Raw genomic sequence first — 57,671 nt, forward strand, 5'->3', positions numbered from 1 at the left:
GAAATCGCAAAAAGCCTCGGCTACTGCGGTCCTGACCGGATGGTTACGACAAGCGTCAGCGACCAGTAGGCGAAGAGCGCCAGCACGCCGAGCCGCAGGAACTCGGTGACCCGCGGCTCGATCGACGCCGGCGCGCCGGCAGGCTCGGCTTTGACTGGAGATTGCGCATCGTCCATGGCGGCCTCCCCGGGGCGCGCAAGTCCGCCGCCGTTCGCCCCCGCCAACGGCCGGCATGGCCGGGTGATTGCCAAGGTCAAGCTCGAGACGAAGATCAGGCGGCGAGGGGAAGTGTACAGCGGGGGCGGGGTGGCGGGAAGTGTCAGTACGGCGGGTTCCGTGCAGCCCCGCGCACAGTGGGGCTGCACGTGAAAACGTAACTTTCTCAATTCCAAAGATTGCGATCGAGCGGCTATGCGCTTACTTCACAGACGCTCAATATCGATCCTGGTGAACCACAAGCTTCCGTACATTCAGCGCCCCCGCCCGGCAGCCTGCCGCATTAGCGTGACAACCTTCCGGCGAGCACCGCCGGAGTAAAACAGATTGAGCCCACTCCGGTACAGTTCAGGAACAAAGAACTCGTCTTCATACCTAAAGAGGACGCCATTGTCCTCAAGAACTCTGACATCCTCACTGCCTATCAGTTCGTGTGCGCGTTCATACGACCACGGTAGCTCACGCTGACTACCCACTAAGCCTTCAATCTTTCGAAAGATTCGCTTTAGGTCCACGTTTTCCTCACCGGTTTCGAAAACGCGATCTCTGCTGCATGGTCCAATAGCGTCGCGCATCGCGCGTGGACTTAGAAGCCTTTGGTCGTGGTAGATGTCGCTAGGAGTAGACCGCGACGCTGACTCAGCGAGAAACCGTACGAGGTCTCTGGCTTTGATGCTTCGATTGAAATCCGAAAGCGATGACATGGTCCATTCGAGAGACCTCGCTTCCCGAGAGGTGTTGGGCCCCATTTTCCAGCCCCATAGCTCGACAAGCTCTTGACTACGCTGTTCCTCGTCCAGCGATGCTAAGCTCTCGGGAGCGATCGTCGAAGGCAAGCTGCCAGATTGTTGCGCAATCCACAGAGCCAACGCTGACGCTTCGGCCCAGTTCCATCGAAGAGCAAAGGCGGAATACCGATCGGCAAATTGCTTAAAGTTATTGACCATCGCGTAACGAGCGAGGTCCTCTCTGATAAAGATGACGCATCCCACGTTCTTTGTTGGAAGTTGAGAAAGCCAATCAGGGACAAGTCGCAGTAGCGCCTCCACCGCCGCTTGCTCCTGCTCACTTGATCGCAATCTCGAGAACAGGGTTTCGATCCCGTCGAAGATGCCGACGACCGCATGGCCGGGAAGCAGTGCTTCAGTGAACCGTCCAAATGCTTCAGGTGTCCCGGGTGTAAATCCTGCACGCCACGCAATCATATCCAACCAAAATTGTCGCCAAACTACCGCACTGCCGGCATCTGGCCGTTGTAACTGCCGCTGGACCGCGTCCGCGATTAGCTGATCATTGAGTGGCATTCCGCCCGTCAACGCCCGTGCTGTTTCAGCCGTTACCTTGCGCTCTGCCTCGCGGGCATCGCGATCTAGATCCTGCGGTGGCGTTACGGGTAGCACCAAAGCTTCGGAAGATCGAGGCTGCTTTAGACTTCCTACGCCCAGCTTTTGAGTGAAGGTTCCCCACGTCTTAGACAAAGCTAGTGACATGAAAGTATATGACTTGCCCGAACCCTTTTCACCGATAACGGTAACCGTTGGCGGAGCACTTTGGTGGCGCTCGGCAAGGTTGACCAGCGAATCTGTGGGATAGATGTCGGCTTGCGGCTGGCTTTCCGCAAAGATGCTCTTTCGCGCGTATTCTGCAAGTCTTTCACGTCGCTGATTCGCATCTGTGAGAACCCTGTCCTGTCCTAGGACAGACGGTGCGGACAGCGGGACGAGTGATCCGAAAATCGAATACATTTGATCCGGGAGGTTGGTTCGGATCAAACTCCGCTGCGTTTCCCTCAAGTCGCGGGGTAGGATTGTTACTGTCGGGTCTGCATCGACGATGGAGGTCGTGATCGATGCCTCCTGAAACGGGTTCTCGGGTGCGTCCGTAAGTTGATCAGACGACCTTAACTGCTCCAAGAACAGGCGAATCTCCTCCTCAAACACCGCCATGGCAGCCAGTGCACTCTCTTGTCCAAACCCAGCTTCTGTAAGCCCCGGAGGACTTTGATTTATAATGACTGTAGGAAGGCTCGCGTCGAATTGTGTGCTCGATGCGGCTCGCCATTTGGAAGCCATTTCGCGCATGCGGTCCAGCAGCATAATCGTTCCATCAATGGCTTGGCCGTTCAACGTGGTGACGAGAACGTGCTGAAGCCGAGGGTCAAGGAACAGGGACGCAACCAGCTCGGAAAGACCGGCGCGAAGATCAACAATGACGAGATCAGCCCCAATTCTTTTCCCGAGACGGGCAACTAGCGAGCCTACAAAGAAAGGAGATCTCTTTCCGGAAAGAGTGAGAGTTTCAGGCGAAACGCTGGGAAGACCGAGATCGCGTGTGCAAGGTAGAACTATCAAGCCATCTATCTCTTGATCCGCAAGTCGACCAGCTACAGTCTCAATCGCGTCGTTAGCTTCAATCTCCGAAGATGTAGCTGCAATTGCAAGCAAATCCGCGAATGCAATTCGCGGTTTGGGCATCGAATGTTTGAGTAGGCTGGATATTCCAGGAGCTTCGAAGTCTGCGTCGATGAAAAGAACGCGGCGGTGAACCTTATGCACCGCCGCCGCTAAGGCGAGCGCGAGCGTGGTTCGCCCCATTCCACCTTTGAAAGAATGAAAAGTAAGCACCGGTGGGCAGTCGCCTAAGTCATCAGTCTCGGCTACTTCATACGGCATGTTATAGACCACTACGGATCCCGACATAAGGGTTGGCCGAAGCCGCAGGCGCTGGCCTGTTTTCCAATCCTCCTCGACCCTTTCAAACTCTACCGGAAGAAGGCGAGGCGAGGCGGAGCTTGTCGCCTCAAGTGCGATCGCAAGTTCGTCCTCCAGAAAGCGCGGACCAAAGGTCTGCCGAAGCCACGCCTTAACCGGCTCCATCGCCGCTTGAGGGAGTAGAGAGAGAGCTAGGCGCGATGGCAGCGGCTGTGCTCTGAGCACCTCCCGCGGAGCTGAGCGAACCGTTTCACCGTCCCGCAGGCGGTTGAGCACATCGAGATAGGTGTAGAACTCTGTCATCTTAAATTCCCTGAGTCGCCATTCGCGTGTCAATCGCCTGCAGTATGGTTTCCAGCCATTGTTCCACATTGATCAAGTACCCGTCGGCGATCTTGACACCATAGCGGGCAGCTTCGTGTAATTTATACGGTGGAAATGTATCACCGTTAACGGCGAAGGAATGAGGGGTGCTTCCAACATCCACGGGGAGGAGGCCAGCAGCGAGGCAAAGTTGCTCTATGTTGTGCAGATCAATCTGGCCTCTTGGCAGTCCCAAGCTTGCCACCAAAGCATTCCTGAGGTCGCCGGTACTTGGAAGCGAACCGGACATCATCACCAAATACTTCAAACCGCACTCAGCGGCGTAGAAAAGCGAAACAAACCGAGAGCGTCTCGGTACGCCCGCGACGCCTGATGCTGATCGATGGCGCTGGAAGGCTCGCCTTATGGCTACTGGATCAGACGAGACTTGAACATCCCTTGTAACTACGGCGTTTCGGCTCGTCACCGCTCAACCTGCTTGGCACACGTCCGTTCCGTAGCACAACTCATCGACATGGGCCAAGGCTTCGAGGCTGGGAAAGGGCTTGAGGCGACACATGAATGAAAGGAGGGGATGTCGCCTTCCGCAACAGGCAGTTTTGCTGGAGACGAGCGCCAGAACCGGACCGACCGCTTCCGGCCCCGGAGCGGTAATTCATCCAAGCCGACGCCAATGTCTCCTACTGGCGCAAAGCTGACTCACTCCCCCCTGTCACACCCCTGTAAAACACCCGCTCTATCCCTCGGCGCCATCTTTCTCGCACCGAGGGCAATTCCATGAAAACGCTTCTCTCCGCCGTTGCCGCCACGCTCGTCGCAGGCCTTCTTTCCACCACGGCCTTTGCCGAAAACCTGGTGCTTTATACGAGCCAGCCGAACGAGGATGCGCAGGCGACGGTGGATGCGTTCACGGCGGCGAACCCCGGCGTCGAGGTCGAGTGGGTGCGCGAGGGGACGACGAAGATCATGGCCAAGCTGATGGCCGAGATCGAGGCGGGCAATCCGGTGGCGGACGTGCTTCTGATCGCCGACACGGTGACGATGCAGCGGCTGAAGGAGGGCGGGCATCTGCTGCCGCACAAGTCGCCGGAGGCGGCGGGCTACGATGCGGCGCTCTATGATGCGGACGGCGCCTATTATTCGACCAAGATGATCACCACCGGCATCGTCTACAACACGTCGGTGGCGATGAAGCCGGAAGGCTGGCAGGATCTTGCCAAGCCGGAGGCGAAGGGCCTCGTCACCATGCCGAGCCCGCTGACCTCCGGCGCGGCGCTGATCCATGCCGAGACGCTGGCCGGCATCCCCGGCCTCGGCTGGGATTATTACAAGGCGCTCGCCGAAAACGGCGCGACGGCGGCCGGCGGCAACGGTGGCGTGTTGAAGGCGGTGGCGACCGGCGAGAAGGCCTATGGCATGCTCGTCGACTTCATGGCGATCCGCGAGAAGACCAAGGGCGCGCCGGTGGAATTCGTCTTCCCGGCCGAGGGCGTTTCCGCCGTCACCGAGCCGGTCGGCATCCTGAAGACTGCCAAGAACGTCGATGCCGCGAAGAAATTCGTCGACTTCCTCATCTCCGAGGAAGGCCAGAAGGTGGCGGTGAAGATGGGCTATATCCCGGCCCGCAACGGCGTGGCGCTGCCGGAAGGTTATCCGGCCCGCGAGACGATCAAGGTGCTGCCGGTCGATGCCGCCGCGGCGGTCAAGAATTCCGAAGCGGCTCTCAAAACCTTCTCCGGCATTTTCGGGACGAACTGACCGCCTTATGACAGGAGCGGACGAGATCGCCCGCAGCCGGCGCTTGCGCGCTCCGGCGGCAGCGCCGGACGCGGAAAGAGGCTCCGGGGTCAAGAACCTGGAGCCGCCCCTGCGCCTGCGGTCGACGGCGCGGCGGTTCGGCCGGTTGCGGTTTCTCTTTCTCTTTGGGGGCGGCGAGGCGGCGGAAAGCCGGTCACCTCAGACGACTGCCGCTAGGCTGCCGGACGAACTGACGCGGACTTTAAGCGGCGTCGAATTGCCGGCGGTGCCTCACGCTACGGAAGAAGGCTCCCCTAAGGCGAAGTCAGCGCAGCATGCCGATCGGGCAGGGCGGTGGTTCGCCTTCCGCTTGCGCAAGCGGCGGGCGCCGTCCGGCGGCGAGCCGGCCTGGCTGCTGCCCTTCGTGCTCGGCGCCGTGCTGCTGCTTTCCGTGCTGCCGCTTGCCCGCCTTGCCGGGGCGGGGGTGAGCGGCCTTGTCGACGGGCAGGCGGCGCAACTGATCTTCGAGCCGGCGACCTTCTCAGCACTTCGCAACACGCTTGTCACCGCCACCGGCGGAATGGCCGTTTCGCTCGCCCTCGGTTCGCTCTTCGCCTTCGCGGTGGCGCTCACCGACATCAGGGGCAAGCTGGCTTTGAGCTTCGCCTTCATGCTGCCGATGATGATCCCTCCGCAGGTGACGGCGCTCGCCTGGGTGGAGATGTCGGGGCCGGCGAGCCCCTTGCTCAAGACGCTCGGGCTGGCGCCGCCGCTCGGCAGCCCGCAGCCGCTCTATTCGCTTTCCGGCATCGCGCTTCTGCTCGGCGTGCAGCACGCGCCGCTCGTCTTCCTGGCGTTGAAAGCCGGGCTTGCGGCGAGCCCGCGCGACGGCATCGAAGCGGCGCGGCTTGCCGGCGCCGGACCGTTCCGGGTGTTTCGCGATATCGTGCTGCCGCTCGGCGCTCCGGGGCTGATCGCCGGCGGGGCGATCGCCTTCGTCTCCGGCATCGGCAATTTCGGCATTCCGGCAATCCTCGGCATTCCCGCCGGGATCGAGACGCTGCCGACGCTGATCTTCAGCCGGCTGGCGAGCTTCGGCGCCGCCACCTTCGGGGAGATCGCGCTGATCTCGACGCTGATCGCGGCGATCTCCGCCGCTGGGCTCATCGTGCAGCAGCGGGCACTTGCCGGCCGCGACTATCGCCTCATCGGCCATTCCGGGGCACGCGCCGCCTTCGCGCTCGGGCGCTTTCGCATCGCTCTCGAAGTGCTGCTCTGGGCGCTGCTGGCGCTGGTGCTGGCAGCGCCCCTGCTGGCGCTCGTCGCAAGCTCGCTGGTGCCGGCCTATGGCGTGCCGCTCAATCTCAACACCATGTCGCTCAGCGCCTATGCAGAAATCCTGTTCCGCCAGTCGATCACGCTGACGGCGCTCAAGAATTCGCTGTTCCTGGCTTCCGCCGCGGCACTCGGGCTGCTCACCGTCACCGTGCCGGCCGCCTATCTCTTGACCCGGCGGAAGGGTGCGCTCGCCAATCTCATCGCCATCCTGATCGAGATTCCCTATGCGCTGCCCGGCATCGTGCTCGCCGTCGCCTTCATCCTCACCTTTGCGGCACCCCTGCCGGGCGTCGGCGTCTCGCTCTACGGGACGATCTGGATCATCCTTGCCGCCTATTTTTCCTCCTTCCTCGCCGTCAGCCTGAAGCCGGTGCTGAGCGCCTTCCTGCAGATGGACCCTGCGCTCGAGGAGGCGGCAAGGCTTGCCGGTGCGGGCTTCTTCCGCCGCATGCGCGACGTGCTGCTGCCGCTCGTTGCGCCCGCCGCCGGCGCCTCCGTCATCCTCGTCTTCCTGATCGCGGCGAACGAACTGACCGTCTCGGCGCTGCTCTGGTCGGCGGGCACCCAGACGCTCGGCGTGGCGATCTTCAATCTCGACGACAGCGGCTCCTCCGATCTCGCATCGGCACTGTCGGTGCTCGTCGTCCTCTTGGTGATCGCGCTGATGACGGCGCTCGAATTCTTGGCGAAACACCTGCCGGAGGGCGTGCTGCCGTGGCGCAACTGATCCTGAACCATCTGACCAAGGATTACGGCAGCGGAAGGCCGGCGGTGGCCGACGTCTCGCTGACGCTGCGCAGGCAGGCGTTTCTGGCGCTTCTCGGGCCGTCCGGCTGCGGCAAGACGACGGTGCTCAGGATGATTGCCGGCTTCGAGCAGCCGAGCGACGGCTCGATTTCCTATGGCGAGCGGCGGCTTTCGGACGCGGAGCGCGCGTTGCCGCCGGAAAAGCGCAACATGGCGATGGTGTTTCAGTCCTATGCGCTCTGGCCGCATATGACCGTCGCGGAAAATGTCGGCTATCCCTTGAAGGTGCGGGGCGTTTCCGGCGCGACCTGGCGCAAGCTCGTCGGCGAGGCGCTGTCGCTGGTCAAGCTCACCGAGTATGCCGAGCGGCGGCCGGCCGAGCTTTCCGGCGGCCAGCGCCAGCGGGTGGCGCTGGCCCGCTGCCTCGTCACCCAGCCGGACGTGGTGCTGCTCGACGAGCCGCTCGCCAATCTCGACCAGCATCTGAGGAAGGCAATGGAGGAGACGTTCCGCGCCTTTCACGAGCGATCCGGGGCCACGATGGTTTATGTCACCCACGACCAGGCCGAGGCGATGGCACTCGCGACCGACGTCGCTGTCATGTCGGAAGGCCGGCTCCTGCAGGTGGCGCCGCCGGGGAGATCTATGCCCGGCCGGAGGGCCGGGTGGTCGGCGGGCTGATCGGGCGCGGCAGTATTCTACGGCTGAATATGCCCGAGAATGGCGAACGGCGGCTCGATTGGCCGCTGTTGCGGGAGGCGTTTGGTGTCGTAAGCGGAAAATCGGCTCCCACCGACAAGGGCCCGCTGGCCGACGTGCTGGTGCGGCCGGAGCAGGTGCACCGCGGCACCGACGGCATTCCGATGCGGGTCGTCTCATCGGTGTTCGAGGGAGAGCGCTTCGCCCTGGAGCTTGCGCTTCCCGATGGGCAGCGGCTGAAGGCCTATAGCAATGCGGCGATCGCCGAGGGCGCGCTCGCGCCGTTCGTCGTGAGCGGCGGCTGGCGGCTCTGAGCTGGCATCTCTGCTTGGGCCCGCCTTGAGGAGGCGGGCGGGGTCGTTTCGCAGACCGTCATCCCTGTGCTCGTCACAGGGATCCAGCCACGGCGTGTCTGCGCCGTGAATAGGCAAGGCGCCAAAGGGCAGGATTCCGACAGCCTTCCGCCCGCTGCATCTAACCACAGTTGCAACACACAGGATTCCTGTGACGAGCACAGGAATGAGGAGGGTGTGTTTATGGGGGCGACACTAGAGAGCAAAGCTAGAGGAGGAACAAAGCAGGTGATATTCCGCGAGGCTGGATGAAATTTCAAACCAGTTGCAATATGCAATCACTTACGTCATAATCCATGGGAAAAACGGCCAGAAGTAAAGGAGGAGACAATGAAGCTTCACCAGGGCATGGGACCGAATTCCTATAGGGTGCGCATCTTCCTCAAGGAAAAGGCGATCGAGGTGCCGATGGTCGAGGTCGATTTCGCCAAGGGCGAGCACAGGGCGCCGGACTTCCTGAAGCTCAATTCGCTCGGCCAGATTCCGGTATTGGAGCTCGACGACGGAACGATCATCACCGAAAGCGTCGCGATCTGCCGCTATTTCGAGGAGGCCCAGCCGGAACCGCCGCTTTTCGGATCGGACGCAGTCAGCCGTGCCAAGGTGGAGATGTGGAACCGGCGGGCGGAACTGGTGATCTTCGCCACGATCGGCAATGTCGCGCTGCACTCGGATGCGTTCTTCAAGGATCGCCTCACACAGTTTCCGGCCTTCGCCGAGACCGAGCGGCAGGCGGTGCCGAAGAAATGGGCCTGGCTCGACCGTGAGCTTGCCGATGGCCGACCGTTCCTCGCCGGAGACAATTTCTCGGTCGCCGATATCACGGCTGGCGTCTGCGACTGGCTGGGCGAAGTCTTCGGCATGGAAATCCCAGCTTCGCTGAAGAACGTGCAGCGCTGGAACGAGCGGGTGAGGAGCCGGCCGAGCTGGAACGCGTGAGGCCGGAAGGGCTCGGCATCGGGCCTCGTCGGGAAGGCGTCATCTGAAAGGGGGCCGCCGTTCCGGCTCCGACAGGTCGCTTAGATCCGTTATCGTGCGGGAACCAGCATGGGGCTCGCACGTTCCCCGTCAGCACTACAAAGGCGAGGTCGGGGAGGCCGACCCGGCAAGAGAGGCGGGCGATCTCATGTATTTCATGGCTCTTGCGACGGACTATGATGGCACTTTGGCCGAGGAGGGTACGGTTCGGCCGGAAACTCTCGAAGCGCTGAGAAGGCTGAAAGAGACCGGCCGCAAGCTGCTGCTCGTCACCGGGCGCGAATTGCCGGACCTCAAGCGGGTTTTCCCCGAGATCGACCTGTTCGACAAGGTCGTCGTCGAGAACGGCGCCTTGCTCTATTCGCCCGATAGCGGTGAGGAGACGCCGATCGCGCCGGCGCCGCCGCCGGAATTTGTCGAGCGCCTTCGGCAGAAGGGCGTCGACGACATATCGGTCGGGCGCTCGATCGTCGCCACCTGGGAGCCGCATCAGGCGGCCGCGCTGGAAGCGATCAATGAACTCGGGCTCGAACTCGAGATCATCTTCAACAAGGGCGCAGTGATGGTGCTTCCGACCGGCGTCAATAAGGCGACCGGATTGAAGGCGGCGCTGAAGGAGATGCAGCTTTCGTTCCTGAATGTCGTGGCCGTCGGCGATGCGGAGAACGACCACGCCTTGCTCCGGATGTGCGGCTGTGGCGCGGCGGTGGCGAACGCCTTGCCGGCGCTGAAAGATACGGCCGATTTTGCGCTTGAAGGTGCGCGCGGCGAGGGCGTCGAAGAATTGATCGCGGCGATGGTCGAGCGCGACTATGCGTTCTGCACCAATCAGCGCCACCAGGTGCCTGTCGGCGAGGGTGAGAACGGGTCGGTGGAAATTGGGCCGCCTGACGTGCTGTTGATCGCCGGAAGTTCGAGCGTCGGCAAGTCGGCGCTCGCAACGGCGCTTTCGGAGCGTTTGCGAGAGCGGCGCTTCCAGTTCTGCGTCTTCGATCCGGCGGGTGATTACGAGGATCTCGAAGGTGTGGTGACCGTCGGCAACGGTTCGACCACGCCGACGGACAGCCAGGTGCTCGAAATCCTCGCCAATCCGGACGACAATGTGGTTGTGAGCGCGCTCGGCTTCGAGCCCAAGGAACGGCCTTCCTTCTTCGCCAAGCTGCTGCCGGGCCTTTCGGCGCTTCGCGCCCGGACGGGCAGACCGCACTGGCTGATCATCGACGAGGCCCATCACCTCGTGCCGGCGGTGCGCGACGGTGAGCCGGAGCCGCTCTCGGAAGGCATCTCGGGAATGATCATGATCACCGACCATCCCGATGCGTTTTCGCCCAAGGCGCTCGCGGCGGTAACGGCGGTGGTGGCCCTCGGCTCCGAGGCGCGCCAGGCGATCGAGAGCTTCTGCGGGGCGGTCGGCGAGGCGCCGCCGGCAGGCCTCGATCAAGTCCGCGAAGACGACGAGCTGCTTTTCTGGCGCCGCGCGACGGGTACATTCGTGCAGCGCATCCGGGCGGAAAAGCCGAAGCAGGTTCTCAGGCGCCAGACCCGCAAACATGCCGAGGGGCATCTGGGCGAGGAGGCGAGCTTCTATTTCCGCGGCCCGGAGAACAGGATGAACCTGCGCGCCCACAATCTGACGATCTTCCTGCAGATTGCCGAGGGGATCGACGAGGAGACCTGGGAGCACCATCTCAGGGCCGGCGACTACTCGAAATGGTTCGGCGACCGCATTGGCGATCAGGACTTCGCGCAGGAAGTCGCCGGAATCGAAGAGGATCGTTCCCTTTCGCCCGCCGCGAGCCGGAAGAGGCTCGCCGAGGCCGTGCGCCGTCGCTACACCCTACCTGCGTCCGGGAAGGACTGAGGTGGCGGCGAGGGCGGTTGGAACGAGAGCTTAGCGTTTCGGCTTCTGCTTCGTGCCGGCGCTCCTTCCATCAGAGCTCTTGGAACGCTCCTCGAACCGGTCGGCGCCTTTGGCGAGATCGGATCCCTTTTGCGCTTCCACCTTCTTCTCTTCTTTCGCGGCGCTCTTGCGCAAGCCGCGAGCGGATTGCTTGCCCTTTGCCGTCGGGGCTTGTTCGACACCCATTGCAGCCACTCCTCAAGGAAGACGGAATGGAACGTGCCGGGGCGTTTCCTTGTTCCTTCCGGAATGCTTTTCGCCTTTTCCACGCCGGAATTGGGAGCGACGGAGCGTGCAACTTGTGCGCTCGATTCCGGCGGCGGTTCGCCTGCCGTTCACGTAGCTGTGGACTTGCCTTGATTTTGCCCCTCTTGCCTTCTCCCTGGCCTTTTTGAATTCCTAGAATGGAGGCGCGTGATTCGCGCCGCACCGCATTCGATCGCGTTTCCCGGGGCACGGGCAGCTTTCGACGGCCGGGGAACTGCCCAAGGAGAAGAGCCATGACAGAGTACAAGAAGCCGATCATCACCGAGATGCGCCCGAAAATCACTGTCATCGGTGTCGGTGGTGGCGGCGGCAACGCGATCAACAACATGATCACCGAAGACCTGCAGGGCGTCGACTTCATCGCCGCCAATACGGATGCGCAGGCGCTCGCCATGTCGAAGGCGGCGCGGCGGATCCAACTCGGCGCGGCGATCACCGAGGGCCTCGGCGCCGGCTCGCTGCCGGATATCGGCAATGCGGCGGCGCAGGAATCGATCGACGAAATCATGGATCATCTGGGCGGCACGCATATGTGCTTCGTCACCGCCGGCATGGGCGGCGGCACCGGCACCGGTGCGGCGCCGGTGATTGCCGAGGCGGCGCGGCGGGCCGGAATCCTGACGGTCGCCGTCGTCACCAAGCCCTTCAGCTTCGAAGGCAAGCGGCGCATGCAGACCGCGGAGCTGGGCATCGAGCGGCTGCGCGAGAGCGCCGACACTGTGATCGTCATCCCCAACCAGAACCTTTTCCGCATTGCCGATGCCAAGACCACCTTTGCCGACGCCTTCATGATCGCCGACCGGGTGCTCTATTCCGGCGTCAGCTGCATTACCGATCTCATCGTCAAGGAAGGCCTGATGAACCTCGACTTCGCGGACGTGAAGACGGTGATGAAGGGCATGGGCCGCGCCATGATGGGTACTGGCGAGGCAGCCGGCGAAAGTAGGGCGATGATGGCGGCGGAAGCGGCGATCGCCAACCCGCTGCTCGACGAAGTGTCGATGCGCGGCGCCAAGGGCGTGCTGGTGTCGATCTCCGGCGGCATGGACATGACACTTTTCGAGGTGGACGAAGCGGCGACCCGGATCCGCGAGGAGGTCTACGACGAGGCCGACATCGTCGTCGGCGCGATCTTCGACCGCAGCCTGGACGGCACTTTCCGCGTTTCGGTCGTGGCGACCGGCCTCGACAGCGGCCGCGGCACCGAGGCAGCGGCGCCCGAGGCGATGAACGGCCAGGCGGCGGCCGCGCCGGCTCGCACGCTGCAATAGGGAGGCTCGCGAGTTTAGGCGCTGCCAATATGATGGATAGACGAGCCGTCCTCGCTTCACTCATCCAGTTCGATAGATCCTTGACTGAATTGAGAGCGGCACTCGCTGAGCTGTGTTGGGATTCTGATGCAGTCATCACGTTAAAGCGTGACGATGTTGCCTCAATTTTGAGACGATTCGAAAACGGCGAAATCGACGAACACTCCGTGGAGGCCTGGGCAAATCTCGTCTAGGTTCGCGAGGATATCGGGTTCGAGTTGGAACACGAGGAGACGATTGCGACTGCGATTCATAAACTCGCGAATCCCTACCTTCATGGTCAGGTCACAGCCATTATGTCCGAGATCCTTGTCGACCTTCGCTGAGCGACTATGGGTCTAGGCAAGCGGTTTCGTCCGGGACGCTCGGCCTTAGCAAGACTCTCATTCCGGCAGGCCGGCGCGGCGCAGATCGTTGACGAAGCGATCGATGAAATGCTCCGGCATGGCCGGCAGGCGGCCAAAATAGAATTCGGCCCGCGCCTTGTCGGCGGTCATGTCCGGTCGTCGGCAAAGAAGGGCGGCGATTGCGTCGCGCGCTTCGGCGCTTGGCCCGCCGGCGCCGAGAGCGGCTGCCAGCACCATGGCCGGCCAGAAGGTGACGTTTTCCTGGCGCAGCGAGGCGCGGGCAGCGGCCGCCGATTCCGCAAGCCGTCCCGACTGGTAGTGGGCGATCGCCAGCATGTTGTGGAAGGTCCAGAGGTGTGGATCGCGCGGGCTCAACCGGAAAGCTTCGTTGATCGCGGCGATGCCTTCCTCCGGGCGTTCGACATAGCAAAGCGCCTGGCCGAGGGCGAAATGGCCCTGGGCGAAGCTCGCGTCGAGCCGGAGTGCATTGCGCAGATGATCGATGCCGCGCTCCGGCTGGCCGCCGAGCGCCAGTGCCCGACCGAGCGCCAGATGCGCTGCGGGCTCGCGGCTGTCGAGGGCGATCGCCCGCTCGGCGAGCCTGATGGCATCGCCGATCCGCTCGGCCCGTTCCTCCAGCGGTCCGTACCAGCCGAGCTGGATATGGACATACGCGAGCCGCGCATGGGCCTGGGCGAAGGCGGGCTCGAGGGCGATGGCTCGCTCGAAGAGTTGCTTGGCGGTCTTCAGATCGTCGAGGTTGAACTTATAGAGGTGCCAGAGGCCCTTCAGATAGATGTTCCAGGCATCCATGTCGGCGGTGGGATGGCCACGCAGCGCAGCGAATTCGATCATCCCGAGTTCTGGCTCGACGGTGCCGGTGATCTGGCCGGCGATTTCGTCCTGGAGGACGAAGATATCATCGAGCGTCCGGTCATAGCGCTCCGCCCAGAGCAGCATGCCGCTTTCGCCGCTCAGCAATTGGGCGGTGATGCGGATGCGACTTCCGGAGCGGCGAATGCTGCCCTCGATGACGTATTTGACGCCGAGGTCCTCGGCTACCTTCCTGACGTCGACCGACTTGCCCTTGTAGGAGAAGGACGAGTTGCGGGCGACCACCCTGAGCCAGCGGCAGCGGGCGAGCGTCGCGATCAGTTCTTCCGTGAAGCCGTCGGAAAAATGCTCCTGCTCGCCGACGCTGGAGAGGTTGACGAAGGGCAGGACGGCAATCGAAGGGCGCTGACGCTCCTGTAGCGGCCGTTGGTCCGGCGGCGGCGCAGCGGGGGCGGGCTCGGACGCCTCACCCGGTTGCCACCGCCAGATGCGAATGGGGCGGTGTACGTCGCTGAGCGTCCGCTTGCCGATATCGGTGGCCGGGAAATCAAGCTTGGACGCGACGTGATCATGAACCTGCTGCGAAACGCAGATTCCGCCGGGCGGAGCGATTTCCTGGAGGCGCGCGGCGACGGTAACGCCATCGCCATGGATGTCGTCGTCTTCGACAATGACGTCGCCGAGGTGAATGCCGATACGCAGTTCCAGGCGCTGGGTGCCGCCCTTTTCGTTGTGCTGCGGCATCATCTGCTGGATTGTCATGGCGCAGCCGACGGCATCGACAACGCTCGCGAACTCCGCCAGCAATCCGTCGCCCGTCTGCTTTACGATCCGGCCGCTATGCGCGGCGATTGTCGGGAGGATCAAGGTGCTGCGGCAGGCCTTCAGCGCGCTGAAGGTTCCCGCCTCGTCGAGCCCCATCAAACGGCTGTAGCCGACGACATCCGCATCCAGGATGGCTGCCAGCCGCCTCATGCGGCAATCTCCCGGACCTGGTGCGGTGATGGGCTTTGACGAATCCAAATCATGGGTGCGATCGATTCCGAGCCGCGGGATATCGGCGAATTTGCCGCTTTAGTTCTTTATCCGCTGGCAGAGCCTAGCAACCGCACGAGTGCCTGTGAAGTGGTATCGGTACCCTCAAAAGCATAGCGGGCAGCCGCCGAGCTCGGACTTGATGGAGTCTCCGACCGCTCGGTGTCATTTCCCCCGGCGGCTAACCCGCCAGATGATGTTGCCGACGTCGTCGGCGACGAGCAGGGCGCCCGTTTTGTCGATTGCGACGCCGACCGGCCGACCCATGGCCTTGTTGTCGCGGCCGATGAAGCCGGTGAGGACGTCGCTCGGCGGGCCGTTCGGTTCGCCATTGCGGAAGGGGACGAAGACGACCTTGTATCCGCTATAGACGCTTCTATTCCAGGAGCCGTGCTGGCCGACGAAAGCGCCGTTGCGGTAGCTCGGCCCCAGTTTCGCTTCCTTGGAGAATGTCAGCCCAAGCGAGGCCGTGTGCGAGCCGAGCGCGTAGTCCGGTTTGATCGCCCTGGCGACGAGGTCCGGCCGCTGCGGCTTGACCCGTGCGTCGGCGTTCTGGCCGAAATAGCTGTAAGGCCAGCCGTAGAAACCGCCGGCGCGGACAGAGGTCATGTAGTCCGGGACGAGGTCGTCACCGATCTCGTCCCGCTCGTTGACGGCGACCCAGAGCTCGCCGCTCTCGGGGTTCCAGGAGAGGCCATTCGGATTGCGCAGCCCCGAGGCGAAGACCCGGGTGCGGCGGCTTGCCCGGTCGACCTCGAGCACGCCTGCACGGTTTATCTCCGCCGCCATGCCGTTTTCCCCGACGTTGCTGTTGGAGCCCACCGTAACGTAAAGCTTGCGGCCGTCGCGGCTCGCAATGACGTCCTTGGTCCAATGGTGGTTCAGATCACCCGCGGGCAGATCGACGATCTTTTCCGGTCTCGTGGTTATCCGGGTCCGGCCGCTCCTATAGGGGAAGGCGACCAGCGCATCGGTGTTGGCGACGTATAGCCGGCCGTTCGACAAGGTCATGCCGAAGGGCGAATTGAGCCCCTCGATAAATGTCCGGCGCAGATCGGCGACACCGTCGCCATCCGTGTCGCGCAGCAGCGTGATGCGATTAGCACTCTTCGTCGCCGCGCCAGCGCGTTTCATTGCGGCTCCCATGACCAACTTGCGAAGGCTGAAGCCGCTGTTCTCCTTCTCCGGAGCATTGCTTTCGGCGACCAGCACATCGCCGTTCGGCAGCACATGCAGCCAGCGCGGGTGGTCCAGGCCGGATGCAAAGGCATTCACCGTCAATCCTTTCGCCGGCTGCGGTAACGCACCTCCCGGCCAGCCTTTCGCCTCGGCAATTCTTATAGTCGGGATCAGCGTCGGTCTCGGCTTCGGCAGCGTGGGGTTCGGACCGTAGCCGCCGCTCCCGGCGATTGCGCCGGTGCGTTGCGCGGAGACGCTCGTGCAGCCGGCGAGGAGCGCGCCTATGACGACGACCATAAGTGAGTTGCGCCGGAAGCCGGTCTTCATCGGAGGTCCTCGGAACGTATTGTGCCGCTTCGGCGTTAGACGCGCGGCCGCTTCGCAATATTCCTTGTCGGTCACCAAACAGCCGCGTTCCCTTCTTGTTCCTGCAATCTTTGCGTGGGGCAGCATTCGGGAGTATTCTTGAAGCAGCTCGAAACGACTGGGGCGCGACGCCTCGAATTGGGCGTTCTGCCTCTTAGAACTTTGAATCGCCTGCGGAAACTTGTTCCTAAGATGCGCAGGCTCTGGGAGGAAAAGATGAAGCAAGGAACCCGGAACCGGGGGAAGACATCGCGCCGCCAATTTCTGAGCGGCGCGGCCATGGCCGGCGCAGCGGCAGTCGCGGCGCCTAGCGTCGTCAAGGCGCAAGGGCCGACCAACATGCGCTGGCAAAGCACCTGGCCGTCGAAGGACATCTTTCACGAGTTCGCAATCGATTTCGCCAAGAAGGTCAACGACATGACCGGCGGCGATCTGAAGATCGAGGTGCTGCCGGCGGGCGCCGTCGTGCCGGCATTCGGCCTGCTCGATGCGGTATCCCAGGGGACGCTCGACGGCGGCCACGGCGTCGTCGCCTACCACTACGGCAAGCAGTCGGCGCTGGCCCTTTGGGGCTCCGGGCCGGGCTTCGCCATGGACGCCAACATGCTGCTCGCCTGGCACAAGTATGGCGGTGGCAAGGACCTTCTTGCCAAGCTTTACGAATCGATCGGCGCCAATGTCGTTTCGTTCCTCTACGGGCCGATGCCGACGCAACCGCTCGGCTGGTTCAAGAAGCCGGTCGCCAAGGTCGAGGATATCCAGGGCCTCAAGTTCCGCACGGTCGGCATTTCGATCGATGTCTTCACCGGGCTCGGCGCCGCAGTCAACGCCTTGCCGGGCGGCGAGATCGTCGCCGCTCTCGATCGCGGCCTGCTCGACGCGGCGGAATTCAACAATGCCTCCTCCGACCGGGTGCTCGGTTTCCCGGACGTATCGAAAATCTGCATGCTGCAGAGCTACCACCAGAATGCCGAGCAGTTCGAAATCCTGTTCAACAAGGCACGATACGACCAGTTGCCGGAGCAGATGAAGGCGATCATCTCCAACGCGGCGGAGGCCGCCTCCCAGGACATGCACTGGAAAGCGATCGACCGCTATTCGCGGGACTATGTGGCGATGCAGACCTCCGATCAGGTCAAGTTCTACAAGACGCCGGAGGCGATCCTCAAGAGACAGCTCGAGGTCTACGACGAGGTGGTGAAAAAGAAAGCTGCAGAGAACCCGCTGTTCAAGGAGGTCATTCAATCCCAGATCGCCTTTGCAGAGCGCGCGACGCGGTGGGAACAGGATACCCTCGTCGGCCGGCGGCTGGCGTTCGACCACTATTTCGGGAAAGAGGGGGTGGCGAAGTCGCTCTGACTTTCTCACCTTTCACGCGTCACCGGGCGATGCCGGTGACGCGTGATCGGAGCATGGGGCATTCTGGGGGGCGCGCGTGGACGTTCAGCATTTTCTCATCAGCATCGACAAGGTCAGCGTGTGGTTCGGCAAGGCCGCCGCATGGCTGATCATCGGTCTGATGGTGCTGGTCTGCGTCGAGGTATTCAAGCGCTACATCCTCAATGCGCCGACCGCCTGGATCTTCGACGCGAGCAACATGCTCTACGGCACGCTGTTCATGCTGGCCGGTGCCTATGCGCTGGCGCAGAACGCCCATGTGCGCGGTGATTTCATCTACAGCTCGCTGAAACCCCGCACACAGGCCGCGCTCGATCTTGCGCTTTATATCTTATTCTTCCTGCCGGGCGTCGCAGCACTCGTCTATGCCGGATACGACTATGCCGCCCTTTCATGGCGCATCGGCGAACACTCCACCGTGACGGCGGAAGGGCCGCCGATCTACTATTTCAAGACAGTCATTCCCGTGGCCGGCGCCCTCGTGATGCTGCAGGGGCTCGCCGAGATCGTGCGCTGCATCGCCTGTCTAAGGACCGGGGAATGGCCGCGCCGGATGAAGGACGTCGAGGAGATGGACGTGGTCGCCGAGCAGCTTGCCCACAGCGAACATGTCGACGTCGAGGCTCGCGCGGCCGCGATCGAGCGGGCGCAGGACATCGAGAAAGCGGCTCGGCAGCGCGGCCTCGGGGGTGAGGAGGAGCCGTGAGCGACCCGTTTCTCGGATTGACCATGCTGATGCTTATCGTCGTCGTGATCCTGATGGGATTTCCGACGGCCTTCACGCTGATGGGGCTCGGCATGGTCTTCGGCTTCTACGCCTTCTACAACCCCGCCGAACACTGGATCGACAATCGCGTCTTCGATCTCATGGTCCAACGCACCTATGGCGCGATGACCAACGACGTGCTGATCTGCATCCCCCTCTTCGTGCTGATGGGCTACGTGATGGAACGCGGCGCCCTCGTCGACAAGATGTTCTACAGTGTCCAGCTTTCCTTCCGGCGCGTGCCAGCGTCGCTTGCGGTGGCGACGCTCATCATCTGCACCTTCTGGGGCATCGCCAGCGGCCTGGTCGGCGCGGTGGTGGTGCTGATGGGGGTGATCGCCATGAATCCCATGTTGCGCGCCGGCTACGATGTGAGGCTCGCCTCCGGGGTCATCACCGCGGGCGGCACGCTCGGCATCCTGATTCCACCCTCGGTGATGATCATCGTCTATGCGGCGGTCGCCGGGCAATCGGTGGTCAAACTCTATGCCGCGACAATGTTCCCAGGCTTCTTCCTGGCTCTACTTTATCTTGCCTATGTCCTTGGCTGGGCGGCGCTCAACCCGAAGATCGCACCGGCCCTGCCCGAGGAGCAGACGCGCGTTCCCGTGCCGGGCTGGATGAGGCGTTTCGAGGCGCTCTATTCGCGCAACATGCTGGTCGGGCTTTTTGCCGCTCTGTTCTCGCCGCGGCAGGCATTGGCGATCGAGACGGAGGAAGGGCGGTTCACCTATTGGAAGCTCGTCAAGAATGCGATCGCGGCGCTCGTCCCCTTTCTGTTGACGGCGTGCACGCTGGCGCTGGTGTGGTGGTATGTGGTCATCCATCCGCAGGCGGGTGAAGCCGAAGCGCCCGAAGGGCTGGAGGAACTCGGAGCGCCTTCGGCAGACGCCGGGCCAACTGCCGCCGACGGATCCGCCACGGCCTTCTACCTGTGGTTCGGGCTGGCGACGGCGGTCGCGCTGATCCTGCTCGTCCGGTACTACCGCAACATGACGGCGGAGCGGCTCCAGATCGTGAAGCTTCTGGTGTCCTCGGTCATGCCGCTCGCGATCCTTACCATCGTCGTGCTCGCCGTCATCCTCTTCGGCATCACGACCGCGACGGAGTCCGCCGCGGTCGGGGCGGCGGGGGCGTTTCTGCTCGCATTGCAGGCCGGAACACTCAACTGGAAACGAACCAAGGAAGCGGTGTTCCTGACGGCGAAAACGACGGCGATGGTCTGCTGGCTATTCGTCGGATCGGCGCTGTTTTCCGCGGTCTTCGCGATCCTCGGTGGACAGGCGCTGGTCGAGCAATGGGTGCTGGCCCTCGATCTCACGCCGCTGCAGTTCATGATCCTGTCGCAGGCGATCATCTTCATTCTGGGCTGGCCACTCGAATGGACGGAGATCATCATCATCTTCGTGCCGATCTTCCTGCCCATGCTCCGGCACTTCGATATCGATCCGATCGTCTGGGGCGTTCTCGTCTTCGTCAATCTGCAGGCGGCCTTCCTGTCGCCGCCGGTCGCCATGTCCGCCTACTATCTCAAGGGCGTCTCGCCGCCACACGTCACGCTCATGCAGATTTTCGCGGGCATGATGCCCTACATGCTGATCGTCATCCTCTGCATGATCATCATGTATATCTGGCCTGGCATGACGCTGTGGCTGCCGAACTATCTCTATGGCTGAGTAGGCGCCGAACCGTCCCTGTCTCAAGTGAAAGAAAGGGCCCGCTGTCAGCAAGCGGACCCTTTGAGGAAGCGGTGAAATGTCCCACCTATGGCGCAGTCATTTTGGCGGTAATGTCGCGCCCTGGAATGTATTGGGCTATACCGATCAGCACGTTTCCCCGAGAGCCGCCGCGAGCTCAACCGGTTCGATTCTGAATCAGAGCTCACTTCGCAGCGAGCTCTGATCTAAATTGATACTGAAATCAGTTCGATGATTTGCAGGCTCATCTTGGCCAGATCGGGGGCTTCGGTCCAGTAACTTTTCAGGGCGAATTGTAACGATGCACGATCGATTCTTGCGCAACCTGGCGTTTTCTTCCAGGGCGGTCATACTACCGAATTTGGCCCGGATACGGTCTTGGTGGGCGAGCGTGTCAAACAGGAGCCGACCGGCGGTCCCTAAACCGTGACACCGTCCGTCAGAATCTATGTACCAGACCGACGGCCAGATAGTAGCTCTGCGTGTCGTCCGTTTCGAGCGTGCCGGACCGATAGACCGGCACGTCCGCGAGGAAACTCGTGCCGGCTTCAAACTTCACCGAGAGGCTTTCATGTGACGACAAGATCAGCGCAGCGCTGACGTCGGCAAGGAAGGTGCCGCCGCTTCGCCTTTGCTTGCTGGAGGAAAGGCTGATGTCGGCTTCCGGGAATATCGCGGTGGCGCGATTGTCGAGGCGCGCCCGATAATGCGCGACGCCCGCACTGAAATTGATTTGAAACCGGACATTCTCGGCCACGGGTGTTTCGGCGCTCAAACCGGAAACGACACCGTAGTAGTCGGCGGAGAGCTTCACCGTCTCCTGGTAGCCGATAGCTGGCATTGCGACACCGGAGACAATGCTCTCGTCGATGTCGACCTCCGTGCGGAACACGGTGTCCTGCCTTGTCGATCGGTAGGTTGGGCCGAACCTCGGAGTGATCGTCCAGCCGTTCCCAAGGTCGAGCGGGGCCCCGAGCCAGAGCGTTTGATCGAAATGGTTCGCCCGTTGTTCGACCGTCGATCTCACGACGCTTCCTTGCAAGTCGCCGAGGGCTTGGAAGAAGAGACCTCGATCGTCCGCAAAGGCCGCATAAGCGGCGGCCGACGGTGTGCCGCGGGTGACGAGCGCCAGGAACGCGGCCCCGGTCCGCGTGCCGCTGGTGGCATATTGCGTGACGGCATTGCCGTTTCCTGCTGGCGAATGGGCGAAGGCCATGATGCCTGCGTCATCGTCCGAACTGTCCGTGAAATATATCGTGCCGGCAGCGGTCGCTCCCGTAAGGTCGGTGGTTGTCGTCAGAGAGATGCTTCCGCCGGCCGGTTCGCCGGCCGTGAGGTCAAAGCCGCTGCCGACCGGCTGCACGACCGTTCGAGAGGAGCCACTTGCATGCGAAATCGTTCCGTCCCATTCGAGGAAGAACGGTCCGATCCCGGCTTCTTCGAGCGGCAGCCGGAAAGAGAAAGCCGTCCTCACTCCGACGGTATCGGGTGGCTCGAGACCAGTCCCGATCGGTGCCGCGACGTTCGAGGACAGGTCCGGCGTGTCGATGTCTTCCCAGCGGGCGCCAAAGCGCCAGGAGAAAGTCGGGGCGTCCGCCGAACTCGTCATCTGCATTGGCTCGTCGGCCCTTACATCGGTTGACTGCTGCCAACAGATGACGATCGCCAAGACACCGGCGAAGTGGCCCGGCAAGCGAGCAATCAACGTGGTGATGCTGCTGTGCGGCTCCTCGGAGGGATACCGCCTCACATCGTCGGCGCCCAGAACGTTTTCCCCTTATCAACTGATACTCGGTACTGCTCAGTCGTGCCTCCTACAGCGCCGCGTGCCTTATCCGGCGCGCAAAGGTCGCTGTAGCACTTTGAATTGCTGCATGTCTTTGTCCTTAAATCGAAGTCGATTTAAGGAGACATGCAGTAGGTGTCCCGTGGCTTGGCGGTTCACATCGAGGCGAACAAGGCGTTCGCCTGCAGTATTTCAGGAACTGGTAAAAAAAGAATGCACTACTGAACGCACTTCATCCTGCGAAGTCGACGGAGGCGAGCAGCACATCGGAAAACACAATCAAGATTGTAGTTGTTGGGTTTTCCAAACTTCAAGTTGGGTAAATTTCCGTAATACGCGTAGTATAATTGCACCACTTGTGCGAATATATTGGTGAATTTTTTGTTATAAAACGTGATATCTTGGCGAGAAACGTACCCGCCTTCTAGTTATCTGTTCATGAGTACTAAATAGGATAATTCTGCGACCTTCTCCTGGCGCCATGATGGCGTCCAAGTGGGAGATATGGTCATGATCAAGACGCTTGCAATTTCCGCACTTCTCGCATTTTCCACCGTTTCCGGCGCTTATGCCGGCAACAACGTATCCGTTACGAGCCAGAAGGGCTTCGGCAACATGTCTGCAACCGGCCAGTCGGGCTGGGGCAACTTCTCCGGCACCGGGCAAGTCGGCAAGGGTAACCAATCCGTGTCGGTTCAGGATGGCAAGGGCAACATCTCCGGAACGGCGCAGTTCGGAAAGCACCACAAGTCGATCACCCTGCAAAAGGGTAAGTACAACGCTTCCGGCACGTTCCAGTTCGGCTACGGCAACAAATCGCTGACCCATCAGGACGGCGAAGGAAATCTCTCCATCACGGTGCAGGACTGATCGATCTTGATCGACCGGCCGCCAGGGCGGCCGGTCCTCTATTCGGAGTAACAACCTGCGGGAGATGAGGCCATGATCAGCCTGGATGCAATTGCCTATGCCCCGATAGAATGTGTCATCGAGCATACCAGAATCAACGATCTGACCTCCTTGGTTGCGACGCTGCACAGCGACTGGACCGAAAGGGGGACCTACCACTTCAAGGTGATGACGGGGTCGTCGACGAATGTGCAAGCTGGCGAGTTTGCGAGCGAGCAAGCCGGACGGCAAGAGCTTTCAACGATCATGGTCAGCGCTGCACCCGATGTGTGGACGGCTCGCCTGTCGGTTTATGGCGCCGATGGGGTGCTGCTGTGCGAAAGTTCGGTTCCGTGACGCAGCAAGCACTCCACAAGGGCGAAGGATGTGCGGACCGGCCCTGTCATTTCGTGAAAAACGAAAGCACGGCGAGCGAACTCAGGAGCTGCGCCTGCCGGCGCACACCGAGGCGCCCCATCGCCGAGGCGAGCTGGTTGTGGACGGTGTTCTTGGAAACGCCCCGCCGTTTCGCGATGTCGGAAGGCGCGTCGCCGTTGGCAAGCGAGTGCACCAACGCAGCTTCGGTTGGCGTCAGCCCGAACACTGTCTTGATATCGCCGGGAGTCAACAAGGTGTTCCGGCTCAACTCCCGGATTGTCAGGAGAAAGCTCGGCTCGTTGCTGGAGAAGACGTTGCCGAAGCGATAGGTGTCGCTGCCAAACGACAGGAAATCGACGCTGACAATCCAGCTTACGCCGGTTCGCTTGCTCTTCGCCCAGCGCAGGTGATGATCGTGCTTGTTGACGCGCGCTTGTTCGATCAGGTCCTCGACCTCAGACTGAAGCTCCTCGTCCTGGAACTCGAGCACTTCGTCCCTGAACTCCGTGAAAGAGCCCGAGGCATCGACAAATCGACCAAAACGGTGATTGGCGAATTTCACCCGCAGATCAGCGGTCACAATGGCCGACGACGTGGCGCAGCTTTTCAGAGCCCGTTCCGTGCGGGTCGATTTTTCCCGTTCGTTGACCATCGCTTTCTGCAAGGCGAACGCCGTCTGGAAATGGGGAAGAACCTTCATCAGCGTTTCTGCGGCTATGGCCAGATGGTTATCGGCCGCGTGCGGGAAGAAACAGGCGACGACAATTCGCCGGCTTCCTTCCTTCGATACGAGCAGAATGAGAAGCTTGCCGTCCTCGCCAAAGCAGCGGCGCAAGGCGGACGACCATGGCGCGCTGTTCGCCAGCGTTACAGGCAAGGTCGCGATAGCTCCCAGGCCCATTGCCAGCGTGGCGTCATCCAGTGCCGAAAGCGTATCGACATCCAGCAGAGCCGACCGCTGCACACCCTTGACGGCAAGGCTGATTTTTTTGTTGTCCAGCCCCTCGAAACCGAGAATGGCACCCGATTCCGCCCGCGCCAGTTTCGTCAGATCCGCGACAATTCGATCCCAAGCGGAAGGTAATAACACCGTTTCGTAAATCGCTTGAATGAGGCTAAGCAATAACTTGTCTTGGTACGCATCTGACATCGTCCAGTACTCCGGTTACACAACGCCCCTTTCAATGACGACACACGCAATAGAAATTTGGTTCACAATATGTTCGAGATGAATCGATGATGCAAAAAACGGACCTTGAGAGATAAAATGTCTGTTGCAGCAGGGCGTTAAAGAAGACTCACTACGTCACTATTGAAGATCATGAATATGACGGCCAGCAGACGCTAATCTGGGCAGTACAACAAATCTTTGTTTTATCGCTTCGATAAATCCTCGGAGTTCTTCCCCCTCCCAAGGACGATCTAGCTCGAAAGATACATGTATTTTAGCAATTCCTCCAGAATAATGTTGGGATACAAGCGGAGTAATTGCATTGCACCGCACCAACAAGGTGTAAGAGTGCTGACGGCCGCCCGGCCGTGCGTCAACCTATTCAATGATTTAGCTCATGCTGCGCTGCAATGTGATCGAGCGCGGCCGACGGAGTTTCGCTTTCACAAAACCCGGCTACTCGAGGCCTGCCCGCTTCAGCACGTCGATAATTCGTTGGCGCGGCGCTGATGCCATTCGCCCGATCAGGTTATCCAGGTTGGCGATCGAGAGGTTCGGCATGAGCGCTTTCGCCTCGGCCACCGCTGCCATCGCCTCGTCCGTCCGGCCGCTCTCGACGAGTGCTGCGGCAAGCCCCAGTCGCGACCAGCATTCGCGCGCCTGCCGGCCGATCGCGGCTCGGGCCGCGGCTTCCGCCCCGGATATATCGCCAATCAGGAAGAGACAAACGGAACGCACGGTCATGAACATGCTGATGAGGGGATCGCGCGGACTGAAACGAATGGCGCGATCGATATAGGGTAGGGCCTCAGCCGGTTGTCCCGACCAGATATGCACCTGCGCCAGCGCGTAATGGGCATGGGCGTAGCTGGGGTTGAGCTCTGTGGCGATGCGAAGATGGTCATGGGCAAGGCCGAGTTCGCCCTGGCAGGTCAGAAGCCTCCCCAGCATGACGTGCGGGTAGGGATGGGCGCCATCGAGGGCGACGGCGTAGCGGGCATGAGCGAGGCCGGACTCAAGGGTAACGGGAATATTGTCCGACATCTGCCAGACGATGCGCACGACCGCTGCCTGCGCCAGGCCTGCATGGCCGAGAGCGAAGCGCGGTTGGAGCTCTGTCGCGCGCCTGAAGCACTCCTCCGCCGCATCGATCTCGTCCATCGAGAAATTGTAGATGTGCCAGAGACCGCGGTGGAAGAGTTCCCAGGCATCCAAAGCCTCTGGCAGTTTGCGCAGTGCCCGCTCGCGCTCGGACGAGCGCATTTCCGCGTCGACGGCGGTGATGATGAGGCCGACGATTTCATCCTGGACTGCGAATATCTCGTCAAGCTTGCGCGCGTAACGTTCGGCCCAGACGGTGCGGTGGGTGGCGGTGTCGATGAGTTGGACACCGAGGCTCAGATCATCTCCTCGGCGCCTGAGATTGCCGGTAAGCACATAACGGACATCAAGAGCCTGGGCGGCGTGTTCCGCGAGCCGCGGCCCGGCACCAAGTGCGAAGCTGGATTGGCGGGCAATGACGAGGAAATCCTTGTGACGCGACAGCTCGGTGATCAGATCCTCGGCAAAGCCCTCCGCGAGGAACGACTGGTCGGCGTCCTCGGTCGGATGGAGAAAGGGGAGAACGGCGATGGATATGCGGAAATCAGCCTCCGCAGCCCGTGTCGCTTCCTGCTGCATCAGCACGGATGCGGTGTCCGGGCTCCTGACTTCCCGCCCGGGCGTCCGTTGCAATGATAGTTCACCGGCCAGAGCGACGGTTTGCGGCGAGGGTTCGGTTCCAAGCTCGTCGGCAAGCAGTTGGCGACACTTCTGGAATTGGGCCACGGCGAGCGAGCGCTCTCCCTGGCGCGCATAGAGGCGCATCAGCAATCGATGGCTTTTTTCCCGATAGGGGTCGAGCGCGACCAGCTGCTGGGCAAGCGCTATGGCGGCGGCTTCCTCGCCGTTCTCGGCAAGCTGTTCCGCAGTTTTTGCAAGCAGCGTTTCGGAGAGGTTGCGGCATCGCGTCCGCTCGAACTCGATCCATTCCGACAGTTCTTCCCCCGAGACCGCCAAGCCTTCCAGAAACTCAGCGGACAAGCGCCGCGCCGTTTCGGCTCCCGCCGTTGCCGCGCTCCGGGTCACCAGTGCCTCGAGTTCGCTGACGTCGGTGAAAACGAAGTTCGGGTCGAGCATGACCGCGTCGCGGTTTGCGATCAGCATGTGGTCGCCGAGTACGGCGCGGATCGACGCCAGCGCATTGCGCAGGCTCGCCCGCGCCTGGTCGGCGCCCCGGTCCTCCCAAAAAAGCGCACAAAGCTTGGAGCGGGCCTGATACTGGCCGGCCGCCAAAGCGAGATAGGCGGCAAGAAGCCGGACCTTCGCCGTCGGCAGGATCAGCGCTTCGCCGTTGCCGGAGCGTACGGCGAATCCTCCAAGCAGGGTGAAGTCGACCCGTGACGCGTGGACGCTCTCTAAAAACCGCGGTTCCTCATTCATTTCACGCTCTTTTCACGGATTGCTTATGTTCCGTTTTCAAATCGGGTGCGACCCAATGCGACAAGCGGCATCGAAACGCTCGACGGTTTTCGGTGCCAACGGAAGGAATATGATGCGGCAGCGCGGCCTGCCTTTCGGGTGGGGTCTTGGGTGAAAAACAACCTCGACCATATTCAGAGAGTAAACTCAAGATTTTCAGCATGATCCATCTGCGCCATCAGCGTTCTCCATGCCGATCGAAGTAGTGTTCTTCGCCACATTCAGGCTGTTTCCATGGGAACACCGCGCCGGATTTTTCTGAACAATATGGCGGACATGGACGTAGTCGTCCGGATTCGAGGAGATTAGGCCATGATCAAGAACCGTTAGCGAAGGCGTCCCCTCAAGCAAAGCCGCCGGCATCCAGCCGCGGCAGTATTTTCCGAAAAACTTAAATCCGCTTCGACGCTGCTTTCTAGCCGGCGAACGAAGCCTCTATGCCAACAAGTACTCAGGAGAAACAAATGAAATTCATACCGGGCACCGACGGCGCCGATACGCTGAATGGCGATTTCGGCACAGACCAGATCTTAGGCATGGGCGGAAACGATACGCTCAGCGGCTCGTTCCAAGGCGACATGATCTTCGGCGACACAGGCGAAGACACCGTGAACGGCAACAGCGGCGATGATTTTCTCGATGGCGGTGACGCGAGCGACGACATCAACGGCGGCTCCGGACGCGATACGATCATGTCGGAGGTTCCGCTTTCCGGAACCGGCGATGTCGTCGACGGCGGATCGGGCACCGACCGCCTGATGGTCAACTATTCCGAACTCTCGGAAGGCGTGAGCATCACGATCCGCGACTGGATTACGCCGCAGACGCTGACAGGCAACATCCAGGCCACCAATGTCGAAGCGTTTTACATTACCGGCACCGATTTCGCCGACACGGTCACTGGCGGTAACTACAGCGACATGCTCTCGGGGGGCGAGGGCGACGACAAGCTGACCGGCGGCCGCGGTGCCGACTTGCTGATGGGTGACCTCGGCAACGACACCCTGAAAGGCGGCTATGGACTGGATTTCCTCAACGGCGGTGACGGCAATGATGTCCTCACCGGGGATAATGGCAACGATTTTCTTGCCGGCGACGGGGGCAACGACGACGTTCGCGGCGGCACCGGATCCGACTCCGTTTCCGGTGGCCTGGGCACGGACAGCCTGTTCGGCGATGATGGTGACGACATGCTCGACGGCGGCGCCGGCGACGACAAGGTCGAGGGCGGACTGGGCAACGACACGATCACCTACGTCTATGGCGAGGGCAAGGATACGATCGCCGACGCCGGCGGCAGCGACCGGCTGGTCATCCGCAACTTCAGCGGCGATTTCACCGCGAAGCTGCCGACCCAGGTCAACACGCTGGCCGGCGGCACGACCTTCGTCGGGATGGACCACTACACCATCGTTGCGACCGGCACCGGGATCAACAGGATCGTCACCGGAGCGGGCAACGACGTCGTCGATAGCGGTGCCGGCAACGATACCGTCAGCGGCGGCGCCGGCAACGACAATCTCAACGGCGGTCTCGGCAAGGATACGGTGTCGGGCGGTGACGGAAATGATGTCGTCACCCTCGGCGACGGCGGCGCCGACAGCGGTGACGGCGGAGCCGGCACGGATACGGTTGTCGTCGATCGGCGTGCGGCGACGGCAAGCCTGAGCTTCTCGGCGACGAATGCGACAGCGACGCTGTCCGACGGCACCAGCCTCAAGAACTTCGAGCACTACCGGGTGTCGTTCGGCGCCGGCAATGACGTCGTCAAGTCGGTCGGCAGCGCCCAGAGCGTCAGCTTCTCCGGCTTTGCCGGCAACGACACGCTGATCGGCACCGCCGGATCCGACATGCTCGATGGCGGCACCGGCAATGACAGCCTCTCCTCCGGGGCCGGCAACGACCGCCTCATCGACTTCGGCGGCACCAATGTCCTCAACGCCGGCGACGGCAACGACACGGTCACCGTCGGCGACAGCGGCGCCCTGATTGGTAACAACACGGTCGATCTCGGCACCGGCAACGACTCGTTCGAGCGGACAGCCTCGACCGGAAAGCTGACGCTCGATGGCGGAACCGGTACCGATTTCGCGGGGATCGATTTCTCCAAATATACGGCCGGGATCACCTTCAAGCTGGCTCCCTCCGTCACCGTCAGCAATGCGCCAGTCACGGTCAAGAACATCGAGCGGGTGAAGCTCGTCGGCGGCAGCGGCAACGATATCTTCGTCGGCGGCGCGTTGAATGACGAGCTGCGCGGCAATCTCGGCAACGATACGCTGACCGGCGGTCTCGGTAATGACACGCTCTTAGGTGATGGCGTCGGAATCTATGGCGGCCGCGACACGATCTCCGGCGGCGATGGCAACGACCGCGTCTATGCCGGGATCGGCGACACGGCCGATGGCGGTACCGGCACCGATACGCTCGACCTCGATGCGCGCAACCAGACGAAGGACATCTCCTTCAGCTTCGCCACCGGCAGCGCCACCGTCGACACGACGACCTCGTTCAAGGCCTTCGAGGTGCTGAACTATTTCGGCAGCGCAGGCCAGGACACGGTGACCGGCGGCAAGCTCAACGACCGGCTGGAGGGCAATGCCGGCAACGACACATTGCACGGCGGCGATGGCAACGACGTGCTGCATGACGGTGCCGGCAGCGACAGCCTCTTCGGCGATGCTGGCAACGACACGCTGACCCGCACCGTGTTCAGCGGGACGGACGTGTTCGACGGCGGCGCCGGGACAGACACGCTGTCCTTCGCCAACGCCAGCGACATCTCGGTCGTCCTCGATCTGCAGAGCCAGGCCTCGAACAGGGGCATGGCGCAGGGCCTGACGGTGAAGAACTTCGAGGTCATCAACGGCAGCGCCAATGACGACGTCATCCGCGGCGATGCGCTTGCCAACACCCTCAACGGCGGCGGTGCCGACGACGTTCTCGACGGGCGGGCCGGCGTCGACCGGCTGAACGGCGGAGCCGGCGACGACTGGCTGACCGGCGGGACCGGCAACGACCTGTTCGTCTTCGACCGTTCCGGCCGCGACGGCGAGGGCGACGTCATCACAGACTTCACCCGCGGCCAGGACAAGCTCTTGATCGACAAGAGCGACTACGGCATTGCCGCCGCCGACGCCAGCGTGACGCTCGTCGTCGGCGCCGATCCGGTGGCGACCAGCACCAAGGGCACCTTCCTGTTCGAAAGCGACAACGGCCGCCTGTGGTTCGACGCCGACGGCAAGGGCAGCGAGGCGGACCTCGAACTGGTGGCTATCCTGAAGGGAGTCACGACGCTGTCGACCAGCGATTTCCTCCTCGCCTGACGAGATATCGCGAACGATCCGCGCTGAACCCGTCCCGCATTGGCGGGGCGGGACCTCCGCAGGCTTTGACGTCGCGAGACACGAGATCCGGAACCTGCACGTCCCGATACAAATCACTTAGGAGACAGGAATGGGAACTATCACGGGCACGCCCGGCGGCGATGTGTTGATCGGCAGCGATCTCGAGGCCGACGTCATAACGGGCCTCGACGGTGCCGACATCATCAATGGCGGCATGGGCGGCGACACGCTGTCGGGGGATCAGGGAAACGATATCGTCAGCGGTTCGTTCCAGAACGACAGCCTCCTCGGCGGAGACGGCGACGACACACTGAACGGCAACAGCGGCTACGATTCGCTGAGGGGCGGTGCCGGCAAGGACAAGCTCAATGGCGGCAGCGGTGGAGACACCATCACAGCAACCTCGGTCGATGAGATTGCCGGCGATGTCGTCGACGGTGGCTCCGGCATCGACAGGGCGGTGCTCGACTATTCGGCCCATGGCGCAGGGCTGGACATCACCATCGGCGACTGGATCTCGCCGCAGATGCTGGCCGGCGGCCTCCAGGTGAGGAATGTCGAATCCTTCTCCATCACCGGTACGAACTTCGACGATGTGATCGTCGGCGGCAACTACACTGATGCCCTGTCCGGGGGGCTCGGCAATGACGAGCTTTCGGGCGGCCGTGGCAGCGATATCCTGTACGGCGGCGCAGGCGCAGATATGCTCGACGGCGGTCATGGTGGTGACTCCGTCAGCGGCGGGGCCGGCGATGACGTCCTCTTCGGTGGGGCCGGAGGGGACTCTCTTGACGGCGGCATCGATGACGACAAGCTCTATGGCGGTACCGGCGACGACGAGCTCGAAGGCGATTCCGGCAACGACCTTCTCTCGGGCGGTGAGGGCAACGACTTGCTGTCCGGCAGCTTCGGCGCGGATATTCTCCAGGGAGGCGCGGGCAACGACACCCTCTCCGGCGGTAGCGGCGACGACATATTGGAGGGCGGGGCCGGTGACGATGTCTTCCGCTATAGCTATGGCCAGGGAAAGAACCGGATCACTGATTCGAGCGGCAGCGATCGTCTCGTAATCGACCAATTCATCGGTAACTTCACTGCCAAGGCGGCGAGCGAGGTCAATACGCTCGACGACGGAACAACCTTCACCGGCATCGAGCACTATTCGATCTTCACCGTCGGGTCCGATGCCCGCCACATCGTCACCGCCGCTGGCAACGACGTCGTTGGAACGGGAGGCGGCGACGACACGGTCGATCTCGGCGCGGGCAACGATATCTGCTATGCAAACCGCGGCCAGGACAATGTGTCCGGCGGCGACGGCGACGACGTGATACAATTCCTCGACGGCGGTTCGGACCAGGCCGACGGCGGCAATGGAACGGATCGGGTGGTTGTCGATCTCGGCTCCCTGACGACCGCCCGGACCTTCTCGGCGGTCGGCAGCACCGCCACCCTTTCCGACGGCACGGTGCTGACGAATTTCGAGCATTATAGCGTCACGTTCGGCTCAGGCGACGATGTGGTCACATCCGTCGGCTCCGCCGAGACCGTCTCGTTCGCCGGTTATGGCGGCAACGACACGCTCATCGGCGGCGGCGGGGCGGATGTGCTGGACGGCGGCGCTGGCGACGACACGCTGACCTCCGGCGCCGGTAACGACGTGATCCGGGATATCGACGGCACGAACACGATCAGCGCCGGCGGCGGCGACGATGAGGTCCGTGTCGGCAACTGGTGGAACGGCACCACCAATAACACCGTCGATCTCGGCGCCGGAAACGATAGTTTCACACGCAACGCCTCGACCGGTACGCTCGTGCTCGATGGTGGCACTGGAACCGATTTCGCGCAGCTCAGTTTCAGCAACTACTCGGCTGGTATCACCTTCAAGCTGTCCTCGGACGTAACAGCCACCAACGCACCAATCACCGTCCGGAACGTCGAGCGCGTCAACCTCACCGGCGGCACAGGCAACGACGCCTTTGCCGGCGGCAGCCGCAATGACGAGTTACACGGTGCCGCCGGCAACGACTACCTCAACGGAGGCGCCGGCGACGATACGCTATCGGGCGGTGCCGGCAACGACACCTTGAGGGGCGGTGCGGGCAATGACGTCATTCGCTGTGCCTGGTACTTTGACACCGAGGGCAAGGACGTGATCTATGCCGAGGAAGGCAATGACACGGTCTACGTCGGCATCGGCGACAAATCCGACGGCGGTGCCGGAACCGATCTGCTGAGCCTCAATCTTTCGCAGCAGACGGAGGGCATCAGCTTCGATTTCTCCCAGGCCGTATTCACGGTCGGTACGGCGATGTGGTTCAGCGGCTTCGAGGCGCTCGAATATGAGGGCGGCAAAGGCAGGGACAGGATCACCGGCGGCGCTCTCGGCGACACGCTCGTCGGCAATGCCGGCGACGACGTCTTGAAGGGCGGCAACGGGGACGATACGCTCGTGGACGGCGCCGCGATGATCAGCTCTTCGGCGACGCCGGCAATGACCGTCTCACGCGTGATGATCCCGCAGGCAAGGATCTGTTCGATGGCGGCGCCGGCATCGACACACTTTCCTTCAGCGACGGTTCGACGTCGGTCGTTCTCGATCTCCAGGATCAGGCCACGAACAAGGGCCTGGCGCTCGGCCTCGCAGTGCGCAACTTCGAGGTCATCGAAGGCAGCGGCGCCGATGACGAAATCCACGGCGACGCGAACGGCAACATCCTCCGTGGCCTGGATGCCGACGACCTCCTCGACGGCCGCGCCGGCAACGACACGCTGATTGGCGGCAAGGGCGACGACTGGCTGACCGGCGGCGCCGGCAACGACCGGTTCGTCTTCGACAAGGACGGGTTCGACGGCGAGGGGGACGTGATTACCGACTTCGTGCGCGGCCAGGACAACCTCGTCATCGAGCGCGACGCCTTCTCAATCGCGGCGGGAGATACGGCCGTGACGCTCGTTACCGGCACGGACCCCGCCGCCACGAGCGGGAAGGCCACATTCCTGTTCGAAACCGATAATGGCCGCCTCTGGTTCGACGCCGACGGATCGGGCACCGACGCCGACCTGCAGCTCGTCGCCATCCTGAAGAATGTCGGGACGCTGTCGACGGGCGATTTCGTTCTCCTCTGAAGGGGATCGCCGGTTCCGGCGATCTTGTCGCAAGCCGCTGGCTCAGCCCCCACGGTGTTTCCGCCGTCATCCAACTGTTCCAGCGGGAACATCGATCGGGATTTTTCTGAACAATATGCCGGACATGGACGCAAGTCGTTCGAAATTCGAGAAGGGCAAAGCCATGATCAGGAACCGTCAGAGCAGTCATCCTCTTTGGGCTGTCGGCAGCTCCGGGCCACGGCAGCATTTTTCCAGAACGTAATCCGCTTCAACGCCGCATCGACGTGCCGGCGAACGAAATCTCCATGCAGCAAGAATTCAGGGGACAGCAATGGGAACCATCACGGGTACGGCCGGCAGGGACGTGTTGACCGGCAGCGATATCGAGGCCGATTTCATCGAGGGCCTTGCGGGCGGCGACATCATCGATGGCGGCATGGACAGCGACGAGATATCCGGCGGCGACGGCAACGATACCGTCAGCGGTTCGTTCCAGGATGACGAACTCACCGGGGGCGACGGCGACGACACGCTGAGCGGCGGCAGCGGCGACGATCGGCTGAAGGGCGGTGCCGGCAAGGACACGCTCAACGGCGGCAGCGGGGGAGACGACATCGTCGCAGACTCTGTCGGCGACATTTCCGGCGATATCGTCGACGGCGGCTCGGGTATCGACAGTCTGTGGCTCGACTATTCGGCGCACGGCGCGGGGCTCGACATCATCATCCGGGACTGGATTTCGCCGCAGGTGCTGACCGGTGGTATCCAGGTCACGAACGTCGAGTCCTTCCGCATCACCGGGTCGAATTTCGACGATGTGATCACCGGCGGGAACTATGCCGACGTGCTGCATGGGGGGCTCGGCAATGACGAACTTTCGGGTGGCCTCGGCAGTGACAGCCTGCATGGCGACGCTGGCGCCGACATGGTCGTCGGGGGCGATGGTCACGACAGCCTCTATGGCGAGGCCGGCGACGATGTCCTTCTCGGTGATGCCGGAGTTGACAATCTCCACGGCGGCGATGGTGACGACGAGCTCTCCGGCGGCACTGGCAACGATTACCTCAACGGCGACGCCGGCAACGACCTCCTTACGGGCGGTGGCGGCAACGACGAGCTCAGCGGCAGCCATGGCGCGGATATTCTCCATGGGGGGGCGGGCAACGACTACCTCAATGGCAGCACGGGCGATGACATATTGGAGGGCGGGGCCGGCGATGATAGGTTCTCCTATACCTACGGCCAGGGAAAGGACCGGATCAGCGATTCGAGCGGCAGCGATCGTCTCAGTATCCAGGGGTTCACCGGCGATTTCACGGCCAAGGCGGCGACCGAGGTCAATACGCTCGACGGCGGAACGACGATCATCGGCATCGAGCATTACGAAATCTACGCTTTCGGCTCCGACGCCAACCATATCGTTACCGGTGCCGGCAACGATACCGTCGATGCTGGGGCTGGTGACGACACGGTCGATCTCGGCGCCGGCAACGATACTTTCTACCAAAGTCTCGGCCAGGACAATGTGTCCGGCGGCGACGGCGACGACAAAATAAGCCTCGGCGGTGGCGGGGCGGACCAGGCCGATGGCGGGACGGGAAACGATCAGGTGATTGTCGACCGCAGTTCCCTGACGACCGCCCAGGCCTTTTCCGTGAGCGGCAGCACTGCCATGCTCTCCGACGGTACGAGGCTCACAGATTTCGAACATTATCGCGTTCTGTTCGGATCCGGCGACGATGTGGTCATATCCGTCGGTTCGGCGGAGGGCGTCCAGTTCTACGGCAATGGCGGCAATGACACGCTCATCGGCGGCAGTGGTGTGGATGTACTGGACGGCGGTGCCGGCAACGACATGCTGACGGCTGGCGCCGGCAACGACATCATCAACGACTTCGACGGCTGGAACACGATCGATGCCGGTGACGGCAATGATGGTGTCAACGTCGGCGACGGTTCGAGCGGCGCCAGCAACAACACCGTCGATCTCGGCGCAGGAGACGACACCTTCCGGCGCGGCGCCTCGACCGGTTCGCTCGTGGTCGACGGCGGCAGCGGAATCGATTACGCCGCCATCGACTTCAGCAAGTACGCCGCGGGCATCACCTTCAAGCTCTCGTCGGACGTGACTGCGGCCAACGCGCCGGTCACCGTCCGGAACGTCGAACGCGTCAGCCTCGTCGGCGGTGCGGGCAATGACCTCTTTGCAGGCGGCAGCCTCAATGATGAATTGAGCGGTGGCGCCGGCAACGATCACCTGAACGGCGGTGCGGGCGACGACGAGATATCGGGCGGCGTCGGCAACGATACCTTAAGGGGCGGCGCGGGCAACGACGTCATCCGCGGCGCAAATTACTCCGCTACCGAGGGCAGGGACGTGATCTATGCCGAGGACGGCAATGACACGGTTCATATCGGTATCGGCGACAAGGCCGATGGCGGTGCCGGAACCGACACGCTGAACCTCAATCTTGCCCAGCAGACGCAGGACTTCAACGTCGCGTTTTCCGACGCTGCGGTCATCGTCGATACGGCGACGTGGTTCAGCGGCTTTGAAGTGCTCGGATATCAGGGCAGCCAAGGCCGGGACAGGGTCACCGGCGGCGATCTCGGTGACGAGCTCGCCGGCAACGCCGGTGACGACGTTCTGAAAGGTGGCAGCGGGGACGATACCCTTGAGGACGGCACTGGCGACGACCAGCTCTTCGGCGACGCCGGCAACGATCTGCTCACGCGCGATGATACCGCGGGCAAGGACGTGTTCGACGGCGGCGCCGGCGTCGACACGCTTTCCTTCGAGGATGGTTCGACCTCGGTCGTCCTCGATCTTCAGGACCAGGCCAGCAACAAGGGCCTGGCGCTCGGCCTTACGATCAGAAACGTCGAGACCATCGAGGGCAGCGGCTACGATGACGAAATCCGCGGCGACGCGAACGGCAACATTCTTTATGGCCGGGACGCTGACGATATTCTCGACGGCCGCGGCGGCAACGATACGCTGGTCGGCGGTTCTGGCGACGACTGGTTGACCGGCGGAGCGGGCAGCGACCGGTTCGTCTTCGATGAAGACGGGCTCGATGGAGAGGGCGATGTCATCACCGACTTCGTGCGCGGTCAGGACAAGCTCGTCATCGAACGCGCCGGCTTCGGGATCGCCGCGGGCGACACGGCGGTGACGCTTGTCACCGGGACGGAGCCAGAGGCAACGAGCCGGAAGGGCACATTCCTGTTTGAGACGGACAATGGCCGCCTCTGGTTCGATGCCGATGGATCGGGCACCGGTGAAGACCCGCAACTCGTCGCCATCCTGCAGAACGTCACGACGCTGTCGACCGGCGATTTCTCGCTTTTCTGATCGCCAAACGGGGCGGGATGGACCCAACCCGCCGTCATCCAAAAGAGGTGAGGAAATGCGTAGTCTTGCGAAAGCAGCCCTGGCGCTCGCCCTATGGCCTTCCAATGCCGTCGCCCAGGAGATGGCCTATTTCGGCAACTGGGCCGTTGGTTGCGATAACCTCCGATCTTGCTCGGCCATCGGCCTGTCCGACGAGGGTGCGAAAATCGGATTTGTAAAGATAGAGCGTGGCGGCGAGGCGAATGCGGCGCCGCTCGTGACCCTCGGTCTCTACGAAGTCGGTTCAGGGAGAGGCTCGAAGCTTGAAGCCTTTCTCGATGATCGGCACGTGGGCGGCCACGTCAGCGAGCACGACGATGTCCACATGAAGGCGCTGTTGACCGGCGAGGCCGCCGATGCCTTTGTCGTGGCGCTTGGCAAGGCCAGGCAACTGCGCATCTCAAGGAGCGACGGGACCGGAAGGGCTTCGTCACCGGCTGTGATCGCGGCGGCGGGATCGGTCCCGTCGCTTCGTTTCGTCGACGACAGGCAAACGCGCAGCGGGACTGTTACGGCCCTCGTCAACAAGGGCCGGCAGTCCGCTTCCAGGGTTCCCGCAGTTCCCGAGGCGCCGCTTGTGGCGGCGAAACCAATCCAAATCGTCGAGGACGGTCCGCCGCCGGCTTCCATCGCAAATGCGGCGAAGGACGCCGATATTCTTGCCTGCCCGGATGGCATGGAGCCGATCGTCGCCCGCCTTTCGGCAAGGCGGACACTATGGGGCATCTGCAATTGGGCAGCCGCCTACAATATCGGCTACTCGTTCTTTCTCGTCGCGGAGGGGCAGGTGACCCCGGTGGCGTTCGAAGTCCACGGCAGCAGCAACAGTCGCTTCCAACATGGCGTTTCGGTGCTGACCGAACTCGTCAATCCTTCGATCTCCAGAGACGGCCTGACGCTTTCGGCAACAAATGCCGGGCGTGGGGCCGGAGACTGTGGCGAGAAGGGGGAATGGGCGTGGGATGGCGAGCGTTTCCAACTGCTACGTTACAGCAGGCTCGACACGTGCCGAGGGATCGTAGCCAGCGAGTGGCCCGTGACCTATCGCGCAAGCAGGAAATGAGGGAAGGCACGAGTGGTCGGTGACGACGCAAGCGGCGCCTGGGCCGCATCCAGATGGCGTTCGGCAACAGAGGCGTTCAGTGCTATGCTCGGGGCTGAACGTCGCGGTCTCTTCGCCGGTGCGCAGGCCGGGGTCAAGTCCGGCGGAAACGCTTGAGAGGGTTGCACGATTCCGGAGAGGTGCGGCACGGGAGTGCAGCCGAGGGAGGAACAAATGGAAACCCCTATTTCACTGCATCCATGGCTCGACAGCGGCCTCGCCAAGGGCGATCCAAGCTTCAGCGGCGGCACGCTGGTCTGCGCCTGCGCTGACCGTCCGGTCAAAGTCAAAATATCCGGCGGGATCGCGCATAATCACGCCTGCGGCTGCACGAAATGCTGGAAACCGGCCGACGCTACCTTTTCCATCGTGGCGGTCACGCCTCATGAGAATGTCAGCGTGATCGAAAACGGCGACAAGCTGGAGATCGTCGATCCGACGGCGCTGATCCGACGCCATCGGTGCCGGGAATGCGGCGTGCACATGTACGGGCCGGTCGAGCGCGAGCACGCGTTCCAGGGGCTCGACTTCATTCATCCGGAACGCTTCCAGGAGCGCGGATGGCCGGAGCCCACTTTCGCGGCCTTCGTTTCGTCGATCATCGAGGCGGGCGTCGACCCCTCGAGGATGAATTCGGTCCGCAATCATCTAAGGCAGCTCGGCCTCGAACCCTACGACTGCCTGTCGCCCGATCTGATGGACTTCATTGCTGGCTGGACAGCAAAGAAGAGTGGCGTTCTGAAGCAATAGAGGAAACGCTTCGAGCGCCGCCCGGCGCGCGCCGCGCGGGTGACGACCTCGAATTGCATGCGCGAAAAATCCCGGTGCCTCGCGGTGACGGCGCGCCATTTTGGGGTCAATCCAGCCGGATCGGCGTAGAAATGCGCGCCTCGCGCACGTTAGGCGCGATCTCTGCCACAATTTCGCTGCACCTCACCGGCAAAGTCCTGACGCTGACCAACGGCTGGCAGGGGAATTCCATATCTCGCTGAGCGACCGCCATCAGGTTGGGGCACGGCCATTGCAGTTTGCGGGCCGGCTGCAACTTCAAGCCTGGAACCCCACATCGGGTTTCAGCGATAGGAGATGTGCAGCCTCAAAGCGCTAGAGAGTCTTTCGTACGTCGTAGCGAAGGCGTGATGTAGTTTGCGTGGTTGCCAAGAGCGGCACCGCTCTCGGGCGGAGCCATGCAAAGCTTCGGCCTCTCAGGTTCGCCTGAGGTTTGTCGCGCGCCTCGATCAAGGACGCTCTAGCCCTTTGATTCCGGAGCATTTCTTTCGCGCGTTCGGGACGCTCTCCCGAACGCGGGCGGCTCTTTGCGTGCAAGGAATTTGCGCGCCTGCGGAGGGCATACCTGGTGCGATGGACGGAGACGCAGAGCGGCGCAACCCGGCATGAGGCCGGCCCGCGCACAAAGGAGACCCGACTCATGAAGGTTGTGGCGTTTCTGACTGCGGCATTTGTCGCGCTTACATCACCGGAGACCGCGTCGGCAGGCATGCTGGCCCAGGCCCAGCAATATGCGGGTCTGCACGAGGTCAAGAACAACAAGCGGCTGCGCGCCGCCCTCGGCATCAACCCGGCACGCACGCCCTGGTGCGGACACTTCATGGGCATGATCGCCCGAAAAGCCGGTCGGCAACCACCGCAGAGCTATAGCTTTGCGCGGTCCTGGACCAGGTTCGGAGCGCCGATCAAGCTTTCCTACGCACGCCCGGGCGACGTCATCGTGGTCAGAACCGGCCGGAGCTACCATGTCGGGATCCTCTCCACGCTGTCGAAATCGACCGCGCGGCTGATCGGCGGCAATCAGTCCGGCAGGGTGCAACTGTCCTATTTCAGCCGCGGCCAAGTGGTCGCTGTCAGGCGATAGAACGGACAAGGCTGCGTCTCAGTCGACATCGGGCGCCAGAGAGAGCGTAGCGCTTTGCACTTTGAATCGTCCCGCCCTACAGCGCCGCGCGTCCGATCGGACGCGCTACGTCGCTGTAGCACTTTGAAATGCTGCATGATTTTGCCCTTAAATCGATTCCGATTTAAGGAATCATGCAGTAATCTCCGCGGCATCTCCAATTTTGCGGATTGCCCGATGTCGCTTCGCCTCGCCACCTTCAATATCGAGAACCTGCTCAGCCGCTTCGATTTTTCCGGCTTCCGCAATCAGCTCAAGCAGGACCGGGTGTTGAGGCTTTTCGATGTGCGCAGTGAGGCGGAGTATCAGAGGCTGGAAGAGGCGCGCACGATCGCCCATACGGACGACACGCGGCAGATGTCGGCGCTCGCCATTGCCGACTGCGATGCCGACATTCTCTGCCTGCAGGAGGCCGACAACATGGCGGCGTTGCAGGCCTTCGAGTACGGCTATCTTTTCCGCATGGTCGGCAACGGATACCGGCAGAAATACCTGATCGAAGGCAATGACTCTCGCGGCATCGACGTGGCGGTGCTGATGCGCGAGGAGACGCGCGACGGGCAAAGGATCGAATGCCTGGAGGTCAAGAGCCATGCGGCGCTGACCTATGAAGACCTCGATCTTTTCAACGACGAACTGGCACTGACCAACCGACCGCGCGATCGCATCTTCAAACGCGACTGCCTGGAAGTGGATCTGAGGATCGGTGGCCGGCCGCTGACGCTCTTTGTGGTGCATTTCAAATCGATGGGGCCGGCACGCGACGGCCTCGACGGCCGACAGGCGACAATGGCGCTGCGCGCCGCCGAGGCGAAGGCGGTGCGCCATGTCATCGAAAACCGATTCGGCCGCGGCCATACGGCGGACAAGATATTCGCCATTTGTGGGGACATGAACGACTATCAGGAGAAGGTGGTCATCCTCGGCGACCGGCGCAACGGCTACGAATTCGTGCCGCACGAGGAAGAGGTGAGCGCGCTCGATATTCTCAGCCATGACGGCTTTGTCGAGAACCCCATGTCGAGGCGGCCGGTGCTTGATCGCTGGACGCTGTTCCACAGCCGTGGTCCGGAGGAAAGGCACTTGTGCCAACTCGACTACATCTGGCTGTCACCGGCCCTTGCGCGGCGCAACGCCAGCCGAGTTCCGGAAATTATCCGCGCCGGCCAACCCTACCGGACGATCTTTCCCGCTGGGCAGGAGGTGGAGCGCTATCCGCGCACCGGCTGGGACAGACCGAAGGCCTCCGACCATTGCCCGCTCGTCATGACGCTGGACATCTGACATGACCTTTTTCGAAGGCGACCGGACGGCCTGGCCCGCGGAAGGCACGGTCTTCCCGGTCTCGAAGATCGACATCGAGGTTTCGTCCGACCCGCATCCGTTCCACCTCGCCGAGGCAGAGCGCGCGCGGCAAAGCTGGCAGCGCGAGATCGCCGCCAACCCGCATCTCTTCGACGGAAGGATGGTGCTGCAGCGGTCGATCCGCATTGCCGAGGGACGCATCGCCGCAAGGGCGCATATCGTTCCTTATTCGACTTTTCTGTGGTGGCGAAGAACGCGTGAACCGGGCGCGTATCATCTTTTCGGCATGCCGATGCTGCTTTCCTCGGACGGGGCCATGATCGCCATCCGCATGGGTGCCCACACGGCCAATCCTGGCCGCGTCTACAGTCCCGGCGGCTCGCTGGAGCCGGAAGATATCGTCGACGGGCGTTGTGACGTCGCCGGCAACATTGCCCGTGAGGTGAGGGAGGAAACAGGCATTTCGCTTTCCGAGGCGGTGGCCGAATCCGGCTGGCACGCGATCCACATGGACAGCACCGTCACTGTTTTCCGCGTTTTCAGGCTCTCCGCCACGGCAGACGAAATGCTTGCGCGGGTGGCGGCGCACGTCGCCGCCGATCCGCATCCGGAGATCGACGAGGCGGTGGCGATCCGCGGACCCGAGCCCACAGCGCACAACTATCCGGAGTTCATTCCGCCGATCCTCAAGTGGCTCTTTGCGCGGCGAGGTGGCTAGGGCAAGCTGCGGATGTTTTCGCCTTGCCGCCCGGGCGAGAGCATAGCAAGCTTCATGCCGGTCCGTTTCGGACAAGGGTGCATCGGGAAACACGCGCCTTCACGAAGGGGGGATGCATGGGACGACGCTACGCGATCTACGACGTCTTCACCGAGAAGCGTCTCGAGGGCAATCCGCTTGCCGTGGTGTTCGATGCCGGAGACCTGAGCGACGTGGCCATGCAGGCGATTGCCCAGGAATTCAGCCTTTCGGAGACAGTCTTCATTCAACGACCGGGGAGTGCCTCCCATTCAGTGCGCCTCAGGATCTTCACGCCTTGGCACGAGCTGCCCTTTGCCGGCCATCCGACGGTCGGCGCGGCGGTGGCACTTGCGGAGGGGCTCTACGGCGACGCTGAGAAGCCGCTCGACCTCATGCAGATACTGGAACAGAAGGTGGGGCCGGTGCGCGCGGCGGTGCGGCTGCGTCCTGACAGCGCGACATTTGCCGAGTTCGACCTGCCTCGCAAGCCAAGCCGACTGGATGCCCGCTTCGACAAACAGGCGATCGCCGATGCGCTTAGCCTCAAGGCGACGCAGATCGGTTTCGAGAATCATGTCATTTCCTTCTGGAGTGCTGGCGTTCCCTTTGTCATGGTGCCCTTGCACGATGTCGGTGCCGTCGCGGCTGTCGAGTTCGACCCGCAGCGATGGGAGCGACTCGCGCCACTGGCCGAAGGCCGGCTCGCCGCCGCCTATCTCTACTGTCGCGGCGGCATCAACCACATGGCCCGTTTTCATGCCCGCATGTTTGCTCCGGAGATGGGGATCTCCGAAGATCCGGCAACCGGCGCGGCGGTGGCGGCGCTCTCCGGCGCGATTCACCTCTTCGATGAGCTTGTCGACGGACACCACCCGATCCTGGTGGAGCAGGGGGTGGAGATGGGGAGACCCTCCTTCATCCACCTGCACCTCGACATTGCCGGCGGTAAGATCGCGACCGCCCGTATCGGCGGCCACGCGGTGAAGATTGCCGAGGGGGAATTGGCGGTGTAGGCGATCCGGGGCCATCGACGGTTACCGGGGCCGGGGTGGCGTCGATATGCTTACGCAGCTGCGATCGGTACTCGCAGATTGGCCCGCCTGAGGAGAGATACAGTACACCCGTTTGGTCAATCGACCGGGTGCCGTTGAAAAAATCCGGTCCTGAATCGCGTTGGGCGCAACAACATCAAGGAATTGGAACAATGAGGAGTTTTTGGTGGGTGATCACGGGCTCGAACCGTGGACCCGCTGATTAAGAGTTTTCTGCCGGTGTCTCTCGCTGCATAACGTTGGATAACGATCCAACATCTATAAGCCGTTGCAATTGAATATGTTTTTTCGATAGGTTGGTGGTTGATATCATCACACCCTAACGCCGCTTATCGCTCACTTTTGATACCCGGCTGTTACCCCTGAGGCATAAATGGCAAAAGCTCTCACCGCGAAGTTCATCGACTCCGTCAAGCCAAGTTCAGCCCGTAAAGAGATCCCCGATGGCGGTATGCCTGGGCTCTATCTGGTCGTTCAGCCCAAGCGGGAACAAGACGGCAAGGAGTTGCCCGCCTCCCTCAGTTGGGCGGTTCGCTACAGGATCGCCAACCGAGCTCGGAAGCTGACAATCGGGCCATATCCTCGGTATGGGCTTGCGGATGCTCGAACGGCCGCCGGCAAGGCCCTGCGGGCTGTTTCAGAGGGCATCGATCCTGCGGAAGAAAAACGGCTTGGCAAACTCGCCCGCTCGAATGACGAGAATCAGGTCGACGTTGTCCTGAACGAATTCATCAGACGGCATGTAGAGGCCAAGACGCGCGAGAGCTCTGCCCGTGAAAGCAAGCGCCTCATTGATGCCGAGGTAAGGCCAGAGTGGAAGAAGCGACACATCCAATCGATCACTCGGCGGGATGTGATCTCACTGCTGGACAATATCGTCGATCGTGGAGTGGGAACCACGGCCAACCGGGTTCACGCCCTGCTGCGCAAGTTCTTCAACTGGTGCATCGAACGCGACATCGTGACGGCATCGCCCGTTGCCAACGTAAAGGCGCCGGCCGCGGAGGTGTCGCGCGATCGTGTCCTGTCGAATGACGAGATCCGGCTCCTATGGATGGCCTCTGACAAGATCGGATGGCCGTTCGGGCCTATGGCTAAATTGCTGTTGCTCACAGGCCAGAGGCGAGACGAAGTGGCTGCCGCAGGTCGGCGTGAGTTCAATCTCGATGTCAAGGAGCCGGTCTGGACCATTCCGAAGGATCGGTCGAAGAATGGCATCGCGCATGCCGTCCCGCTGGCGCCGGCCGCGTCGGACATCCTGAACAGCCTTCCCGTTGTCGAGGGTGACGCAAATCTGATGTTCACTACCACAGGCGAGACGGCAATCTCTGGCTTCTCCAGAGCCAAGGCCGCACTTGACGCGGAAATGCTCAAGATTGCCCAACAAGAAGCCGCAGAGCGGGGTGAGGATCCGGAGAACGTCCAGCTTGCTCCGTGGCGGTTTCACGACCTGCGGCGAACCTGCGCGTCAGGAATGGCATCTCTCGGCCAGCCGATCCACGTTGTCGAAGCCGCATTGAACCACCGCAGTGGAACCATCCAAGGTGTGACCGCCGTCTACGTTCGTCATGACTTCCTGGAAGAGAAACGTCGGGCTCTAAGCGCCTGGGCATCCATGGTCGAGGAGATAGTCGGCAAGAGCTCATCCGGAACGAACATTGTGCGCCTGGCCGGTTCGCGCCCTTTATGAGTGAGCGGCAAGCGCAGGGCAAGGGCTCCGGCCCCGGCAGGCGCCTGCATTTGGGAAAAGCCCGCGAAACCGGTTGTTTTGACATGATGGGATTTGGTAAAAAAAGAGAGAAAGTAAAGATGTCATTTCGGATTCTCACCAAGGAGGCGCAAGCCGGTAATGAGCAATCAAGTATACCTGACGACATCCCAAGTTCTTCAGCGCTACTCTATCTCCGAAATGAGCTTGTGGCGCTGGCAGAAGAATGAATCTCTTGGCTTCCCTCGGCCGATGATAGTGAACAAGCGCAAGTTCTTCAAAGAGGAAGATCTTGTCGCTTGGGAACGTGAACGCGCGAGGGCTTCTGCATGAGCCTCGCTAAGCCCAACCGAACCGCGCTGGCCTCCATATGGCCGCCCACTGCCGCCGTCGCCAAAGCTGCGGGGCACGAACAAATGAGTCCGCTCCAGGCGATCAGGCGGAAATGTACCGACTGTTGCGCCGGGCAGATCTCCGAGATCAGGCTTTGTGAGGCTGTTTCCTGCGCGTTGTGGCCCTACCGGGCATCGGTACACCCTTACACGTCCGCACGGATGAAAAACGGCGCGCAGGAAACTGATTTTCCGGAAAGCGAGGCCGCATGACCTGCTGTCACCCCGACAATGAAGCCGTGAACTTGGCCGCCCGGCCGATCAAGCGCAGCCGCCGCGGCCGATCGTCCCGGCGCTCAAGAACCGTTTTGGCCTGTCGGCCGTCGAGGCCTGCGAAGCCGCGGCGATGGCTGAGAAATTCCGGATGCTGAGGAGAGCGTTCGGTTGAAGGCAACCACCAAGAAGAAGCGGGACGGGTCCGAGCAGGTAATGCTCGGCAAGGTCATCATGAAAGAGAAGCCGGCGCGCAAACGTGCGCGTAGGCAGGAATGGGATTTCTCACGCGAGCTGCTGCGAGTCCGCGAGATTGAGAAAATCATCCGCTTTCGGCACGGATCACGAATTCCAGATCCATCAGGCACGGATGATGTTGATACCTGCCTTGCGTACCTGCGAGCGGTGGCAATGACCCCTCGGTCACAAGACGTCGTTTCCTGGAGCTCGAAATGGGCACCTTGGGCTGATCCGGTCACGGTGCAGTCGATAGCGAAACTCGGTAGCGGCCGAAAGTGGATGCTTAAGGCGGATGCGGTCGCCAAATTGCTCGACGTGACGATGTCACTCCGAACCGCCTTAGGTCTGCACACCATCGGTGCATGTGACATGGCCACAGCGGAGCGCAAGGACCTCGCGAAGGCGAACAAACGTGAACGCGATAAGGGCCGGCAGGAACGCAAGAGGCGTGAGCTGGGCATGGTCGATCGCAAGTCCCAGCAGGCGCAAACATTGGCGGCCACAAAGCCATGGGAGGCCGAAGGCATGTCCCGTCGCACGTGGTTCTACCGACAGAAGCGCGATTGCACCGCAATGTCGCGAGTAGAGATAAACAGGAATGGCGACACTTCAGTGCAACCGGCTTCACAGCCTGATTTTCCGCCGGCGCCACCGCAAGTTCAGATCGGGCAAAGCCGCGTAGCGGGTTTGTCTGGGGGTCTGGGGCATCATGCCCCGGCGGGGTTCCAAGGGGCGGCGCCCCATGGGAGTGGAGACTCTAGGGACGAGGAAGCAGCATGAAAGGTGAACAGATGGATCTTTTCGACATGACTACCGCTGCCAGCAAGTACAATGCCGAGATCATCCCCTTTCCCGTCGACCGTGAACTGATCTTCGTCCGTGAGACCGCCAGGACGCTCGAAAATCGCCACGGGCCGGCCGCCGATCGCTTTTGGCAAATGACCTGCCGGCGCCTATACGCTCGCCTGCAGGTGCAGGGCATGGCGGAGGCCGACATCAAGCGTGAGGTCGACAGATTTGCCTACGCTGTTCACGCCGAGATGCAGCGCGCAGCTTGGGCAAAGTGGATGGATGAAAACCCGAAGGGCGCCGCATGACCGAACAGCATTGCGCAACTCTCGGCTGGGCCTTCCTTCACAAGCCCACCAGGGAAGCCTTCCGGCGGTCGACGGGGGAGAACATAGCGCCAGCCCTCGAGCGGTATCGGGAATGGGTGGAAGAGAACCTTGTCGGCAAGCCTGGCAATATCCCAGAGGACGCGGAGGCCGCCGCTTGACCCTCACGAGCAGCGTCTATCGCCGCGGCCTAAAGGTGATATTCTGACATTCCACGGAGGCGATCATGGCCAAGATACTCGTGCATGTGACCGTAGGCCCGAACGATCCGACCAGGGCTGCTCTTGCATTCTTTGTCGCGAGAGCCGTCCTCGAAGAGGGCCATCATTTGGTTTTGTTTGTCGCCGGAGATGGTGTGCATCTCCTCACGCCAGAAAGCGCAGCAAGCGTGGAAGGGCTTGGCAGCGGAAAGCTCTCCGACCACTTCGAGGCAATCAATGCCGCGACAGCCGAGAAGGCCGAGATTTACTTCTCGGGAATGTCTGCCAAGGCCCGCAGCATTTCCCCCGATGCTATCGTTTTGCGGGGTGCTGCGCCGGGGAATCCCAACAAGTTGGTGCAACTGATCGCCCAGAGCGACAAGGTCATCAGCTATTAGCATATCGCCTGGAGAGCCGGAAGATTTCGTTGTCAACGGATCCAGTTGCGCTCAGGCTTACGATACTGGGGAGCATGATACACCCCGAATTCGAAGTCGGCCCCGCAGGGGATGCATCTGAACTTGTCCTGACTGCTGTGAGTCTTGTAGCGGAACTGCAGGATGGATTTTCGGCGCTGCTCGAAGCATACGGGGCAAATCCGGTGATGCGGCTCACCATCGACGCCTTCCTTTAGCTCGTAAGCCAAGGTGTTGTTGCCATAGTCGCGCAGTTGGTAGCGATCGGCGATCGCCTTCCATTCCTCGGCCTCGGCCAGCTTTGCCTTCAGCTCGGCTATTTCGTGCACCATCTCCAGCATCTGGGACTGTGCGGTAACGGCCGTACCCTGTGCACTCATTATGAGGTTCTGCATCTCAATAACCTTGTTCCGGATCACGGCAAGGTCGTTCATTTCCTTCACGGTGCCAGCGATATCAAGCGCAGTCTTTAAGGTGCCGACCGCACCCGCAATCATACCCATGTCGACCATTCAGATCGTTCCTTTCACTGGTTGCATAAGCAGAAAACGATAGACGACCCTGAGTCGCAAGCTCTGGGGATAAACGATGCTGTGAGAGTGGGAAACGTGTGGAGAACCTGGGGAAAACGGGGAAAGCCCCACCCACAAAGAGAGCCCGCAAGGAGGGATAACCAAGTCGGGCTCGAGTTACGGGACCATGTCTTTTTGGCTGTCCTTGAGGGTGGCACACTGGTTCGAGTTGTCCAGTAAGCTGTTCTGTCTAGGCCGTTCGATCCTTGGAGACCTGGCCAACCTCCGTCAATATTCGCTGATCATCTCCATGATCTCTTCAGGTGACTCGTTAACCTGGACCATCACGCAGGTCCCGTTATTGGGCGCGATGGTGACGAGAGTGGTACGCCGCTTCCCTTCAACCCGCTGGAAGTGGGCAACAGTGTCCATGTTGATGAAGATCGGTCCATTGCTGTCGTGTAATTCGAGCCACATGGATTGGTCCTCTCTAAGATAGCAGTTCGTTAGTTAGGTCGTCCTAAGATAGCACTAAAGAGCGGGGAAACGGCGGCAAACGCAAAGGCTCAACTCCGGCCTTCGTTTCTCCAGCATCTCCGTAATATCAAGGACTTAACAGCCTCAACGTCCATTGACATTTGATACGGCCATGAGAATATCCAGCAAGGCGGTGGGGAAAAGCCATGCTGCGATATGTGATCTACACGCGCGTCTCGACAGAGGACCAGGGCAAGTCCGGACTGGGGCTTGAAGCTCAGGAGCGGGATATCGGGATCTTCCTCGATCGGTTTAGCGCCGTCCCCTATGAGATCATCGGACGGTTTCAGGACGTCGACAGCGGGGCCAACAACGGCCGGCCTGAACTGAATAAGGCCCTTGCCCTGGTTCGCAAGACAGGCGCCGAGTTACTGATTGCAAAGCTGGATCGGTTAAGCCGCAAGGTCTCTTTCATCGCCACCCTCATGGACGATCCGAAGGTCAAGCTGCGCGTCGCCCAGATGCCCCAGGCCGATAAGTTCCAACTGCACATCTATGCAGCCCTGGCAGAGCAGGAGCGTACCTTCATCTCAGAGCGCACCAAGGCAGCCCTCAGAGTGGCGAAGGAGCGCGGTGTGAAGCTCGGGGGCATGAGGGATGCCACCATGAAGCGGAACGTCGCCATCCAGGCCAAGGCAGACGCAGAGGCAGCCAAGGTCATGAAGCTGATAGCCCCGATGCGGGAAGCCGGCGCCTCCCTATCGCAGATCGCCCGGACCCTCGACGAGATGGGGATAGCCACATCCCGCGGGGGCAAGTGGACGGCGATGCAGGTTAGCCGAGTGGCTCGCAGGACCGTCTAGGATATCCCGGAGGCGTTTGAATATACCCAAGATATGGGGTAGATATAGGTGACATCGCACAACATGCGGTGGTGGCCGTCGAGATGACGCCCATGGCCCTTAGAAGGATCTACTATGCGCCAATTAGGCCCCCATTCGAGGCCGAACGTGCTGGCGAAGCTGGACGGACGCAGGCGGGAAGCACGCCTTATGCAAAGTGTCCGGGATGAGCTCACCCAGCATGTCGGCGGCAAGCCAACAGCACCCCAGCGGGCATTGATCGAACGCGCGGCATGGCTGAGCCTGCATTGCGCCCTGATGGATGCCAAGCTCCTGGAGGGTGAAGGCCCTCTCTCCGAACGCGATAGCCGAGAGTATCTGGCCTGGTCGAACAGCCTGACCCGCTGCCTGCGTTCGCTCGGCATGGGTGAAGCGCCGGCCAAGCCCCGCGAGTCCCTCGCTGACCTTCTGGCGGGGCAGGCTGCATGAACATCCTCGAGGCCTGCCAGCATCCGAAGATCTTTGCTCCGTGGTTCCGGAAGCCGGAGACCTATCGGGCGTGGCATGCCTTCCTTGCAGCCATGTTTGGGCTGCCGATGACAGATGAGCAGCTAGACCTCTACCAACACCATACCGGCCGCAAAGAGGCCCCCACGGAGGCTCAGAGAGAGGCCTGGATGGTGATCGGGCGCCGCGGGGGCAAGTCCTTCCACATGGCGTTGATTGCGGTCTACCTGGCCTGCTTTTTCGACTATCGCCAATACCTGGCACCGGGCGAGCGTGCGACCGTCCTTGTGATCGCCACAGATCGCCGGCAGGCGCGTGTTATCCTTCGCTATGTCCGGGCCATGCTCGACAACATCGACGTGCTGAAGGCGATGGTTCAGCGCGACACGGCCGATTCCTACGACCTCGACAACAGCACGACCATTGAAGTCGGCACCGCTTCCTTCCGATCGACGCGCGGCTACACCTACGCGGCCGTTCTATGCGACGAGCTCGCCTTCTGGAGGACGGATGACGCGGCAGAGCCGGATTATGCGATCCTAGATGCCATCCGGCCAGGAATGGCCTCCATCCCCACTTCAATGTTGCTGTGCGCCTCGTCGCCTCATGCACGCCGCGGAGCGCTCTGGGATGCCTTCAAGCGGTATTGGGGCAAGGATGACGCTCCGCTGGTCTGGAAAGCCACGACCAGGGAAATGAACCCTACGATTTCGCAAGATGTCGTCGACCGGGCGCTCGAGCGTGACCAGGCATCGGCCGGCGCTGAATTCATGGCGGAGTTCCGCGCCGATATCGAGCAGTTCGTGAATATCGAAGTGGTGGAAGCTTGCGTTTCGCCCGGCGTCTATGAGCGGCCCTATGTTTCGAGCAATCGCTATCGCGCCTTCGTCGATCCGAGCGGCGGCTCGAATGACTCCATGACTTTGGCGATCGGCCACAATGAAGGCGAGCGCGTCGTTCTCGACTGCATGAGGGAGAAAAAGCCACCCTTCAGCCCCGAGGCCGTTGTCGCAGAGTTTGTCGAGACCTTGGCCCGGTATCGCATCACCGAGGTCGAAGGCGACCGTTACGCCGGCGAATGGCCCAGGGAGCAGTTCCGGAAGAAGGGCGTCAACTACAAGCTCTGCGAAAAGCCGCGCTCGGATCTCTATCGCGATCTGTTGCCTAGATTGAACAGCAGGTCGGCCGACCTGCTCGATTCCGATCGGCTCGTCAATCAGATCGTCGGACTGGAGCGCCGAGTGAACCGCGGCGGCAAGGAATCCATCGATCACGCACCAGGCGGTCATGACGACTTGGCTAACGCGGTCGCCGGTGTGCTGAACGCCCCGCTTGTCGACCGCCGCGGCTACGAACAAGACATCATCGGCTTTTACTGAAGGAGAGCCCTATGAATTTTGAGCAAAACATCCAGGCCCGGTTCAAGACAGAGTGGCTCAACAATGGCCGCTTGCTGCCCTATCACCTCACCCTCAGTGGGGCTTTTGAGATCGCCGGGAAGATCACGAAGAAGCGGAACGAACTGAAGGCCAAAGGCACTCTCAGCGACAAGGGTCTCGACGAGGCCATGCGCGAGTTCGTGACCAAGGAATGCATTCCGGATCTCGCCCGCTCTCGCTGCAAGCTGGAGGCTTCGGCGGAGGCTGTGACGGCCAAGCGGCAAGCCCTGACGATTCCCAAGCCCGACAAGGGCGACGTCGCGGGCGCGCTGCTTCGCCAGGAGCTTCGCGCTCATCTGCGCAGCATGGCCCCTGGCGATCGTGCCGCCCTCCTGATGCGCAATCCAGATCCGGCAACGATCGCAGCCGTATTCGAGGCGCCCAATCACTTGAGCGGCATCGATGACCAGCTCCGAACCAAGCTTGAAGCGGACATCGTCGCCGCATCGCATCCGGAAAAACTAAAGGAGATTGAGGTCGAGCGCGAATGCATCAATCTCGCCGACATAGCGATCAATCACGCTGTCGACAACATCCGCAAGGCTACCGGTTATGAGCACAGCAACGGCAAGGCCTTTGACGAGTTCATGAGCAAGGCATCGGCGCCCATCGAAGCGGAATTCGCGAAGAAGGGCATGCCGGCGGCGCGGAACGTCGAGGACATGGTCGAGCTCTACAAGGCCATGAACAAGCAAGATCAGAACGATTTCATCGCCCGCTGGGTAAGCGGCGAACTGGACCCCGTCCAGCAGCAAGCGGCTTAAGGAGAAACGCCCATGTCGAGCACAGACCTTTCTCAGATGCGAGCAGAAGCCGGCCAGCGATATGCAGCCGCGGTCGCTGAATTGCGCGCTGCCTATGTCGATCTCGCCGGCATTGAAGCCGCAATCAACAACGGCGGCGTTCCCGTGCATCCCGTGGCCACGTTCCGCGGCGATGCGGACCGCATTCCGTGGGAGTTTCGCCACCCCAGTTTCTACCCCGAGAGCGGCGACAGTCTGCGAGATGCTTGGGCCGCGCGCCGGGATCATCTGATCGCAGATCAGGCGAAGGTCGGCTGACATGGACGCCACAGCAGCTATGGCCACATTCAAGGACAGCGTCGAAGCCTTCGGCGATGCAGCTCACGACGAGCTCGCTCGCTCGGGCGCCGGCTACAAGGCTGCTCGGGCGAACATGGCCAGGCTGTACCGGCAGCGCAAATCCGAAATAGAGAAGATGGCAGACGCCTTCAGTCGCCGGCCATGGTCGACTCCGGACCATCTGGCGATGCGCCAAGTAGCTGACCACGCCCTATCCACCCTCGATGCGATCTACCGCGACATGCGGGGAGCGCTCGACACCCTGCACAAGGATTGATGACAAATGGATAGAGGCGTCTCGATTTTCATCGATCCCTCGGGCGCACAAACGGGCGGCCGCGTGGTCAAACGCGAGTTGAAGGAGATCGGCGACGCTGCGATCAATGCGCAGAAGATGACCGATCAACTGACGCGCGCCAATGAGCAGATGGCGAAGTCAGCACACGGGTCCGCTCTGGCTATCGGCCAGCAACAGGACGCGCTGAGGGCCAAATTCAATCCGACCTTCGCGGTGCTGCAGCGCTACAAGCAGACCCAGGAGGAGATCAGGCAGGCGCACCGTTTGGGCGCCATTTCGGTCAATGAGATGACCGCAGCTCTGAGCCGAGAGCGTCAGGCGTCCTTGGCTGCCGTAGCTGCCATCAAGGGACATTCCGCGGCCTTCGCGGCAAACACAGTGGCGGTCAATGCTACCAACGCAGCCATGCGGAATGCGGTGCTGTACCGCACGCAATTGCTCTACCAGCTCAACGATATCGGTGTGTCGCTGGTCTCCGGAATGAATCCGGGCATGGTCCTTGCCCAGCAGGGCGCCCAGATCGCGCAAATGCAGGGTGGGATCAAAGCAGCCCTCAGGGAAACGATGGTCATGGCCGGTTCCGCTGGCGCCGCATTGGGCGCGCTTGGACCGATCGCTATAGCGGCCGGCGCTGCTGGGGCGGCGGGCCTCTCACACATCAGGTCGGAAGCGAGCAAGGCACTCGGCGAAACTGTAACCTGGGGCGAAACGCTCACGGCCGTATTCCAGGTCGCGTGGGAGGGGCTGAAATCCACCTTCGGGCCGGCCTTCAGTGCAGTCCTGGACCCGGTTTTCTACGCCTTCAGCCAACTCGGCTCGGCTGCCGTCGACATCGCGGAAATCATCATTAACGCCTTCCGGGCGGTCGGCAGCGATATCAAGTTCATGTGGGATCAACTGCCGAACATCGTTGGCGCGGCGTTCGTCGGCGCTGTCAACATCGCGATAGACCATTTGAACAAGCTAGCGAATGCTTCCAAGCAGGCCGTCAACGAAATCATCAATGCTTTCAATACGATACCAGGCGTTGAACTGCCGAATGTCGATGCCTCTGGCCAGCTGATTGCACTGCGTGAGAACCCCTATGCGGCCGCACTGGCACGGGAGAACGAGGCGCAGAAGGCCAAAAGCCTTGCGATCAACAACAGCCATCCCATCCGCGAGTTCTTCCAGGGCTCGATCGACCGCATAGGCACCAACCGCGCTCAGTCGCGCCTCTCCGAATTCGCCGACATGGATTTCTCCCAGTCCATCCAGGGCGCAAACGGCCTCAGCCAAGCAGTTGGCGGCGTTGGTGCGGCATGGCAGCAGGCGAAAAGCGCCGTCGTCGACGTCAACCAGCAGATGGCCGACGCGCGCCGGAACACGCTTGCCGGCTTCGAACAGTCGAGCAAGCAGCTCCGCACGATGAAGACCGAACTGAAGGAAATCCAGGCAACGCTTGCGGCCGCGGCTCAGACGCCGGTTGCGGACGTGTTCGGCACTGGCATGTCCGGACAAGCTGCCGGCGCGATCGATGCCGCCGCATCCTCCATCGGCAAGGTGTTCGCGGCGCTCAATGACGGTCGGCTGACGGCGCAGGGCGCACATGAGGCGCTGGAACTGATCCGGGCATCCCTTCTCCAGCTTGGCGGCGATTCCAAGTCCGTCAATGCATGGGTGGACTCGGTCATCAACGCGTACTTCCACGTCGACAATCTGGAATCTCGCGTCAAGTCGCTGTCCGCCGAGATCATGGGCATCCCGAACCGAATGGTTGGGATCGGATACTACGAGTACAGCGTAGGCGGTGGCCAGAAGGTGGGCGTGTATACCAGCGGCGGCGGGTACGGCTCCCAGCAGGTCATGTACCCGGGTGGCAATGCCGATTTCTCCTACTCGCAGTATCAGGTCGGCGGTGGAAAGACGGTCGGCGTGTCGGCCGGTAACGGCTCCTACGGCGGCAAGACGGCCAGCTATTACGACAGCCCCTATGACCTCGGCATCCTGCAGGATATGGGCTACCAGATCAGCGGGGCTCGTGCGGCGGGTGGCCCTGTCTCGGCCGGCGGCACCTATCTGGTCGGCGAGAACGGCCCGGAACTCTTGAAGATGTCCGGCGCAGGCAGTGTCGCCAACACCAACGCGACCGCATCGATTCTCTCCGGTGGCCGTGACGCTCTGTCACTGATCGAAGACCATCTCTTCAACGTCGTGCAGGAGCTCCGCATCCATACGAACTATTGGGAGACGGCGGAGAGCAACGATCAGGAGATGATTGCCTGCCTGAAGGCGCTGAAGTCCGCCTCGTCCTCGGCCTCCTATTCGGGCGGCTCGTCCTATTCCGGCGGCGGGTCGTCTTCGCGGGGCAGCTACTCGGGTGGTTCGTCCGGCGGCGGCTCCAGCCATCTCGATCCGTATTCGGCCTATTACTTCAACGCGGCCCGCAACTTCGCCGGCACGGGCGGCGGCCGGTATGATCCTGTTGCGGACGCCATGCTGAACGGCAACACGGCGGCGCTGAATGGGGTGAGCGGCGGCCCGACCCAGGGCATCGCCAGACTGTTGAGCGGCCACAACATGCCGTCCCTGCTCGATCGGCTGAAGCGGCAAGTCGGCTTCGCAACCGGCGGGCAAATCATGCCGGGGGAAGATCAACGCGTCGAGTTCTTCAAGCGTCGCAACGAGCGCGTGATTGTCGTCGACGACAGCAAGGTTTCCGACAGCCGGGGCAGTGGCGGAACGGCCAAGGAAAAGACCACGGTCCATGCGCCGATGACTTTCAACTTCCACGGTGACACCGGTGACGCTCGTTCTCGCCAATCGATGGCAGACGACATTCGCCGCACCGTTCTCCAGGTCTTGCAGAGCCGATAAGGAGCCACAATGTCCGAAGCGCTAGTCCGCTCCATTTGCTCAGAGTTCGATATCGAGATCATCCCGGCGAATGAGATGCCGAAGCCGGGACAGACTCGAGCAGCCGCGACGATGCGCCGAATTCTCAATAAGCGTGGGGAAGGCCATCTCCGGCTGGTTCTGAGCACGCTGGCTGAAACGAAGGGAAATGGCTGGCTGATCGAGGAATGGAGCCTTTGGGCTGTATCCGACCTGATTTTGGTCTGTTCTGAGTGGATCGATGAAAACGCGTCGACGTGGCTTGAACTATGGGATCGTCTCGAGCTCGGCGCGATCATGCTTGCCGCGGACCATTTGAGGGGCACGACTCCGCTACGGTATACCCTGACGGCTCTTATTTATTCCCGACTGTCGGCTCTAGTCGGCTATGGCCTGTCGAACACTGATTCCGGACACGGGCTGCGGCGGCGTGCCGGCGTCACGAACAGTCGCGGTCGTCGCCTCGAGCTCGGCCGTCGCCTGATCGAGGCCCGGGCTCGGCTTCAGCATGGTCAGTGGAAACGGTATCTCCAGGAGGCAGGGCTTTCCTATTTCCGCGCCAACAATGCCATGCGCCTCGCCAAAGAGGCAGACCAGCGGGAGCGATCGGCGGGGAAAAATACTTATGGCTAACAAATTCGGGTGAATTGACGGGGGTAACGGAATTCAATTCAACTGTGGATTGGGAAAACAAGCCACGGTGATCGAGAAATGATAGCGTTCGCCTCAGAATATTTGGCGGCACGGTCGTTAAAGCGACCTGCATCGACTGATGCAGTATAATCCCGCGCTCGACGGTTTGCGCGCCATCGCCGTTCTGGCCGTGGTGGCATTTCATTGCCGCTTACCGTTCACGGGGGGCGGCTCCATTGGCGTTGATCTCTTCTTCGTCTTGAGCGGCTATCTGATTACTTCGATTTTGCGCTCCGAGGTGATGGAAACCGGAACCGTTTCGCTGAGCCGCTTCTACTGGCGTCGAGCGCTCCGCCTCTGGCCGCCATTGTTGCTGATGCTCGCCGCCTATGCCGCCGTCGCTCCCACACTGTTCCCGGCTCGCGACGCAATTGTCGATACGGCAATCGCTGCCACGTACCTAACCGATTACGCCATGGCCTTCTGGCACGAGCCGTTGATGCTCGGACACACCTGGTCGCTTTCGGTAGAAGAACATTTCTATCTGATCTGGCCACTTGTCATCCTGGCGACGCGCACACTTTCGCAACGGGCGCTCGCCCGGTTCTTGATCGTCGCATTCGTGGCGGCTACGGCGTGGCGCGTTGCCGACGCGCTAATCTGGCAGGACTGGTATCGGACCTACTATCGCTTCGATACGCGAATGAGCGGTCTGATGCTCGGCGGGCTGATCGCGGTGATGCACTGGCGGCCGAAACCGGAAACGGCTGCGATCATCGGCAGGCTTGCCACCTACGTTCTCGCCGTCGGTTTTCTGATAGCCCCGTTCAGATCGCCTGCATTCATCGCCTGGGGCGGCATCATTGTCGATCTCGCGGCCGGTGGCCTGATCCTGTCGGTGGTTTCGACAGAAGGGACAAGGCTGCACCGCATTCTGACGCTGCGTCCGCTCGTCTATCTCGGCGTGATCTCGTACAGCGTCTATCTCTGGCATTACCCGCTATCGCGGCTCCTCAGATACGAGCTTCCTTCCGGTCTCACTTTTCTTGTCGTTGCCGGCTTTGCGATCGTTGTCGCGGCTCTGTCCTATGAGTTCATCGAAAAACCGCTGAAGACGGTCCGCAGGCGGCAGGCTGAAGTCGCAATCTGATTTTCGAATAAGTCCCTCAAACAAAAAAGGCCGGGTAAACCCGACCTTCCTGCAGCCATTGCCAGTACATCCGTGGTCAATGGCGAAGTGAGATCTGTGTAACCGCCGATCATGTCGATTGCGTGACACATCTCCCTACAGCGGGAAAACGCTCGGGCAACGCCTTGCCTATGTCTTGATACCGGCGACATGCGGGACGGCGGAAATCGGCCTCCTACGCAGGGATTTTGAGGAAGGTGATACCGTCGAGACTAGGACTTCAGCGTCTGCACGATGCCTACTGCACTCGCCAGGAAACTAAAACCCGCCAGAAATCCAAAGGCAGCAGCTAGAATCAAAGTGGCCGTAATGGGGTCTCTCTTCGGAGCTTTGATGAAGGAGGCATCCGAGCGGAACAGCATTTCCGGTTTCGCCCAGGCGTTATAGATGTTCTCGGCGCATTGGAAGTTCACCCAAGCAGCGAAGCCCGCCAGCAAGGTAAAGCAGATGCCTGCCAAATTCCACGCCGCTGCATCGACGAGGCCGGCAATTTGGTCTTGCCTGACCGAAGCCTTCAGGCTGCTGATCGCGTAAATTGCCCCACCATGAACGGCCAAAAGCGACGCCATCAGCCACTTGCCGTACTCGATATGACCGCGGTGTGAATGCTCTTGGTAGCGACGG

The 57,671-nt window shown here is 61.6% G+C and carries 47 protein-coding genes and 1 pseudogene (1 of these 48 running past the window's edge); 36 read left to right on the forward strand and 12 right to left on the reverse strand.

Annotated elements, in window-relative coordinates; all coding sequences use genetic code 11:
- Window positions 1-20 precede the first annotated feature (20 nt).
- The 3 genes from N181_RS32890 to N181_RS33650 all read right to left on the reverse strand — a co-directional run bounded on the left by N181_RS32890 (window position 21) and on the right by N181_RS33650 (window position 3,558).
- Complete coding sequence (locus N181_RS32890; RefSeq protein ID WP_234892859.1) at window positions 21-176, reverse strand: hypothetical protein; 156 nt, start codon at window positions 174-176, stop codon at window positions 21-23.
- A gap of 294 nt (window positions 177-470) precedes the next feature.
- Window positions 471-3,230, reverse strand: coding sequence for a KGGVGR-motif variant AAA ATPase (locus tag N181_RS04660; RefSeq protein ID WP_060563258.1), 2,760 nt, complete (start codon window positions 3,228-3,230; stop codon window positions 471-473).
- A gap of 1 nt (window position 3,231) precedes the next feature.
- Complete coding sequence (locus N181_RS33650) at window positions 3,232-3,558, reverse strand: hypothetical protein (RefSeq protein ID WP_157784654.1); 327 nt, start codon at window positions 3,556-3,558, stop codon at window positions 3,232-3,234.
- Window positions 3,559-4,028: 470 nt separating this feature from the next.
- Here N181_RS33650 and N181_RS04670 point away from each other — a divergent pair, with 470 nt between their 5' ends.
- The 5 genes and pseudogenes from N181_RS04670 to N181_RS04690 all read left to right on the forward strand — a co-directional run bounded on the left by N181_RS04670 (window position 4,029) and on the right by N181_RS04690 (window position 10,964).
- A complete protein-coding gene (locus N181_RS04670; RefSeq protein WP_037397155.1) occupies window positions 4,029-5,009 on the forward strand; it encodes an ABC transporter substrate-binding protein in 981 nt (326 codons plus the stop codon).
- Between the two features lie 7 nt (window positions 5,010-5,016).
- On the forward strand, window positions 5,017-7,053 hold the full coding sequence (locus N181_RS04675) for an ABC transporter permease (protein ID WP_080577601.1): 2,037 nt from the start codon (window positions 5,017-5,019) through the stop codon (window positions 7,051-7,053).
- Window positions 7,041-8,086, forward strand: a pseudogene (locus N181_RS04680) (ABC transporter ATP-binding protein). Before N181_RS04675 ends, N181_RS04680 begins: the two are co-directional and overlap by 13 nt.
- 369 nt (window positions 8,087-8,455) lie before the next feature.
- Complete coding sequence (locus tag N181_RS04685; protein ID WP_037397160.1) at window positions 8,456-9,064, forward strand: glutathione S-transferase family protein; 609 nt, start codon at window positions 8,456-8,458, stop codon at window positions 9,062-9,064.
- Window positions 9,065-9,251: 187 nt separating this feature from the next.
- Window positions 9,252-10,964, forward strand: a complete 1,713-nt coding sequence (locus N181_RS04690; RefSeq protein ID WP_037435756.1) for an HAD family hydrolase — start codon at window positions 9,252-9,254, stop codon at window positions 10,962-10,964.
- 30 nt (window positions 10,965-10,994) lie between these two features.
- Here N181_RS04690 and N181_RS04695 read toward each other — a convergent pair whose 3' ends face one another.
- Entirely contained in the window at window positions 10,995-11,189 is a 195-nt protein-coding gene (locus tag N181_RS04695; RefSeq protein WP_014328831.1) for a hypothetical protein, read from the reverse strand.
- A gap of 314 nt (window positions 11,190-11,503) precedes the next feature.
- Between N181_RS04695 and ftsZ the strand changes: the two genes are divergently transcribed.
- Window positions 11,504-12,541 (forward strand): cell division protein FtsZ, encoded by a 1,038-nt coding sequence (gene ftsZ, locus N181_RS04700; RefSeq protein WP_014328830.1) that lies wholly within the window; start codon window positions 11,504-11,506, stop codon window positions 12,539-12,541.
- Between the two features lie 422 nt (window positions 12,542-12,963).
- On the opposite strand, the gene N181_RS04710 is transcribed toward ftsZ, so the two are convergent.
- Window positions 12,964-14,736 (reverse strand): tetratricopeptide repeat protein, encoded by a 1,773-nt coding sequence (locus tag N181_RS04710; protein ID WP_014328829.1) that lies wholly within the window; start codon window positions 14,734-14,736, stop codon window positions 12,964-12,966.
- A 225-nt stretch (window positions 14,737-14,961) separates the two neighbouring features.
- Window positions 14,962-16,302: a PQQ-dependent sugar dehydrogenase gene (locus tag N181_RS04715; RefSeq protein ID WP_014328828.1), complete on the reverse strand. Its 1,341-nt coding sequence runs from the start codon at window positions 16,300-16,302 to the stop codon at window positions 14,962-14,964.
- 255 nt (window positions 16,303-16,557) lie between these two features.
- Here N181_RS04715 and N181_RS04720 point away from each other — a divergent pair, with 255 nt between their 5' ends.
- The 3 genes from N181_RS04720 (at window position 16,558) to N181_RS04730 (ending at window position 20,181) form a co-directional block, all read left to right on the forward strand.
- A complete protein-coding gene (locus N181_RS04720) occupies window positions 16,558-17,700 on the forward strand; it encodes a TRAP transporter substrate-binding protein (RefSeq protein ID WP_014328827.1) in 1,143 nt (380 codons plus the stop codon).
- Between the two features lie 76 nt (window positions 17,701-17,776).
- Complete coding sequence (locus N181_RS04725) at window positions 17,777-18,445, forward strand: TRAP transporter small permease subunit (RefSeq protein WP_037397179.1); 669 nt, start codon at window positions 17,777-17,779, stop codon at window positions 18,443-18,445.
- Window positions 18,442-20,181 (forward strand): TRAP transporter large permease, encoded by a 1,740-nt coding sequence (locus tag N181_RS04730; protein ID WP_060563259.1) that lies wholly within the window; start codon window positions 18,442-18,444, stop codon window positions 20,179-20,181. The genes N181_RS04725 and N181_RS04730 overlap by 4 nt, the downstream gene beginning before the upstream one ends.
- Window positions 20,182-20,641: 460 nt before the next feature.
- On the opposite strand, the gene N181_RS04735 is transcribed toward N181_RS04730, so the two are convergent.
- Window positions 20,642-21,811, reverse strand: coding sequence for a hypothetical protein (locus N181_RS04735; RefSeq protein WP_080577612.1), 1,170 nt, complete (start codon window positions 21,809-21,811; stop codon window positions 20,642-20,644).
- Between the two features lie 687 nt (window positions 21,812-22,498).
- On the opposite strand from N181_RS04735, the gene N181_RS04740 reads away from it, so the two are divergent.
- Both N181_RS04740 and csgH read left to right on the forward strand, forming a co-directional pair.
- Window positions 22,499-22,858, forward strand: coding sequence for a hypothetical protein (locus N181_RS04740; RefSeq protein ID WP_014328823.1), 360 nt, complete (start codon window positions 22,499-22,501; stop codon window positions 22,856-22,858).
- A 72-nt stretch (window positions 22,859-22,930) separates the two neighbouring features.
- Window positions 22,931-23,233: a curli-like amyloid fiber formation chaperone CsgH gene (gene csgH, locus N181_RS04745; protein ID WP_014328822.1), complete on the forward strand. Its 303-nt coding sequence runs from the start codon at window positions 22,931-22,933 to the stop codon at window positions 23,231-23,233.
- A gap of 46 nt (window positions 23,234-23,279) precedes the next feature.
- On the opposite strand, the gene N181_RS04750 is transcribed toward csgH, so the two are convergent.
- Entirely contained in the window at window positions 23,280-24,404 is a 1,125-nt protein-coding gene (locus N181_RS04750) for a helix-turn-helix transcriptional regulator (protein WP_014328821.1), read from the reverse strand.
- A 477-nt stretch (window positions 24,405-24,881) separates the two neighbouring features.
- On the reverse strand, window positions 24,882-26,906 hold the full coding sequence (locus N181_RS04755) for a BTAD domain-containing putative transcriptional regulator (RefSeq protein WP_037397182.1): 2,025 nt from the start codon (window positions 26,904-26,906) through the stop codon (window positions 24,882-24,884).
- A gap of 503 nt (window positions 26,907-27,409) precedes the next feature.
- On the opposite strand from N181_RS04755, the gene N181_RS04760 reads away from it, so the two are divergent.
- The 16 genes from N181_RS04760 to N181_RS04840 all read left to right on the forward strand — a co-directional run bounded on the left by N181_RS04760 (window position 27,410) and on the right by N181_RS04840 (window position 47,176).
- Entirely contained in the window at window positions 27,410-30,271 is a 2,862-nt protein-coding gene (locus tag N181_RS04760) for a beta strand repeat-containing protein (RefSeq protein WP_037397185.1), read from the forward strand.
- Window positions 30,272-30,401: 130 nt separating this feature from the next.
- The gene (locus tag N181_RS35185; protein ID WP_280938361.1) at window positions 30,402-33,071 is read left to right on the forward strand and encodes a calcium-binding protein; all 2,670 of its coding nucleotides are present in this window, start codon (window positions 30,402-30,404) and stop codon (window positions 33,069-33,071) included.
- The gene (locus N181_RS34575; RefSeq protein ID WP_342585818.1) at window positions 33,068-33,424 is read left to right on the forward strand and encodes a M10 family metallopeptidase C-terminal domain-containing protein; all 357 of its coding nucleotides are present in this window, start codon (window positions 33,068-33,070) and stop codon (window positions 33,422-33,424) included. Before N181_RS35185 ends, N181_RS34575 begins: the two co-directional genes overlap by 4 nt.
- Window positions 33,425-33,737: 313 nt before the next feature.
- A complete protein-coding gene (locus N181_RS04770) occupies window positions 33,738-36,761 on the forward strand; it encodes a calcium-binding protein (RefSeq protein ID WP_060563260.1) in 3,024 nt (1,007 codons plus the stop codon).
- A 55-nt stretch (window positions 36,762-36,816) separates the two neighbouring features.
- Complete coding sequence (locus N181_RS04775) at window positions 36,817-37,863, forward strand: DUF1176 domain-containing protein (RefSeq protein WP_037397190.1); 1,047 nt, start codon at window positions 36,817-36,819, stop codon at window positions 37,861-37,863.
- A gap of 213 nt (window positions 37,864-38,076) precedes the next feature.
- Complete coding sequence (gene gfa, locus N181_RS04780; protein WP_037397193.1) at window positions 38,077-38,652, forward strand: S-(hydroxymethyl)glutathione synthase; 576 nt, start codon at window positions 38,077-38,079, stop codon at window positions 38,650-38,652.
- 679 nt (window positions 38,653-39,331) lie between these two features.
- Window positions 39,332-39,775 carry an NlpC/P60 family protein gene (locus tag N181_RS04790; protein WP_014328813.1) on the forward strand — a complete coding sequence of 148 codons (444 nt, stop codon included), beginning with the start codon at window positions 39,332-39,334 and terminating at the stop codon, window positions 39,773-39,775.
- Between the two features lie 216 nt (window positions 39,776-39,991).
- Window positions 39,992-41,098, forward strand: a complete 1,107-nt coding sequence (locus N181_RS04795; protein WP_037397197.1) for an endonuclease/exonuclease/phosphatase family protein — start codon at window positions 39,992-39,994, stop codon at window positions 41,096-41,098.
- Between the two features lies 1 nt (window position 41,099).
- Entirely contained in the window at window positions 41,100-41,837 is a 738-nt protein-coding gene (locus N181_RS04800) for an NUDIX hydrolase (protein ID WP_014328811.1), read from the forward strand.
- A 116-nt stretch (window positions 41,838-41,953) separates the two neighbouring features.
- On the forward strand, window positions 41,954-42,871 hold the full coding sequence (locus tag N181_RS04805) for a PhzF family phenazine biosynthesis protein (RefSeq protein ID WP_014328810.1): 918 nt from the start codon (window positions 41,954-41,956) through the stop codon (window positions 42,869-42,871).
- Between the two features lie 412 nt (window positions 42,872-43,283).
- Window positions 43,284-44,600, forward strand: coding sequence for a tyrosine-type recombinase/integrase (locus tag N181_RS04810; RefSeq protein WP_060563261.1), 1,317 nt, complete (start codon window positions 43,284-43,286; stop codon window positions 44,598-44,600).
- Complete coding sequence (locus tag N181_RS32900) at window positions 44,597-44,848, forward strand: hypothetical protein (RefSeq protein WP_153451470.1); 252 nt, start codon at window positions 44,597-44,599, stop codon at window positions 44,846-44,848. The genes N181_RS04810 and N181_RS32900 overlap by 4 nt, the downstream gene beginning before the upstream one ends.
- A gap of 546 nt (window positions 44,849-45,394) precedes the next feature.
- Complete coding sequence (locus N181_RS04825; RefSeq protein ID WP_060563264.1) at window positions 45,395-46,243, forward strand: hypothetical protein; 849 nt, start codon at window positions 45,395-45,397, stop codon at window positions 46,241-46,243.
- The gene (locus tag N181_RS04830) at window positions 46,240-46,560 is read left to right on the forward strand and encodes a DUF6074 family protein (protein ID WP_060563265.1); all 321 of its coding nucleotides are present in this window, start codon (window positions 46,240-46,242) and stop codon (window positions 46,558-46,560) included. The genes N181_RS04825 and N181_RS04830 overlap by 4 nt, the downstream gene beginning before the upstream one ends.
- Window positions 46,557-46,739 (forward strand): hypothetical protein, encoded by a 183-nt coding sequence (locus tag N181_RS04835; protein WP_060563266.1) that lies wholly within the window; start codon window positions 46,557-46,559, stop codon window positions 46,737-46,739. The genes N181_RS04830 and N181_RS04835 overlap by 4 nt, the downstream gene beginning before the upstream one ends.
- Window positions 46,740-46,804: 65 nt before the next feature.
- Window positions 46,805-47,176 (forward strand): DsrE family protein, encoded by a 372-nt coding sequence (locus N181_RS04840; protein ID WP_060563267.1) that lies wholly within the window; start codon window positions 46,805-46,807, stop codon window positions 47,174-47,176.
- 32 nt (window positions 47,177-47,208) lie between these two features.
- Here N181_RS04840 and N181_RS04845 read toward each other — a convergent pair whose 3' ends face one another.
- Both N181_RS04845 and N181_RS04850 read right to left on the reverse strand, forming a co-directional pair.
- On the reverse strand, window positions 47,209-47,706 hold the full coding sequence (locus N181_RS04845; RefSeq protein WP_060563268.1) for a hypothetical protein: 498 nt from the start codon (window positions 47,704-47,706) through the stop codon (window positions 47,209-47,211).
- Window positions 47,707-47,994: 288 nt separating this feature from the next.
- On the reverse strand, window positions 47,995-48,183 hold the full coding sequence (locus tag N181_RS04850; RefSeq protein WP_060563269.1) for a hypothetical protein: 189 nt from the start codon (window positions 48,181-48,183) through the stop codon (window positions 47,995-47,997).
- A gap of 206 nt (window positions 48,184-48,389) precedes the next feature.
- Between N181_RS04850 and N181_RS04855 the strand changes: the two genes are divergently transcribed.
- The 9 genes from N181_RS04855 (at window position 48,390) to N181_RS04895 (ending at window position 57,008) form a co-directional block, all read left to right on the forward strand.
- A complete protein-coding gene (locus tag N181_RS04855) occupies window positions 48,390-49,046 on the forward strand; it encodes a recombinase family protein (protein WP_014329632.1) in 657 nt (218 codons plus the stop codon).
- 189 nt (window positions 49,047-49,235) lie between these two features.
- Window positions 49,236-49,514 (forward strand): hypothetical protein, encoded by a 279-nt coding sequence (locus N181_RS04860; RefSeq protein WP_197560541.1) that lies wholly within the window; start codon window positions 49,236-49,238, stop codon window positions 49,512-49,514.
- Window positions 49,511-50,911 carry a hypothetical protein gene (locus tag N181_RS04865; protein WP_060563270.1) on the forward strand — a complete coding sequence of 467 codons (1,401 nt, stop codon included), beginning with the start codon at window positions 49,511-49,513 and terminating at the stop codon, window positions 50,909-50,911. The genes N181_RS04860 and N181_RS04865 overlap by 4 nt, the downstream gene beginning before the upstream one ends.
- An 11-nt stretch (window positions 50,912-50,922) precedes the next feature.
- The gene (locus N181_RS04870; protein WP_060563271.1) at window positions 50,923-51,735 is read left to right on the forward strand and encodes a hypothetical protein; all 813 of its coding nucleotides are present in this window, start codon (window positions 50,923-50,925) and stop codon (window positions 51,733-51,735) included.
- A 12-nt stretch (window positions 51,736-51,747) separates the two neighbouring features.
- Entirely contained in the window at window positions 51,748-52,032 is a 285-nt protein-coding gene (locus N181_RS04875) for a hypothetical protein (RefSeq protein WP_060563272.1), read from the forward strand.
- Between the two features lies 1 nt (window position 52,033).
- A complete protein-coding gene (locus N181_RS04880) occupies window positions 52,034-52,330 on the forward strand; it encodes a hypothetical protein (protein ID WP_060563273.1) in 297 nt (98 codons plus the stop codon).
- 6 nt (window positions 52,331-52,336) lie between these two features.
- Entirely contained in the window at window positions 52,337-55,207 is a 2,871-nt protein-coding gene (locus N181_RS04885) for a phage tail length tape measure family protein (protein ID WP_060563274.1), read from the forward strand.
- 9 nt (window positions 55,208-55,216) lie between these two features.
- Window positions 55,217-55,858 carry a DUF3102 domain-containing protein gene (locus N181_RS04890; RefSeq protein WP_060563275.1) on the forward strand — a complete coding sequence of 214 codons (642 nt, stop codon included), beginning with the start codon at window positions 55,217-55,219 and terminating at the stop codon, window positions 55,856-55,858.
- Between the two features lie 139 nt (window positions 55,859-55,997).
- On the forward strand, window positions 55,998-57,008 hold the full coding sequence (locus tag N181_RS04895; RefSeq protein WP_060563276.1) for an acyltransferase family protein: 1,011 nt from the start codon (window positions 55,998-56,000) through the stop codon (window positions 57,006-57,008).
- A 251-nt stretch (window positions 57,009-57,259) separates the two neighbouring features.
- On the opposite strand, the gene N181_RS04900 is transcribed toward N181_RS04895, so the two are convergent.
- Window positions 57,260-57,671 carry the 3' portion of a hypothetical protein gene (locus N181_RS04900; protein ID WP_060563277.1) on the reverse strand. Its footprint extends 101 nt past the window's final position, so only the last 412 of its 513 coding nucleotides appear in the window; the start codon falls outside the window, past its right edge; it ends in the stop codon at window positions 57,260-57,262.

This window comes from Sinorhizobium fredii USDA 205, assembly GCF_001461695.1.
GTDB lineage: Bacteria > Pseudomonadota > Alphaproteobacteria > Rhizobiales > Rhizobiaceae > Sinorhizobium > Sinorhizobium fredii.

Bases quoted from the DNA above. Each gene is read 5' to 3' on its own strand.
- N181_RS32890 (WP_234892859.1), bottom strand. From the start codon at position 176: ATGGACGATGCGCAATCTCCAGTCAAAGCCGAGCCTGCCGGCGCGCCG.
- N181_RS04660 (WP_060563258.1), bottom strand. From the start codon at position 3,230: ATGACAGAGTTCTACACCTATCTCGATGTGCTCAACCGCCTGCGGGAC.
- N181_RS04670 (WP_037397155.1), top strand. From the start codon at position 4,029: ATGAAAACGCTTCTCTCCGCCGTTGCCGCCACGCTCGTCGCAGGCCTT.
- N181_RS04675 (WP_080577601.1), top strand. From the start codon at position 5,017: ATGACAGGAGCGGACGAGATCGCCCGCAGCCGGCGCTTGCGCGCTCCG.
- N181_RS04685 (WP_037397160.1), top strand. From the start codon at position 8,456: ATGAAGCTTCACCAGGGCATGGGACCGAATTCCTATAGGGTGCGCATC.
- N181_RS04690 (WP_037435756.1), top strand. From the start codon at position 9,252: ATGTATTTCATGGCTCTTGCGACGGACTATGATGGCACTTTGGCCGAG.
- N181_RS04695 (WP_014328831.1), bottom strand. From the start codon at position 11,189: ATGGGTGTCGAACAAGCCCCGACGGCAAAGGGCAAGCAATCCGCTCGC.
- ftsZ (WP_014328830.1), top strand. From the start codon at position 11,504: ATGACAGAGTACAAGAAGCCGATCATCACCGAGATGCGCCCGAAAATC.
- N181_RS04710 (WP_014328829.1), bottom strand. From the start codon at position 14,736: ATGAGGCGGCTGGCAGCCATCCTGGATGCGGATGTCGTCGGCTACAGC.
- N181_RS04715 (WP_014328828.1), bottom strand. From the start codon at position 16,302: ATGAAGACCGGCTTCCGGCGCAACTCACTTATGGTCGTCGTCATAGGC.
- N181_RS04720 (WP_014328827.1), top strand. From the start codon at position 16,558: ATGAAGCAAGGAACCCGGAACCGGGGGAAGACATCGCGCCGCCAATTT.
- N181_RS04735 (WP_080577612.1), bottom strand. From the start codon at position 21,811: ATGACGAGTTCGGCGGACGCCCCGACTTTCTCCTGGCGCTTTGGCGCC.
- N181_RS04740 (WP_014328823.1), top strand. From the start codon at position 22,499: ATGATCAAGACGCTTGCAATTTCCGCACTTCTCGCATTTTCCACCGTT.
- csgH (WP_014328822.1), top strand. From the start codon at position 22,931: ATGATCAGCCTGGATGCAATTGCCTATGCCCCGATAGAATGTGTCATC.
- N181_RS04750 (WP_014328821.1), bottom strand. From the start codon at position 24,404: ATGTCAGATGCGTACCAAGACAAGTTATTGCTTAGCCTCATTCAAGCG.
- N181_RS04755 (WP_037397182.1), bottom strand. From the start codon at position 26,906: ATGAATGAGGAACCGCGGTTTTTAGAGAGCGTCCACGCGTCACGGGTC.
- N181_RS04760 (WP_037397185.1), top strand. From the start codon at position 27,410: ATGAAATTCATACCGGGCACCGACGGCGCCGATACGCTGAATGGCGAT.
- N181_RS35185 (WP_280938361.1), top strand. From the start codon at position 30,402: ATGGGAACTATCACGGGCACGCCCGGCGGCGATGTGTTGATCGGCAGC.
- N181_RS04770 (WP_060563260.1), top strand. From the start codon at position 33,738: ATGGGAACCATCACGGGTACGGCCGGCAGGGACGTGTTGACCGGCAGC.
- N181_RS04775 (WP_037397190.1), top strand. From the start codon at position 36,817: ATGCGTAGTCTTGCGAAAGCAGCCCTGGCGCTCGCCCTATGGCCTTCC.
- gfa (WP_037397193.1), top strand. From the start codon at position 38,077: ATGGAAACCCCTATTTCACTGCATCCATGGCTCGACAGCGGCCTCGCC.
- N181_RS04790 (WP_014328813.1), top strand. From the start codon at position 39,332: ATGAAGGTTGTGGCGTTTCTGACTGCGGCATTTGTCGCGCTTACATCA.
- N181_RS04795 (WP_037397197.1), top strand. From the start codon at position 39,992: ATGTCGCTTCGCCTCGCCACCTTCAATATCGAGAACCTGCTCAGCCGC.
- N181_RS04800 (WP_014328811.1), top strand. From the start codon at position 41,100: ATGACCTTTTTCGAAGGCGACCGGACGGCCTGGCCCGCGGAAGGCACG.
- N181_RS04805 (WP_014328810.1), top strand. From the start codon at position 41,954: ATGGGACGACGCTACGCGATCTACGACGTCTTCACCGAGAAGCGTCTC.
- N181_RS04810 (WP_060563261.1), top strand. From the start codon at position 43,284: ATGGCAAAAGCTCTCACCGCGAAGTTCATCGACTCCGTCAAGCCAAGT.
- N181_RS32900 (WP_153451470.1), top strand. From the start codon at position 44,597: ATGAGTGAGCGGCAAGCGCAGGGCAAGGGCTCCGGCCCCGGCAGGCGC.
- N181_RS04830 (WP_060563265.1), top strand. From the start codon at position 46,240: ATGAAAGGTGAACAGATGGATCTTTTCGACATGACTACCGCTGCCAGC.
- N181_RS04835 (WP_060563266.1), top strand. From the start codon at position 46,557: ATGACCGAACAGCATTGCGCAACTCTCGGCTGGGCCTTCCTTCACAAG.
- N181_RS04840 (WP_060563267.1), top strand. From the start codon at position 46,805: ATGGCCAAGATACTCGTGCATGTGACCGTAGGCCCGAACGATCCGACC.
- N181_RS04845 (WP_060563268.1), bottom strand. From the start codon at position 47,706: ATGGTCGACATGGGTATGATTGCGGGTGCGGTCGGCACCTTAAAGACT.
- N181_RS04850 (WP_060563269.1), bottom strand. From the start codon at position 48,183: ATGTGGCTCGAATTACACGACAGCAATGGACCGATCTTCATCAACATG.
- N181_RS04855 (WP_014329632.1), top strand. From the start codon at position 48,390: ATGCTGCGATATGTGATCTACACGCGCGTCTCGACAGAGGACCAGGGC.
- N181_RS04860 (WP_197560541.1), top strand. From the start codon at position 49,236: ATGCAAAGTGTCCGGGATGAGCTCACCCAGCATGTCGGCGGCAAGCCA.
- N181_RS04865 (WP_060563270.1), top strand. From the start codon at position 49,511: ATGAACATCCTCGAGGCCTGCCAGCATCCGAAGATCTTTGCTCCGTGG.
- N181_RS04870 (WP_060563271.1), top strand. From the start codon at position 50,923: ATGAATTTTGAGCAAAACATCCAGGCCCGGTTCAAGACAGAGTGGCTC.
- N181_RS04875 (WP_060563272.1), top strand. From the start codon at position 51,748: ATGTCGAGCACAGACCTTTCTCAGATGCGAGCAGAAGCCGGCCAGCGA.
- N181_RS04880 (WP_060563273.1), top strand. From the start codon at position 52,034: ATGGACGCCACAGCAGCTATGGCCACATTCAAGGACAGCGTCGAAGCC.
- N181_RS04885 (WP_060563274.1), top strand. From the start codon at position 52,337: ATGGATAGAGGCGTCTCGATTTTCATCGATCCCTCGGGCGCACAAACG.
- N181_RS04890 (WP_060563275.1), top strand. From the start codon at position 55,217: ATGTCCGAAGCGCTAGTCCGCTCCATTTGCTCAGAGTTCGATATCGAG.
- N181_RS04895 (WP_060563276.1), top strand. From the start codon at position 55,998: ATGCAGTATAATCCCGCGCTCGACGGTTTGCGCGCCATCGCCGTTCTG.